General features: G+C 66.4%; 55 protein-coding genes, 1 pseudogene and 1 riboswitch (1 of these 57 only partly in view). Of the genes and pseudogenes, 32 read left to right on the top strand and 24 right to left on the bottom strand.

The genetic code is table 11. The features are described 5' to 3' along the window. From ABZ293_RS06955 to ABZ293_RS06945, 3 genes and pseudogenes are all read left to right on the top strand, one after another. Positions 1-126, top strand: a pseudogene (locus ABZ293_RS06955) (DUF1214 domain-containing protein); its annotated part reaches 45 nt to the left of the window's first position; the annotation flags it as partial. 100 nt (positions 127-226) lie between these two features. Next, positions 227-394, top strand: a riboswitch (FMN riboswitch). A gap of 78 nt (positions 395-472) precedes the next feature. Then, positions 473-919 carry a 6,7-dimethyl-8-ribityllumazine synthase gene (locus ABZ293_RS06950; RefSeq protein WP_355178083.1) on the top strand — a complete coding sequence of 149 codons (447 nt, stop codon included), beginning with the start codon at positions 473-475 and terminating at the stop codon, positions 917-919. Between the two features lie 369 nt (positions 920-1,288). Further along, positions 1,289-1,711, top strand: a complete 423-nt coding sequence (locus ABZ293_RS06945) for a subtilase-type protease inhibitor (RefSeq protein ID WP_355178081.1) — start codon at positions 1,289-1,291, stop codon at positions 1,709-1,711. 149 nt (positions 1,712-1,860) lie between these two features. Here ABZ293_RS06945 and ABZ293_RS06940 read toward each other — a convergent pair whose 3' ends face one another. The 3 genes from ABZ293_RS06940 to ABZ293_RS06930 form a co-directional block, all read right to left on the bottom strand. After that, positions 1,861-2,676, bottom strand: a complete 816-nt coding sequence (locus tag ABZ293_RS06940) for a hypothetical protein (protein WP_355178079.1) — start codon at positions 2,674-2,676, stop codon at positions 1,861-1,863. 344 nt (positions 2,677-3,020) lie between these two features. Beyond that, positions 3,021-4,280 (bottom strand): S8 family serine peptidase, encoded by a 1,260-nt coding sequence (locus ABZ293_RS06935; protein WP_355178077.1) that lies wholly within the window; start codon positions 4,278-4,280, stop codon positions 3,021-3,023. A gap of 5 nt (positions 4,281-4,285) precedes the next feature. Further along, positions 4,286-4,705, bottom strand: coding sequence for a transposase (locus ABZ293_RS06930; RefSeq protein ID WP_355178075.1), 420 nt, complete (start codon positions 4,703-4,705; stop codon positions 4,286-4,288). A gap of 532 nt (positions 4,706-5,237) precedes the next feature. Between ABZ293_RS06930 and def the strand changes: the two genes are divergently transcribed. From def to ABZ293_RS06910, 4 genes are all read left to right on the top strand, one after another. Continuing rightward, the gene (def, locus tag ABZ293_RS06925; protein WP_354960182.1) at positions 5,238-5,801 is read left to right on the top strand and encodes a peptide deformylase; all 564 of its coding nucleotides are present in this window, start codon (positions 5,238-5,240) and stop codon (positions 5,799-5,801) included. Then, positions 5,801-6,724: a methionyl-tRNA formyltransferase gene (gene fmt / locus ABZ293_RS06920; protein ID WP_355178073.1), complete on the top strand. Its 924-nt coding sequence runs from the start codon at positions 5,801-5,803 to the stop codon at positions 6,722-6,724. Before def ends, fmt begins: the two co-directional genes overlap by 1 nt. An 866-nt stretch (positions 6,725-7,590) precedes the next feature. Then, positions 7,591-8,931, top strand: coding sequence for an RsmB/NOP family class I SAM-dependent RNA methyltransferase (locus ABZ293_RS06915; RefSeq protein WP_355178071.1), 1,341 nt, complete (start codon positions 7,591-7,593; stop codon positions 8,929-8,931). 447 nt (positions 8,932-9,378) lie between these two features. Continuing rightward, positions 9,379-9,720 (top strand): MmcQ/YjbR family DNA-binding protein, encoded by a 342-nt coding sequence (locus tag ABZ293_RS06910; protein ID WP_355178069.1) that lies wholly within the window; start codon positions 9,379-9,381, stop codon positions 9,718-9,720. A gap of 41 nt (positions 9,721-9,761) precedes the next feature. Here ABZ293_RS06910 and ABZ293_RS06905 read toward each other — a convergent pair whose 3' ends face one another. Next, positions 9,762-10,565, bottom strand: a complete 804-nt coding sequence (locus ABZ293_RS06905) for a SigB/SigF/SigG family RNA polymerase sigma factor (RefSeq protein WP_355178522.1) — start codon at positions 10,563-10,565, stop codon at positions 9,762-9,764. A gap of 53 nt (positions 10,566-10,618) precedes the next feature. Continuing rightward, positions 10,619-11,041 carry an anti-sigma factor gene (locus ABZ293_RS06900; RefSeq protein ID WP_355178067.1) on the bottom strand — a complete coding sequence of 141 codons (423 nt, stop codon included), beginning with the start codon at positions 11,039-11,041 and terminating at the stop codon, positions 10,619-10,621. A gap of 96 nt (positions 11,042-11,137) precedes the next feature. Between ABZ293_RS06900 and rpe the strand changes: the two genes are divergently transcribed. Next, positions 11,138-11,794, top strand: coding sequence for a ribulose-phosphate 3-epimerase (rpe, locus tag ABZ293_RS06895; RefSeq protein WP_355178520.1), 657 nt, complete (start codon positions 11,138-11,140; stop codon positions 11,792-11,794). A 21-nt stretch (positions 11,795-11,815) separates the two neighbouring features. Here rpe and ABZ293_RS06890 read toward each other — a convergent pair whose 3' ends face one another. After that, positions 11,816-12,286 carry a hypothetical protein gene (locus ABZ293_RS06890; RefSeq protein WP_355178065.1) on the bottom strand — a complete coding sequence of 157 codons (471 nt, stop codon included), beginning with the start codon at positions 12,284-12,286 and terminating at the stop codon, positions 11,816-11,818. 580 nt (positions 12,287-12,866) lie between these two features. Here ABZ293_RS06890 and ABZ293_RS06885 point away from each other — a divergent pair. The 4 genes from ABZ293_RS06885 to ABZ293_RS06870 all read left to right on the top strand — a co-directional run bounded on the left by ABZ293_RS06885 (position 12,867) and on the right by ABZ293_RS06870 (position 15,928). After that, positions 12,867-13,490, top strand: coding sequence for a riboflavin synthase (locus ABZ293_RS06885; protein ID WP_355178063.1), 624 nt, complete (start codon positions 12,867-12,869; stop codon positions 13,488-13,490). 151 nt (positions 13,491-13,641) lie between these two features. Then, positions 13,642-14,886, top strand: a complete 1,245-nt coding sequence (locus ABZ293_RS06880) for a bifunctional 3,4-dihydroxy-2-butanone-4-phosphate synthase/GTP cyclohydrolase II (protein ID WP_355178061.1) — start codon at positions 13,642-13,644, stop codon at positions 14,884-14,886. 52 nt (positions 14,887-14,938) lie between these two features. Next, positions 14,939-15,412: a 6,7-dimethyl-8-ribityllumazine synthase gene (gene ribH / locus ABZ293_RS06875; protein WP_355178059.1), complete on the top strand. Its 474-nt coding sequence runs from the start codon at positions 14,939-14,941 to the stop codon at positions 15,410-15,412. Positions 15,413-15,415: 3 nt separating this feature from the next. Beyond that, positions 15,416-15,928 carry a PH domain-containing protein gene (locus ABZ293_RS06870; RefSeq protein WP_355178057.1) on the top strand — a complete coding sequence of 171 codons (513 nt, stop codon included), beginning with the start codon at positions 15,416-15,418 and terminating at the stop codon, positions 15,926-15,928. A gap of 164 nt (positions 15,929-16,092) precedes the next feature. Here ABZ293_RS06870 and ABZ293_RS06865 read toward each other — a convergent pair whose 3' ends face one another. Next, positions 16,093-18,045, bottom strand: coding sequence for a gamma-glutamyltransferase family protein (locus ABZ293_RS06865; RefSeq protein ID WP_355178055.1), 1,953 nt, complete (start codon positions 18,043-18,045; stop codon positions 16,093-16,095). Positions 18,046-18,193: 148 nt separating this feature from the next. Between ABZ293_RS06865 and ABZ293_RS06860 the strand changes: the two genes are divergently transcribed. Together ABZ293_RS06860 and ABZ293_RS06855 are read left to right on the top strand one after the other, a co-directional pair. After that, positions 18,194-18,895 carry an HAD-IA family hydrolase gene (locus tag ABZ293_RS06860; RefSeq protein ID WP_355178053.1) on the top strand — a complete coding sequence of 234 codons (702 nt, stop codon included), beginning with the start codon at positions 18,194-18,196 and terminating at the stop codon, positions 18,893-18,895. A 151-nt stretch (positions 18,896-19,046) separates the two neighbouring features. Then, entirely contained in the window at positions 19,047-19,448 is a 402-nt protein-coding gene (locus ABZ293_RS06855; RefSeq protein ID WP_355178051.1) for a hypothetical protein, read from the top strand. 10 nt (positions 19,449-19,458) lie between these two features. Here ABZ293_RS06855 and ABZ293_RS06850 read toward each other — a convergent pair whose 3' ends face one another. Beyond that, the gene (locus tag ABZ293_RS06850; RefSeq protein ID WP_355178049.1) at positions 19,459-20,469 is read right to left on the bottom strand and encodes a bile acid:sodium symporter family protein; all 1,011 of its coding nucleotides are present in this window, start codon (positions 20,467-20,469) and stop codon (positions 19,459-19,461) included. 74 nt (positions 20,470-20,543) lie between these two features. Between ABZ293_RS06850 and ABZ293_RS06845 the strand changes: the two genes are divergently transcribed. The 9 genes from ABZ293_RS06845 to ABZ293_RS06805 all read left to right on the top strand — a co-directional run bounded on the left by ABZ293_RS06845 (position 20,544) and on the right by ABZ293_RS06805 (position 30,381). Beyond that, complete coding sequence (locus ABZ293_RS06845; protein ID WP_355178518.1) at positions 20,544-21,398, top strand: LysR family transcriptional regulator; 855 nt, start codon at positions 20,544-20,546, stop codon at positions 21,396-21,398. Positions 21,399-21,462: 64 nt separating this feature from the next. Then, positions 21,463-23,490 carry an excinuclease ABC subunit UvrC gene (gene uvrC, locus ABZ293_RS06840; RefSeq protein WP_355178047.1) on the top strand — a complete coding sequence of 676 codons (2,028 nt, stop codon included), beginning with the start codon at positions 21,463-21,465 and terminating at the stop codon, positions 23,488-23,490. Between the two features lie 83 nt (positions 23,491-23,573). Next, positions 23,574-24,578: an RNase adapter RapZ gene (gene rapZ / locus ABZ293_RS06835; RefSeq protein ID WP_355178045.1), complete on the top strand. Its 1,005-nt coding sequence runs from the start codon at positions 23,574-23,576 to the stop codon at positions 24,576-24,578. Beyond that, positions 24,575-25,621 carry a uridine diphosphate-N-acetylglucosamine-binding protein YvcK gene (yvcK, locus tag ABZ293_RS06830; RefSeq protein ID WP_354960198.1) on the top strand — a complete coding sequence of 349 codons (1,047 nt, stop codon included), beginning with the start codon at positions 24,575-24,577 and terminating at the stop codon, positions 25,619-25,621. The genes rapZ and yvcK overlap by 4 nt, the downstream gene beginning before the upstream one ends. After that, complete coding sequence (gene whiA, locus ABZ293_RS06825; protein WP_040692075.1) at positions 25,612-26,595, top strand: DNA-binding protein WhiA; 984 nt, start codon at positions 25,612-25,614, stop codon at positions 26,593-26,595. The genes yvcK and whiA overlap by 10 nt, the downstream gene beginning before the upstream one ends. Before the next feature lie 320 nt (positions 26,596-26,915). Then, on the top strand, positions 26,916-27,935 hold the full coding sequence (gene gap, locus ABZ293_RS06820; RefSeq protein ID WP_355178043.1) for a type I glyceraldehyde-3-phosphate dehydrogenase: 1,020 nt from the start codon (positions 26,916-26,918) through the stop codon (positions 27,933-27,935). Between the two features lie 5 nt (positions 27,936-27,940). Next, positions 27,941-29,155 (top strand): phosphoglycerate kinase, encoded by a 1,215-nt coding sequence (locus ABZ293_RS06815; protein WP_355178041.1) that lies wholly within the window; start codon positions 27,941-27,943, stop codon positions 29,153-29,155. Positions 29,156-29,158: 3 nt separating this feature from the next. Continuing rightward, positions 29,159-29,944 carry a triose-phosphate isomerase gene (gene tpiA, locus ABZ293_RS06810; protein WP_355178039.1) on the top strand — a complete coding sequence of 262 codons (786 nt, stop codon included), beginning with the start codon at positions 29,159-29,161 and terminating at the stop codon, positions 29,942-29,944. 143 nt (positions 29,945-30,087) lie between these two features. Continuing rightward, positions 30,088-30,381, top strand: a complete 294-nt coding sequence (locus tag ABZ293_RS06805; protein ID WP_355178037.1) for a hypothetical protein — start codon at positions 30,088-30,090, stop codon at positions 30,379-30,381. On the opposite strand, the gene ABZ293_RS06800 is transcribed toward ABZ293_RS06805, so the two are convergent. Both ABZ293_RS06800 and ABZ293_RS06795 read right to left on the bottom strand, forming a co-directional pair. After that, positions 30,356-30,883 carry a hypothetical protein gene (locus tag ABZ293_RS06800; RefSeq protein ID WP_355178035.1) on the bottom strand — a complete coding sequence of 176 codons (528 nt, stop codon included), beginning with the start codon at positions 30,881-30,883 and terminating at the stop codon, positions 30,356-30,358. The genes ABZ293_RS06805 and ABZ293_RS06800 overlap by 26 nt on opposite strands. 2 nt (positions 30,884-30,885) lie before the next feature. After that, positions 30,886-31,680, bottom strand: a complete 795-nt coding sequence (locus ABZ293_RS06795) for an META domain-containing protein (protein ID WP_355178033.1) — start codon at positions 31,678-31,680, stop codon at positions 30,886-30,888. A 693-nt stretch (positions 31,681-32,373) separates the two neighbouring features. Between ABZ293_RS06795 and ABZ293_RS06790 the strand changes: the two genes are divergently transcribed. From ABZ293_RS06790 to secG, 3 genes are all read left to right on the top strand, one after another. Continuing rightward, the gene (locus ABZ293_RS06790) at positions 32,374-32,661 is read left to right on the top strand and encodes a hypothetical protein (protein WP_355178031.1); all 288 of its coding nucleotides are present in this window, start codon (positions 32,374-32,376) and stop codon (positions 32,659-32,661) included. A 394-nt stretch (positions 32,662-33,055) separates the two neighbouring features. Beyond that, a complete protein-coding gene (locus ABZ293_RS06785; RefSeq protein ID WP_355178029.1) occupies positions 33,056-34,666 on the top strand; it encodes an MFS transporter in 1,611 nt (536 codons plus the stop codon). A 58-nt stretch (positions 34,667-34,724) separates the two neighbouring features. Further along, positions 34,725-34,958 carry a preprotein translocase subunit SecG gene (secG, locus tag ABZ293_RS06780; protein WP_062991810.1) on the top strand — a complete coding sequence of 78 codons (234 nt, stop codon included), beginning with the start codon at positions 34,725-34,727 and terminating at the stop codon, positions 34,956-34,958. Here the strand turns inward: secG and ABZ293_RS06775 are convergent. Further along, positions 34,945-36,099, bottom strand: a complete 1,155-nt coding sequence (locus tag ABZ293_RS06775) for a YbfB/YjiJ family MFS transporter (RefSeq protein WP_355178027.1) — start codon at positions 36,097-36,099, stop codon at positions 34,945-34,947. The two genes, secG and ABZ293_RS06775, sit on opposite strands and share 14 nt — an antisense overlap. A 70-nt stretch (positions 36,100-36,169) precedes the next feature. On the opposite strand from ABZ293_RS06775, the gene ABZ293_RS06770 reads away from it, so the two are divergent. Then, the gene (locus ABZ293_RS06770) at positions 36,170-37,003 is read left to right on the top strand and encodes a LysR family transcriptional regulator (protein ID WP_355178025.1); all 834 of its coding nucleotides are present in this window, start codon (positions 36,170-36,172) and stop codon (positions 37,001-37,003) included. 6 nt (positions 37,004-37,009) lie between these two features. Here the strand turns inward: ABZ293_RS06770 and ABZ293_RS06765 are convergent, their stop codons facing one another. Further along, the gene (locus tag ABZ293_RS06765) at positions 37,010-37,858 is read right to left on the bottom strand and encodes an SDR family NAD(P)-dependent oxidoreductase (protein ID WP_355178023.1); all 849 of its coding nucleotides are present in this window, start codon (positions 37,856-37,858) and stop codon (positions 37,010-37,012) included. 54 nt (positions 37,859-37,912) lie between these two features. Between ABZ293_RS06765 and ABZ293_RS06760 the strand changes: the two genes are divergently transcribed. Beyond that, positions 37,913-38,902 carry an alpha/beta hydrolase gene (locus ABZ293_RS06760; RefSeq protein WP_355178021.1) on the top strand — a complete coding sequence of 330 codons (990 nt, stop codon included), beginning with the start codon at positions 37,913-37,915 and terminating at the stop codon, positions 38,900-38,902. A 60-nt stretch (positions 38,903-38,962) separates the two neighbouring features. Here the strand turns inward: ABZ293_RS06760 and ABZ293_RS06755 are convergent, their stop codons facing one another. The 3 genes from ABZ293_RS06755 to ABZ293_RS06745 form a co-directional block, all read right to left on the bottom strand. Beyond that, on the bottom strand, positions 38,963-39,442 hold the full coding sequence (locus ABZ293_RS06755; protein WP_355178019.1) for a hypothetical protein: 480 nt from the start codon (positions 39,440-39,442) through the stop codon (positions 38,963-38,965). Positions 39,443-39,618: 176 nt separating this feature from the next. Beyond that, on the bottom strand, positions 39,619-42,000 hold the full coding sequence (locus ABZ293_RS06750; RefSeq protein ID WP_355178017.1) for a thiamine pyrophosphate-dependent enzyme: 2,382 nt from the start codon (positions 41,998-42,000) through the stop codon (positions 39,619-39,621). A 189-nt stretch (positions 42,001-42,189) separates the two neighbouring features. Beyond that, on the bottom strand, positions 42,190-42,543 hold the full coding sequence (locus tag ABZ293_RS06745; RefSeq protein WP_355178015.1) for a MerR family transcriptional regulator: 354 nt from the start codon (positions 42,541-42,543) through the stop codon (positions 42,190-42,192). Between the two features lie 67 nt (positions 42,544-42,610). On the opposite strand from ABZ293_RS06745, the gene ABZ293_RS06740 reads away from it, so the two are divergent. After that, the gene (locus ABZ293_RS06740) at positions 42,611-43,381 is read left to right on the top strand and encodes an amidohydrolase family protein (RefSeq protein ID WP_355178013.1); all 771 of its coding nucleotides are present in this window, start codon (positions 42,611-42,613) and stop codon (positions 43,379-43,381) included. 7 nt (positions 43,382-43,388) lie between these two features. Here the strand turns inward: ABZ293_RS06740 and pgl are convergent, their stop codons facing one another. From pgl to tkt, 5 genes are read right to left on the bottom strand one after another with little or no spacing between them, the layout of a single operon-like run. Further along, positions 43,389-44,132 (bottom strand): 6-phosphogluconolactonase, encoded by a 744-nt coding sequence (pgl, locus tag ABZ293_RS06735; RefSeq protein WP_355178011.1) that lies wholly within the window; start codon positions 44,130-44,132, stop codon positions 43,389-43,391. Continuing rightward, positions 44,125-45,033: a glucose-6-phosphate dehydrogenase assembly protein OpcA gene (gene opcA, locus ABZ293_RS06730; RefSeq protein ID WP_354958593.1), complete on the bottom strand. Its 909-nt coding sequence runs from the start codon at positions 45,031-45,033 to the stop codon at positions 44,125-44,127. The genes pgl and opcA overlap by 8 nt, the downstream gene beginning before the upstream one ends. Continuing rightward, positions 45,030-46,589 (bottom strand): glucose-6-phosphate dehydrogenase, encoded by a 1,560-nt coding sequence (gene zwf, locus ABZ293_RS06725; protein WP_355178009.1) that lies wholly within the window; start codon positions 46,587-46,589, stop codon positions 45,030-45,032. Before zwf ends, opcA begins: the two co-directional genes overlap by 4 nt. Positions 46,590-46,593: 4 nt before the next feature. Beyond that, the gene (gene tal, locus ABZ293_RS06720; RefSeq protein WP_355178007.1) at positions 46,594-47,724 is read right to left on the bottom strand and encodes a transaldolase; all 1,131 of its coding nucleotides are present in this window, start codon (positions 47,722-47,724) and stop codon (positions 46,594-46,596) included. Between the two features lie 6 nt (positions 47,725-47,730). Then, positions 47,731-49,872, bottom strand: coding sequence for a transketolase (gene tkt, locus ABZ293_RS06715; protein WP_355178005.1), 2,142 nt, complete (start codon positions 49,870-49,872; stop codon positions 47,731-47,733). A gap of 387 nt (positions 49,873-50,259) precedes the next feature. Here tkt and ABZ293_RS06710 point away from each other — a divergent pair, with 387 nt between their 5' ends. Beyond that, positions 50,260-51,249, top strand: a complete 990-nt coding sequence (locus ABZ293_RS06710; RefSeq protein ID WP_355178003.1) for a heme o synthase — start codon at positions 50,260-50,262, stop codon at positions 51,247-51,249. Here ABZ293_RS06710 and ABZ293_RS06705 read toward each other — a convergent pair. Continuing rightward, positions 51,246-52,703 carry an FAD-dependent monooxygenase gene (locus ABZ293_RS06705; RefSeq protein ID WP_355178001.1) on the bottom strand — a complete coding sequence of 486 codons (1,458 nt, stop codon included), beginning with the start codon at positions 52,701-52,703 and terminating at the stop codon, positions 51,246-51,248. The genes ABZ293_RS06710 and ABZ293_RS06705 overlap by 4 nt on opposite strands. A gap of 74 nt (positions 52,704-52,777) precedes the next feature. After that, positions 52,778-53,764: a zinc-binding alcohol dehydrogenase family protein gene (locus tag ABZ293_RS06700; protein WP_355177999.1), complete on the bottom strand. Its 987-nt coding sequence runs from the start codon at positions 53,762-53,764 to the stop codon at positions 52,778-52,780. An 86-nt stretch (positions 53,765-53,850) separates the two neighbouring features. Between ABZ293_RS06700 and ABZ293_RS06695 the strand changes: the two genes are divergently transcribed. Then, on the top strand, positions 53,851-54,453 hold the full coding sequence (locus ABZ293_RS06695; RefSeq protein WP_355177997.1) for a TetR/AcrR family transcriptional regulator: 603 nt from the start codon (positions 53,851-53,853) through the stop codon (positions 54,451-54,453). A gap of 81 nt (positions 54,454-54,534) precedes the next feature. Here the strand turns inward: ABZ293_RS06695 and ABZ293_RS06690 are convergent, their stop codons facing one another. Then, positions 54,535-55,500, bottom strand: coding sequence for a quinone oxidoreductase (locus ABZ293_RS06690; RefSeq protein ID WP_355177995.1), 966 nt, complete (start codon positions 55,498-55,500; stop codon positions 54,535-54,537). 61 nt (positions 55,501-55,561) lie between these two features. Between ABZ293_RS06690 and ABZ293_RS06685 the strand changes: the two genes are divergently transcribed. Beyond that, positions 55,562-55,912, top strand: a complete 351-nt coding sequence (locus ABZ293_RS06685; protein WP_355177993.1) for a hypothetical protein — start codon at positions 55,562-55,564, stop codon at positions 55,910-55,912. Between the two features lie 5 nt (positions 55,913-55,917). On the opposite strand, the gene ABZ293_RS06680 is transcribed toward ABZ293_RS06685, so the two are convergent. Further along, positions 55,918-56,592 (bottom strand): respiratory nitrate reductase subunit gamma, encoded by a 675-nt coding sequence (locus ABZ293_RS06680; protein ID WP_355177991.1) that lies wholly within the window; start codon positions 56,590-56,592, stop codon positions 55,918-55,920. Between the last annotated feature and the right edge of the window lie 103 nt (positions 56,593-56,695).

Below are 56,695 nucleotides of genomic sequence, written 5' to 3'. Positions count from 1 at the left end.
AACTGGCTACCCGCACCGAAAGGTCGGTTCATCCTCATGCTGCGCATGTACTGGCCGACCGAGAATCCGCCGTCGCTTCTCGATGGAAGCTGGAAAGTACCAGCGGTCGAACAAGCCTCCGCATGACCGCTCGCCACCCGCTCGACCGTCTCCTCCTCAGTAGCTGGATGCTCGGCCAGCGCTGAGGGGGTAGACCGCTCCTGTGACGTGTTACAGTGCGGCTCGTACACGTTCTCAGGGCGGGGTGGAATTCCCCACCGGCGGTAATGGCATCCGGATCGATCCGGAGCGCACGAGCCCGCGAGCGCCACGGTGTTCCCAAGATGCGGTGGGTCAGCAGATTCCGGTGTGATCCCGGAGCCGACGGTCACAGTCCGGATGAAAGAGAACGCGGCACCGGCTCCTACGCAGTGTGCGGAGGAGCTTGTTTCGCGTCGTCTTTGCCCTGGGTGACATCGCGAACAGGAGGATCATGTCACCCAATCAGAATCGCATCGCGATTGTTGCCGCGCGCTGGCACTCCGACATCGTCGACAGGTGTGTGGAAGCCTGTAGGTCCGGTCTCAACGACTGCGGTTACCCCGAGGTCGATGTGATAGAGGTGCCCGGGGCGTTCGAAATCCCTTTGTGCGTCAAGCGATTGGCGAACAGTGGCGACTACACCGCCGTCGCCGGATGTGCACTGGTGGTCGACGGCGGCATCTACCGGCACGATTTCGTGGCCTCGACCGTCGTGGACGCGCTCATGCAGGTGCAGCTGGACACCGATGTGCCGGTGTTCTCTGCGGTCCTGACCCCGCACCATTTCCACGAGCACGGTGAGCATCGCGCTTACTTCGCACGGCATTTCGAGGTCAAGGGTGCGGAGTTGGCAAATGCCATCGCAGCCACGCTGGCCCTGGACACCATCCGCGCGTAAAAACAGGGCACCGTGCCCGCATGTGCCGGAGGCGGCTTCCCATGCGGGCATGGTGTGGGGTGTGGTGTTGACCCGTGACGCGTGTGCGCTTTTCGACGAAGGGGTGGTGATCTCCGTAAAAGGAGAACATGGACCTGCTGCTGTCGGATATCGGTATCGTGGTGGCTCTGCTCGGTGTTCTCGGCGCCGCATGAATGGCCTTCCTCGTCCTACGCGGCCGCAAGTAACTGCAGTGGCGATCCGTGGCCGCCCGCTGAATACTTTGCTGCCCAATAGTATTTCGCGGTTCGATCACCTTGCCCCGTACACGGCCGGGCACATCCTGGGCGATCGTATGGCGAGAGCCAACGAGTGTGGAGGTATCACGCTATGTCCCTTGGTCTTCGGGTGATGGGTGCGGGCATCGGGGCTGTGGCAGCCCTCGGCGTGGTGTCGGCGGCTCCGGCGCCCGCGCGGGCGGACACCGGGGTAGCGCCGTCGGTGCTGATATTGACCGTGGGTGACGGCGAGTCGCTGGACGCCGCCACCGATCAGCGGACCGTACTGCTGATCTGTTCCCCGCTAGCTCTGGGCACTCATCCGCAGACGACTCGGGCATGCGAGGAACTCTGGGCGGCGGGCGGGGACTTCGGTCAGCTTCGGGGTGAACCGATGCGGTTCTGCCAGTTCATCTATAAGCCGATAACCGTTGCCGCTGAAGGTATTTGGAACGGCGTTTCGATATCTTACCGCCGCACCTTCCCGAACCGGTGCATGGAACAGAACACCAACAGGTACGTGTTCGCGTTCTGAATGAACGTAGCAGCCGGTTGAGCCGCATAGCCGGGCCAGCGTCCAGGACCAGGCGTGTGGAAGCCCTGCTCAGCACGCGTGGATCGCCCTCGCTGCTGAGCAGCTCGGCCATGGTCGGCTCCGGGTGAAGGAATCCTCCGAGAGGATGGTCAGCTTTCCAGCGCTGTTTCCGATCTCCTCGGTCCGGCGGTGATGATCTCGGGGACCGTGGCGACGCGTCGCGCCAGCACGGCTATGAGCACGATCATGGGAACGGCCGAGGCCAGGGTGATCCAGCCGGTGCCCAGGTTCAGCCCGTCGTTGTGGTCGGAAGCGAGCCAGTCGGTCAGCGATGCACCCAGGGGCCGGGTGACCACATAGGCGGCCCAGAAGGCGAGCACTGCATTGAGCCTGGCCCAGCGCCATGCCAGCGCCGGCACTGTGATCGCGACTGCGAAAAGCACCGACGAGAGCAGGAAACCCAGGTGTAGCGTCGCGGCGGTGAAGTCACCGGCGATGGTGCCGAGGGCGAAGGTGACCATGACCGTAGTCCAGTAGAAACCTTCGCGCCGACGGGTGTTGATGGTGTGCACATCCAGCGTCCTCTCGGCGCGGTACCAGAGCGCTAGGACGCCCGCGAGCAGCAGTAGGAACATCACGGTTGAGATCCCCAGCGGAATCCCGACCACGAAGTCGACGATATCGGCGACCATGGTGCCGAAGATGGCCACCATGACCACAGCGGTCCAGTAGGTCCAGACGTGGTAGCGAGACATGCGGAATTGAGCGACCAAACTGACTACGAAGGCCACAAGCCCACCGCCCACCGCCACTAGCGGTGGCAGATGCATGACGAGGAAGTCGGAGAAAGTTTCTCCCATACCGGTGGAGAGAACCTTGATCACCCAGAACATGGCAGTGATCCGGGGAACTTTGGCGAGCAGTGATAGCGGGGACGAATCGGTAAGTGCCGCACGGTTTGTCACGCCGACACTATGCTCACCGGCCGCTGAGAAAGCGCTGTGAACAAACCGGCTGCGGGACAGCAGATCTCGCGAATACGGCAAAGGACTTCGCAATAGGAGCGATTTGCGCAGGGGCAGCAAAAGTCATTATGCAAGGCCGGTCCGCTCCGATACGAGGCGCGCGAGATGGCATTGCGCGCACGTGGTTGTCGACATGTGGGGTGGAGGGCGGCTCGACGACCGTGACCTGGAGGGTGGAATGTAGGCGAGGGACATCCGTCTCCCTTTGTCCGGAAGGCGGAGCGTCCTTGGGTTCGCCTGCTCCATTGGATCACCGGTAATGTCCCGCGGTTCCCGCCCGCTAATTACCAACGGCGTTCGGGAGGCGGTCCCTGATCTCGGGTAGGCCCTGAGGGAGGCGGCGGGCCATGCTGCGGGCTCCGATCGTCGGGCCCCGGTGAGGTCGGAGGGCGGTCGGCGGGTGGGCGCGGGCGGATCCGGGCGAGCGGGTACACGGCGCATACCACGATGAAGATGGCGCCGACGATGAGCAGGTCCCTGAGCACCTTGGAGGAGGTCTTCTCCCCGCTCGCGACCGGCGTGGCGGAGGGCGTGGACTGGACACGCCGGGCGGCGAGCACCTGGTCCAGCCGGTCGAACACCGGATTCGGCGCGTCGGCGGGCACGGTCGCGGTCAGTCCTTTGCGAAGGCTGATCGAGCCGTATCCCGTCTGATCGTCCTTACCGGGCGGCCCGAAGTCAGTGACGGTCGCGATGACCCGTTGAACGATTCGCCGCGCGGACTCATTGGGGAACCTCGAGCGCATCAGGGCAACCGCACCTGACGCCAGCGCCGCGGCCTGGCTCGTCCCCGCACCGTAGTGGTAGAGCCGACCGTCTCCGCCGATGGATCCGACCCCGGAGCCCGGCGCGGAGATCGCGACGTAGTCCTGGCGTTGGGTGCTGTGCCAGGCGTTTCCCAGGTGATCGTACGCACCCACCGCGACGACGCCCGGACACGCGGCCGGGTAAAGCGGATCGTTGTGCTGATCACCCGCGTTCCCCGCGGCCGCAAGGATCACGGCATCGCGCTGCACGGCATCGATGACGGCGTCCTGGACCTCTGCCGGGCAATGGTTCGGGTCGCTGAGCCCGGCCGCGTCGGCCTGCGAGATATTGATGACCTTCGCTCCGTGATCCGCCGCATAGCGAATCGCCGCCGCTTCGATCTCGGGAGTCATCTGGCCGCCGTTCCGGATGGGCAAGATCTTCACGCCAGGTGCTATCCCCAGCCAACCGGCCGACCCGCCGCCCTGAGCCGCGATCAGGGCGGCCATCGCGGTGCCGTGCCCCTGATGGGTATCGCTGTCGGTGCGTCCATCACCTCCACCGCCCACGACATCCGTGCCGGGCAGCACGACTCCGGCGAGCTCGGGCAGCGAAGCGTTCACCCCCGTGTCGATGAGGGCCACCGTGATGCCATCGCCTCTCGTCAGTGGCCAGACATCGCTCTCGATCCCGAAGGTGTCGAACCACCACTCCTCTTGGTTCGGCGCGGGGAACGCCGCCGCCGGAGCCGCCATCGGCGCGGCCAGAATCAGGCCTACCATCGCCGCCGTTGCCACTCGAATCAACTGTCGCACCGACCTGCTCCGATCATTCGCAGCCCCAGAACACGAGAACGTGCGGTTGGAACCGTGTCCCACCCGCACGACTCGACATCGCCAATCGACGTCAGATGGTTATGCACCACGCCGTCGCTCCCAAACCCTGGGCCCATCCTTGGGCGCTCGGGTCCGAGTACATCACACGCCTTGCGGGACAATACTTTCCGCATCATTACCACATCCCGTGGCGAGCTGGTCACGAACTGCTGCAACCGCTGATGATCGGTCCCCAGCCGCTGCGCCATCGGCTGTATCGATTCCGGGCGGCCATCCAGCATCAGCCCGCGCACATACGTTCCGGCCGTCGCCAGCCGATCCTTGCGCATCAACGTGGAAAACACCTCGCCCACAAACGAGTCCAGCTGCTCGCTCGCCTCGGCCAACTCGGTGGCATCCGCCCCAGCATGGTCTCGAGAACCACGCCGGAACTTGACCTAGATGTTCCGAATCAGTTGCCAGCGAGTCGATTTGGGCATGCATCCGGCCATTGTCGACAGGGACCGACGGTCGGCTCTCCCTTGACGACGGCCCCTGCCGACGACAGACGCGATCGCCAAGGCGAGTCGGACGGCGAGGCCGGTCAGGTGGTGACGCCGTCAATACCTGTGAGACCCAGGGCGTCCCTATTGCCAGAGCAAAGACGGCTCTGGCCTGCGGTGCTGACGGTGTCACCAGTACTCCGCTACTTTTGGTCGTGCGATGACGTGTCGCGAATCGGCAGGTGAGCTGCAGAGGCAGGGCAACCAGAGGTCGTCCACGAGGTCTTTCCAGGCGGCCGGGCGGGGGGATCGACACCCCGCCCGGACCGCACTGGAGTTTTACCAGCTTTTCCGCCTTCGGTCGGGGAGATCCGTGTGAACGGGGTCGCTCTCTAGAATGAATCGACCGTGTTCCTCGTTTTCGGGAGTCGCCGCCGTGACCATTCAGCCCGTTCGCCTCTTCGGCGATCCCATTCTGCGTTCGCGTGCGGCGGAGGTCACCGAATTCGATCGTGAACTGCGGCAGTTGGTCACCGATCTGACCGACACCATGCACGATGACGGCGGAGTCGGGATGGCGGCACCGCAGATCGGCGTCGGTTTGCGGGTTTTCGTCTACGACACCGAGGACGCCATGGGGCATCTGATCAATCCGACCTACGAGGTGGTCGGCGCGGAGGAGCAGGTCGGTCCCGAGGGCTGCCTGTCCATTCCAGGAGTGCGCTACGACACGCGCCGCGCGCTGCGGCTGCGAGCCACGGGTGTCGACGTAGACGGTCAACCGGTCGAATTCGCGGCCGGGGGGCTGCTGGCCCGCTGCGTTCAGCACGAAACCGATCATTTGGACGGTGTGCTGTTCATCGATCGGCTCGATCCCGCGCAACGCAAGGAGGCGATGCGCACCATTCGCGAATCCGATTGGTTCAGTGCGGGCATCACCGTGCGCAGTTCGCGCGCGCTGGGTTCGAGCCAGGCCGGACCGTTCGGACGGGGCCGCTGATGCGCATTGTCTTCGCGGGCACGCCGGAACCTGCGGTGCCGTCGCTGCAGCGTTTCATCGATTCGGAGCGGCACGAGGTGGTCGCCGTGCTGACCCGGCCCGACGCGATCGCCGGACGTGGGCGGAAGGTGCAGCGCTCGCCGGTCGGGCGCCTCGCCGATGAGCACGGCATTCCGGTTCTGACGCCCCGGCGTCCCGCCGAACCCGAATTCATCGAACAGCTCACCGCATTGGCGCCCGACTGCTGTCCGGTGGTCGCCTACGGTGCGCTGCTGCCGCAGCCGGTGCTCGACATTCCCCGCTTCGGCTGGATCAACCTGCACTTCTCGCTGCTGCCCGCTTGGCGCGGCGCCGCGCCAGTACAGGCGGCGATCGACGCGGGTGACGAGATCACCGGCGCGTCCACCTTTCAGATCGAGGCGGGCCTGGACACCGGGCCGGTCTTCGGTGTGGTCACCGAGAAGATCGCGGTGACCGATACCGCGGGCGCATTGCTCGACCGGCTCGCCGACAGCGGGGCGATGCTATTGGAGAAGACGCTCGACGGCGTGGAAGACGGGACACTGCACGCGGTCGCGCAGTCCCACGACGGCGTTTCCTACGCGCCCAAAGTGCCGGTCGAGGCCGGACACATTCGCTGGGACCAGCCCGCACTGGCAATCAACCGTCGCATCCGCGCGGTCACCCCGGCACCAGGTGCCTGGACCGAGATCAACGGCACCCGCCTCAAACTCGGCCCCGTCTCGATGGTCGAGGAGGTATTGCCGGAACGGACCATGGAGGTCCGCAAGTCCGGGGTCTTCGTCGGCACCGCCACTACCGCGGTTCGCCTCGATCAGGTACAGCCGCAAGGTAAGCGCATGATGGCCGCCCTGGACTGGGCCCGCGGCGCTCGCCTGCAGCCCGGTGCGGTGGTCGAGTGATGACGCCCGAGCGCCGCGCCAACGGTCACAGTGCGGCCGCCGATCCGCGCAGTCGCAAATCCAGTAGGAAATCCGTCGACTCGGGCTGGCTCGCCCGCGCGACATCAGCGAAAAGTGGTGCACAGCAGAAGAATTTGCACTCCGAATCCGACCAGTTCCGCGGCAATGCGCCACGGGCCCGAGTAGAGCGGCCGAATATGACCGAACAACGTAAGTCCTCGGGGGGTGGTTCGCAGCGCAAGGGGTCGGCGCACGGCAAGGGGGCGGCCCGCGGCGACTGGCAGGGCGACGCCGCGCGCGGCGATCGCGGCGGTAGTCGCGCGAATGCCGGGCAAGGGAATCCCGCCGGGCGCGGCGGCGATGCAGTGCGGCGTTTCTCGGACCGGGACGACACTGCACGGACGAGGCAGTCGGAGGGGGGCCGACGCGAAGATCGCTCGGGGACTGCGCGTTCCGAGGGAGCGTCGGGCTGGCGGGATCGCGGTGCGAAGGACACCGGGGCCGCGGGCGGTGCGCGAAGTGAGAGTCGTTCAGCCGCATCGTCGGGCTTGCACAAAGGTCGGGACAACAAGGGGGCGGCATCGGCCGGTGAGCGGCGCGAGAGTTCGGCGAACCGGAGTGCCCGTTCGCAGGGCAGCGGCCGTGCGGAATCCGACGAACAGCGGTGGGGAAACCGCTCGGATGCGGCGAAGTCCGATTCGTCGGGACGGCACGAGGGACGGTCGGGCAAGCGGGCCGTGAGCGGCGATGAACGCCGGTCGAATCGCGCGGATAGTGCCGCTTCGGGCGGGCGCGGCGGGTCGACTGCGGGTGGCTCGGCTCGGCGTGACACATCGAAAGGCCATGGCCGGCACAAGGATTCCGCCGTGGCCGCGGATCCGGTGCGGCTGGTCGCGCGGGATGTGCTGCGGGCGGTGCGGGAGCGGGAGGCGTACGCGAATCTGGTACTGCCGGGGCTGCTTCGGGAGCGGCGGATCTCGGGGCGGGATGCGGCATTGGCGACCGAATTGACCTACGGTGCCTGCCGTTCGCTCGGGTTGCTCGATGCGGTGATCGCGGCGGGGGCGGGGCGAGCGGTCGAGGAGATCGATGGGCCGCTGCTGGATGTGCTGCGGCTGGGGGTGTATCAGTTGCTGCGCACCCGGATCGGGGCGCACGCGGCGGTGGACACCTCGGTGGCATTGGCGCGCATGGAATTCGGGGCCGGTAAGGCAGGTTTCGTGAATGCCGTGCTGCGGCGGGCGGGGGAGAAGTCCGTCGATGAGTGGGTGGACGAGCTCGCGCCGCGAGATCCGGTGGGACGGTTGGCATTCGAGTTCGCCCACCCGGTATGGATCGCGCAGGCGTTCGCGGACGCGCTCGGCGCCCGGGCCGGGGAACTGCGCGACGTGCTCGCAGCCGATGACGCGCGTCCGATCGTGCATCTGGTCGCCCGTCCCGGCGATATCACCGCCGAGGAATTGGCCCTGGTGACCGGTGGCGAAGAGGGCAAATGGTCGCCGTACGCGGTCTACCTCGACGGCGGCGGTGATCCCGGCAAGCTGGAACCCGTCCGCGAAGGCATGGCGGCCGTGCAGGACGAGGGCAGTCAGCTCGTCGCACTCGCCCTGACCCGCGCGGAACTGGCCGGTCCGGACAATGGTCGCTGGCTCGACCTCTGCGCCGGACCCGGTGGTAAAGCGGCCCTGCTCGGTGCCATCGCCGCAATCGATGGACACCGTGTCGACGCGGTGGAACCGGCCGAACACCGTGCCGAACTCGTCCGCAAGACGGTCCACGACCTACCCGTCGACGTGCACGTCGCCGACGGCCGCGCCAGCGGACTCACGCCCGGCTACGACCGCATCCTGGTCGACGCACCCTGCACCGGTCTCGGCGCGCTGCGTCGCCGCCCGGAGGCCCGCTGGCGCCGCACCCCCGCGGATGTCGCCGAGCTGGTCGTCCTGCAGCGCGAACTCCTTGCCGCCGCGTGGGATCTGCTGCGCCCCGGTGGTGTCGTCCTCTACTCGACCTGCTCACCCCACCTCGCGGAGACCGTCGCGGTGGTCGCCGATGCCGCCCGCCGCACCGGTGCCATCCAACTCGACACCCGCGACCTGCTCCCCGGCGTTACCGATATCGGCGACGGCCCGAGCGCGCAACTGTGGCCGCACCGCCACGGCACCGACGCCATGTTCCTCGCGGCATTGCGCAAACCGGTCGCATAACACCGTCCCCGGCACCGCTGAAGCGGGGCGGTGCCGGGCGGTTCCACGGGCCGGGTTCCACGGCGGTGCCGTCTGCATCACCTGGCCTGCACCGCCGCCTGTTGAAGTGTTGAGCAGCTGGCCTAAGGAAGTGCGCGGGCCTCAGGCGCGGGTGAGTCCTCGCCGAGTTCCACGGCGGTGCTGTCCGGTAGCACGTGCTCTGCGCCGCCTGTTGAAGTGTTGAGCAGCTGGCCTAAGGAAGTGCGCGGGCCTCAGGCGCGGGTGAGTCCTCGCCGAGTTCCACGGCGGTGCTGTCCAGTAGCACGTGCTCTGCACCGCCGCCTATTTGAAGTGTTGAGCAGCCGCCCTCGAGGAATTGCGCGAAACGTAGGCGGTGTATCAGGCGGGGCCGCAGCCGAAGCGACATTCGTCCAAGACGTCAGCGGGTCGACGCCGCAGACTGGCCCCATGGCGATGACGTGGCAGCAGGTGGTGGCCCTGGCGACCGAACTTCCCGAGGTGGCGGAATCGACATGGTGGCGCCGCCCCGCGTTGAAGGTGGGTGGCAAGGGTTTCGCGCGGCTGCGCTCGGAGGCCGAGGGCGGGCTCGCGCTCGTGTGCGAGATGGCGGAGAAGGAGGCGCTGCTCGCCTCGGGCGATCCCACCTTCTACACCACCCCGCACTACGACGGATATCCCCACATCCTCATCGATCTCGACCGGATCGAGCCCGATCAACTGCGCGAGATGCTCGACGCCGCATGGTGGCTGTCGGCACCGGCGAAACTGCGAAAACAGCGCGCACGCTAATTCGCTGGTCACCGGCTCTGCCGCAGCCGCGACCCGAGCTTTCAGTCGCGGGCCGACTGCTCACGCAGGCGGGCAAGGGTTTTCGCGAGAATGCGCGAAACGTGCATCTGCGAGATGCCCATGCGCTGGGCGATCTGGGTTTGCGTCATCGATTCGAAGAAGCGCATGGTGAGGATGCGGCGCTCGCGCTCCGGGAGTCCGTCGAGCAGCGGACGGATCGCGACGTATTCCTCCACCCGGTCGAATTGGGATTCCTCCTCGCCGAGGGTGTCGAGCAGCGATGCCTCGGTATCGCGGCCGAGTGAGGCGGCGTCGATCGAACTCGGCTGGTAGGCATTGCCCGCGATGACGGCCTGGGTCACCTCGTCGGGATCCACATCGAGTTCGGCGGCGATCTCCTTCGCGGTCGGGGAGCGGCCCAAGGATTGCGAAAGCGAGTCGATGGCCGCGCCGATACGCAGATGTGTCTCCTTCACCCGTCTCGGCACCCGCATGGCCCAGGTGTTGTCGCGGAAGTAGCGACGCACCTCGCCCATGATGGTCGGCACCGCGAAGGACAGGAAGTTCGAGCCACGGGAAATATCGAACCGGTCGACCGCATGCACCAACCCGACCCGCGCCACCTGGGTGAGGTCGTCGAACGGCTCACCGCGACCGCTGAATTTACGGGCGATGTGATCGGCGAGCGGAATGCAGCGGCTGATCAGCTCGGCGCGCAACGCACTGTGCCGTGCGCTGCCCGGTTTGGCGGCGGCGAGCTGCTCGAACAGCGCACCGACATCGTCGTAGCCCGCGCCGGATGCCTGCAGGGTTTCGACTTCCTCAGCGGCTTCTTCGGTCAGCACGGGTTCGACATCATCGTCCTGCTCGGCATCGGACACGGTGTTCTCGTCCGCCACTACGCTTTCCCCCGGACCCGACGGAACTCCACCGTCGTCGGATATCCGGAAACGGCGACGTCGTACGGATCCTGTGTTGCCTGTACATCATCGGTGAGGGTACGCAGCACATGCCAGCCGAAGCTGCGCTGATCCGGCAGTCCCTCGGTGGCGGCGACCCCGGTGACCCGGACGAGTAGTTCGGTGTCGCCGACGGTGAACCTGCAGTGCAGGCTCGTCTCCGGCGCCGCGACCGCGATCAGCGTCGAGCACACCTCGTCGACGGCCAGCCGGATATCGGCCACCTCGTCCAGGGTGAAATCGCTGAGCAGCACCAGTGTTTCGGCGAGCCCACGCACGATCGGCAGCTGCGTCACCGACGCCGCCACCCGAATCTCCACCGGGGTGCTGTAGAGCCCCTGTTCCGCCGAAATGTTGATCACCCTATGCAGGCTACCCACTCTCGGCCGGGGCAACCCTAGGTACCGGTAAGCTCCCGCGATGTGTCCACTTCGACGTTTAAGCGCCCCACCACGCCGATGATCGCTCCATCCATCTTGTCCGCCGACTTCGCGCACCTCGCTGACGAGGCAAAAGCGGTGCATGGCGCCGACTGGTTGCACGTCGATGTGATGGACGCACACTTCGTGCCGAATCTCACTCTCGGACTTCCGGTGGTCGAAAGTCTGTTGAAGGCCACCGACATTCCACTCGACTGCCATCTGATGATCGAAGATCCGGGCCGCTGGGCCCCGCCCTATGCGGAGGCGGGTGCGCATAACGTCACTTTCCACGCCGAGGCGACCGACAATCCGATTGCGGTGGCACGCGATATTCGCGCGGCCGGTGCCATGGCGGGACTTTCGGTAAAGCCGAATACGCCGATCGAGCCGTATCTGGAAATCCTGCGCGACTTCGACACACTGCTTGTGATGAGCGTGGAACCCGGCTTCGGCGGACAATCGTTCATTCCGCATGTGCTGGAGAAGGCGCGGATCGTGCGTCGGCTGGTGGACGCCGGTGAACTGCGTTTGATCGTGGAGATCGACGGCGGTATCAATGCCGATACGATCGAGGCGGCCGCGGAAGCGGGTATCGATTGTTTCGTCGCCGGATCCGCGATCTACAACACCGACGACCCGGCGGCGACTGTCGAGAAACTGCGGCAGCGGGCCGCTGCACTGCGCGCGGTCTGAAACCCTGATGGGCCGAATCTCCTAGCGGGCGGGCGCTTTCCGGCTGCCGAGCGCTCGCGTCGCCTCGATCACCGCGCTGAGCGGTGGCAGGTTCGTCGCGTTCTCCGGCGGCTGGATCCAGGTGCGGTAGCCGGTGCGCTCATCGTCGGGTGAGGGGAGCACAACCTGGCTGCCGGTGCAGGCGACGGTCGCGTAGAGCCGGAACAACTCCGCGGAGACGGCCGCGCTGAGGGTGTCGGGCCGGGCCGGGCCGGTGATGAAGGTCCAGCGTCGTGCCCTCGGGTGGTGCACCACCGGCGCGGCGATCTGCGCCTGCGTCAGCTGTCGCTGCACCTGTTCGCCGAGATCGGCGGGCATCGTGATGGCGCCGTAATGGGTACCGATATGAAGTAGGATGCGGCGCGACGTCGGGTCGATCGATGCAGGCATATGAAATTCGCGCCGGTACTGCACGCAGCGAACTTCCAGCGTCGAATCGACAAGAGTGGTCACGCGACACCCCCATTAGTGTCGAACTTGATTTGTCCCACTGTGCTGTTTCCTGGCTTCCTCGAGTGGTGGATTTCCTGGTCGAACTCGCCGGACTGCGTCGCAGACCCGGGGCGAACCGTTCCGCACTGAACTGCTCGGGACGAAGTTGAACGAGAGGAATCAGCTGCGTAACAATCTTGCGACCGTTTTCTCGCCTGCGCAAGGTTTCGGTGTAACTGTGTCGCCAGTGGGTACAACGATATGTTCGACACTATGCGCGACGGATGAATTCGCGCCGCGCTGTTCCATAAATAGGAATGAACAATTATCGTCGGCGGGTAAACGGCGATATTTTCCGCACGGCCGTACATTATTTCGCTTCGAAAAATAATTGACGTTGGTTCGGTGCGTTCCGGGGTGCCCTGTGGTCTGCTTCTGGCCCGAGCAGCCGAGCCGCGGTTTCGACTGGCCGCTGGACGGAACCACGCTGTCTTCTACGACCCGGCGTCGTTACGCTGGGCAGGGACCGGTGCCGACGGGAATAGTCGCCGGACCCCGGCTGTTCGGCAACCGTAGAAACGACGCGACAGGGAGTCAAGGCATGTTCACAGGCATCGTCGAGGAGCTCGGCGAAATCGTCGCCACCGAGGAGCTGGCCGACGCCGCTCGTTTGACGATCCGGGGCAAGCTGGTGACCTCCGATGCCGGGCATGGCGATTCGATCGCAGTCAACGGCGTCTGCCTGACCGTCGTAGACGTGGTCGACGGCGACTCGTTCACCGTCGACGTCATGCAGGAGACATTGAACCGCTCCAGCATCGGCGGACTCGGCGTTGGTTCGCGGGTCAATCTCGAACGCGCGGCCGCGTTGAACAGCAGGCTCGGCGGCCACCTGGTGCAGGGCCATGTCGACGGCACCGGCACCGTGCTCACGCGCACCCCCTCGGAGAATTGGGAGATCGTGCGGATCTCGCTGCCGGACGCGATCGCCCGATATGTAGTGGAGAAGGGTTCGATCACCGTCGACGGCATCTCACTGACCGTCTCGGGCCTCGGCCTCGCCGACGTACCCGCCGCCGACGGCAATCGCGACTGGTTCGAGGTCTCCCTGATCCCGACCACCCTGTCCATGACGAACCTCGGCACCGCCGCCGTCGGGACCAAGGTGAACCTGGAAGTCGACGTCATCGCCAAGTACGTAGAGCGCCTGCAACAACGCGGGTGAGCAGCGGGTAAACGCTGTGCTGGATCTGGCGTTCGCGCTCCGGCGACCACCACGGAGCGAGTCTTACGAGCGAACACGCAGCGCCGCAGGCGCTGCAGATCCAACACAGTAGTGTAGTGAGGCACCTATTTCGAGATGGAGCACAGCAGACGTGACCAGGTTCGACAGCATCGAGCGCGCAGTCGCCGATATCGCCGCCGGTAAGGCGGTTGTCGTCGTCGACGACGAGGACCGCGAGAACGAGGGCGACCTCATCTTCGCGGCGGAAAAGGCGACCCCCGAACTGGTCGCCTTCATGATTCGCTACACCTCCGGTTATATCTGCGTGCCGCTCACGGGTGATGACTGCGATCGCCTCGGCCTGCCGCCGATGTACGCGCAGAACCAGGACAAGCATGGCACCGCCTACACCGTTTCGGTCGATGCCAGGGAGGGCGTCACCACCGGTATTTCCGGCGCCGACCGCGCCACCACGATGCGACTGCTCGCCGATCCGAATGCCAAGGCCGACGATCTGACCCGTCCCGGTCACGTTGTGCCGTTGCGCGCCAAGGACGGTGGCGTGTTGCGCCGTCCCGGCCACACCGAGGCCGCGGTCGATCTGGCTCGGATGGCCGGACTGCACCCCGCGGGTGTCATCTGCGAGATCGTCAGCCAGAAGGATGAGGGCCATATGGCCCGCACCGAGGAGCTGCGTGTCTTCGCCGACGAGCACAATCTGGCCCTGATCTCCATCGCCGAGATGATCGCTTGGCGGCGCAAGCACGAGAAGCAGGTCATCCGGGTCGCCGAGGCCAGGATCCCCACGGCGCACGGCGAATTCAAGGCCGTGGGCTATCAGAGCATCTACGACGATGTCGAACACGTCGCCCTGGTGCGCGGTGATATCGAAGACGGCGACGATGTGCTGGTTCGGGTGCACTCGGAATGCCTCACCGGTGACGTCTTCGGCTCGCTGCGCTGCGACTGCGGTCCGCAGCTGGACGCCGCGCTGGAGATGGTGGCCCAGGAGGGGCGCGGCGTGGTGCTCTATATGCGCGGGCACGAGGGGCGCGGCATCGGGCTGATGCACAAGTTGCAGGCCTACCAGCTGCAGGATTCCGGCCACGACACCGTCGATGCGAATCTGGAGCTCGGCCTGCCCGCCGACGCTCGCGACTACGGCACCGGTGCGCAGATTCTGGTGGATCTGGGCATCCGGTCCATGCGCCTGCTCACCAATAATCCGGCCAAGCGGGTCGGACTCGACGGCTACGGGCTCAAGATCACCGAGCGGGTGCCGATGCCGTTGCGCGCCAACGCCGAGAACCTGCGGTACCTGCGCACCAAGCGGGACCGGATGGGCCACGATCTGATCGGGCTGGACGAGCTCGATCTGGGCGAGACGGCGCAGTGATTTCCTATCCCGAGTATTCGCACCCCGACACAGCCTGGAAAGGCGGTATTCGATGAGCGGCACCGGCGTACCCAGCTTCGAGCTGTCGGATGCCAAGGACCTCAAGCTCGGCATCGTCGCCTCGCGCTGGCACACCCAGATCTGCGACACCCTGGTCGCGAATGCGGAAAAGGTGGCCAAGGACGCGGGCGTCGAGCACATCACCGTGGTGCGGTGCGCGGGCGCGATGGAATTGCCGGTGGTGGCCCAGGAACTGGCCCGCTCCCATGACGCGGTGGTCGCGCTCGGCGTGGTGATCCGCGGTGGCACACCGCATTTCGAATACGTCTGTGACGCGGTGACCGCCGGTCTGACCCGGGTATCGCTGGATGCGGGCACGCCGGTCGCGAATGGTGTGCTCACCACCAATAACGAGCAGGAGGCGCGGGACCGAGCCGGATTGCCTGGTTCCGCCGAGAACAAGGGCGAACAGGCCGCCGCGGCAGCGCTCGACGCCGCGCTGACACTGCGCGCGCTGCGGCCGTAGGCCATGCCGGTCGTGCGAATTTGGCGTAGGCGCCCCGGCGACGGGGCGGGTTCGGCTGCCGCACCGGGACAAGGCGATTGGGAGCTCGAGGTGCGGCCCCGTCGCGCGGTTCGGACTGCATGGATCGTGGCGGTGCTGCTCGTGGCCGGGTTCACGGCAGGCGGCATCTGGTTGCGCCACGGTTCGACGGGCGTGAACTTCCGGTTCGCGGACCAACTTGCGATGATCGGCATCGGCGTACTCGGCGCCGCGGCAGTGCTGCTTTTGACCCGGCCGCGGGTGCGCGTCGGCAAACGCGGAGTCTCGGTGCGCAATATCCTGGGCGACACCGAATTTCCCTGGGAGTACATCCGCGGCGTCTCGTTCCCGGACCGAAAGTCCTGGGCCCGCCTCGAACTCATCGACGACGATTACGTCCCACTGATGGCGATCCGCTCCAACGACAAGGAACGTGCGGTCGAAGCGCTGGACAAGCTGCGGGAACTGGGCGCGAAATACACTGCCACACAGGAATGAGCAGCGGCTTCAGCGGTCCGGGAGTATTACCCTCGCACTGCATGGCATCCGAAGCCCGAGTCCGCGCCGAACGTTTCGGGTTCGAACGGCACAGTGACCTGGCGCTCGACGGTGGCCCACTGCGCTATCCGATGCTGCGGACCGGATAGCGCCACCGCAGTCGGTCAGTGGGTGTCGCCGAGGACGGCGCCTTCGCGCCTCGGGTCGGCGCCGCCGATCCAGCCGTCGGACCCGTCGCGCTGCAATGCGCTGAGGCCGCTGGATTGGGGAGCGACCGAGACCTGATGGCCGAGTTCACGAAGGCGTAGCACGAGTGGGTCGTGATCGCCGTTATCGGTGGCGTTGATGGCGGGATGTTCGCCGCCGACGCCGGTCACCGGACCGTTTCCGGCGCCGAAGGCGACTCCGGAGACCGCCTGCTGCGGGTCGAGGCCCCAGTCCAGCACGCCGATCAGGGCTTTCACGACGAACTGGATGATCACCGAACCGCCGGGGGATCCGACGACCTGGGTCAGATCGCCACGGGAGCCGTCGGCATTGTGATCGAAGACCAGGGTCGGGCTCATCGAGCTGCGCGGCCGCTTACCCGGCTGCACCCGGTTGGCGACCGGGGCGCCATCGGTGCCGAGCGGGTCGGCGGAGAAGTCGGTGAGCTGGTTGTTCAGCACGAATCCGTCGACGAGATGGAATGATCCGAAGGCCGATTCGACCGTGGTGGTCATCGAGGCGGCATTGCCGTACTTGTCGACGATCGAAATATGGCTGGTGCCGTGCTCGGGTGGCTGCGGGCCGACACCGAGCGGAACCGGACCGAAATCGCCGGGTTGGGCGGTGCCCATGCTGTGATTGGGATCGATGCGGCCGGCACGCTGCTTCAGGTAGTCCTGATTGAGCAGGGTCTGCGGCGAATTACCCGGCAGCGGAATGAAATCCGTATCGGCGACGTACTTGTTGCGGTCGGCGTAAGCCAGCCGCTCCGCCTCGGAGATGAGATGCACCGCATCGGCCTTCGGCTTGCCGCCGTTGCGATCGATATTGTCCGGGCGCAGTGCGGCGAGGTCGTAGTTCTCCAGGATGCCGAGGGTGGCGGCAACAGTAATGCCGCCCGAGGACGGACTCGGCATACCGCAGATCTCGTGCGTGCGATAGCTGGTGCACAGCGCGGTCCGCTTCTTGGCCTGGTATCCGGCGAGGTCGTCGACGGTCATCAGGCTGGGAGTGCGCCCGCCCGCGGCGGAGTCGGCCGCGTCGACGATGTCATGGGCGATCGCGCCGGTGTAGAAGGCGTTCGCGCCGTCGCTGGCGATGGCGTTGAGGGTCTTGGACATTGCCGGATTGGCCAGGACCGTGTCGGCCCGCTTCGGTGTGCCGTCGGGGTTGAGGAAGTAAGCCTTCGCGGCCTCGTCAGCGGCTAGATCCTTGGCCGATTCGGCGATCTGGCCCGCCAGGCGCGGACTGATCGGGAAGCCCTGATCGGCGAGGCCGATGGCCGGGCTGAACAGATCCCGCCAGGTGGTCTTTCCATGGTCGCGATGCGCCATTTCCAGCATGCGCAGGACGCCGGGCACGCCGATCGAGCGTCCGCTCGCCCGCGCATTCGGCTTCGGCTCGGTGCGATCGGTATCGCTGACCCAGCGCAGGTAGTTCTCGGTGGCGGCAGCGGGTGCGACCTCCCGGCCGTCGTAGGCCTCCACGCTCTTGCTCGCCGCATCGTAATAGAGCAGGAACGCGCCGCCGCCGATGCCGGAGGCCTGCGGTTCCACCAACCCGAGCACCGTCTGCGCCGAGATGAGCGCATCCGCGGCCGTACCGCCATTGCTCAGCACCTCGCAGGCGGCCTTGGTGGCCAGCGGATTGGCCGTCGAGACCGCGTAGGTCTTGGTGCGCACCGCCGTCATCCCTGACCGGTAACCGGTCGCGATCTCGGGATTGGTACTCAGATCCTTGGTCGCACCAGGCGTCGCACCCGCCGAAGTCGCGGCCACCGGGGTGCCGTTCGGCGTTGCCGCACACGCCGCGTTCGCCGGTTTGTCCTCGGACGAACATCCGCTGACAACGCCGACGATGAGCGTGAGCGCCGCCGCGGCGCTGACCCAGGTTCCTCGCGTGCGACTCATGGACGGCACTGTATCGCCGATCGCCGACCCTCGCGGGAATTCCGGCGCTGTCGGCTCCCACCAGTGGTAAGCCGGATGCACAGGCGTCGAAAATGCCTCGCGGACAAGTATTCTCCGCAGGGGTGTTCGCTCGAGCGAAGTCCCGCCGATGATCACGGCCGGTACGCTGGATCGAGTGGCGATCGAGGCGGTGCTGTTCGACTTCTCCGGCACGCTGTTCCGGCTGGAGCCCGATGAGACCTGGGCCGGCATGGTCGGACTCGACGGCGAGCCCCTGGACCAAGTCACCATCCTCGAACGGATTACCAGGCCGGGCGGTGATGGCGCACGGTTCGACGCCGCGGGCCGGATCGCGTGGGAGCGGCGGGATCTGGATCCAGCGATGCATCGCAAGGCCTACTTCGAGGTGCTGCGGCAAGCCGGGGTGCCGACGCCTGCGCTGATCGAGCGCTTCTATGACCGGCTGCTGGACCCGCTGTCCTGGACGCCGTATCCCGACACCGGTGCCGTTCTCAAAACTTTGGCGGCACAAGATATTCCGGTCGCCGTGGTGAGCAATATCGCCTTCGATATCCGGCCGGCGTTCGCCGCCAACGGCTGGGATCGACTCGTCGCGGCGCATACGCTGTCGTTCGAGGTCGGCGCGGTGAAACCGGATCCACGAATCTTCCTGGCCGCGCTGGATCAGCTCGGCGTGCGCCCGGAGTCGGCGCTCATGGTCGGTGACAGCGCCGAAGCCGATGGTGGTGCCGTGGCCGCGGGCTGCGCTTTTGCGCTGGTAGATCCCGTGCCGACGGCGGATCGTGCCGAAGGGCTGCTCGATGTGCTGCGGCAGTTCGAACTAACCTAGCAGTTGCTCTGTGACCTGTGACACACTCTCTGTGTCCTGAATGTCGATGTCCCCGCGCTGAATTAGCTTGCTGTGAGGCCCAACACATCGCGGGTGTGCAGGCTCGACGGGAGTGGCCATGGATGCTGAGGCGTATTTCGAATCTTCGACCGTGCCAACCGCGCGACCGATCGTGCTGCCCGAAGCGGTTCGGGAGGCCAGGGAGGCGGCGTCGGGACTCGCGGGCTTCGGCCTCGCCTATTCGGTCGTCATGGGCCTGATCGGCACGGACGAGGCGGCCGGATCCGCAGCCCTGCAATTCGGTTGCAGCTGGCTGCTCGCCCTCACCGTGTGCTGGTTCGGTCGTGGGCCGCTGGCGCGTCGGGTCGCGATCGGGCTGGCAGTGCTACAGGCCGTCGCGGTGCTGCGGGTGCATGTCGAGGCGGTCCCGGATCTGGCGGGGGTGGTCGTTGTACTCTTCACGCTGGGTGCGTCGGTGACGATCGTCCATCAGCTGTGGCAGCCGGAAGCCAAGGCCTGGTTCGACATTCGGGTCACCGCCGCCGAGCGCTGAACATATCGAATCAGACCGGCTGTGCGGATGGCTCGACTGTCGCGACATCGGAGGATGCATTGTCGGATCGAGCGTAGCGCTGCGCGAGAACCGTGCAGGTCAATAGCTGGATCTGGTGGAAGACCATGAGCGGCAACACGATCAGGCCGACGGGATGTCCTGCGAACAGGACCGAGGCCATGGGCAGGCCGGTGGCCAGGCTCTTCTTCGAACCGCAGAACACGATGACGATCTGGTCGGGACGGGAGAAGCCGAGGAAGCGGCCGGCGAAAGTGGTCATCGTCAGAACGGCGGTGAGGATGCCAGCGCACACCGCGACAGTCGCCAGCAGTGCCCGCGGCGAAATGCCGCTCCAGATATGTTCGACCATCCCCGCGCTGAAGGCGGCATAGACGACGAGATACACCGAACCGCGATCGACCGTCCTGGTCAGCGCGGCATGTCGCAGCAGCCCTACCATCCTGGACCGCAGCAGCTGACCGGCTAGGAACGGCAGCAGCAGCTGCACCACGATCGCGAGAATTGCGGCGAGGGAGACGGTGGCATTGCCGGTGGTGTCCATCAGCAGCATCACCAGCAGCGGCGTCGCGAAGATACCGATCAGATTCGACAGTGACGCGCTGACCACCGCACCGGCTACATTGCCGCGGGCAATCGAGGTGAAGGCGATCGATGATTGCACGGTCGAGGGCACCAGGCAGAGGAACAGCACGCCGGTGTAGAGGTCATCGGTCAGTACCGACGGCGCCAGGAGTCGCAGTGCCAGACCGATCAGCGGGAAGATCAGGTAGGTCGCGGCCAGCACCGCCGAATGCAGACGCCAATGCTGCAACCCGGCCAGCGCCTCGCGGGGTGCGAGCCGAGCGCCGTAGAGGAAGAAGAGCAGGCCGATCGCGATCTTGGTGATCCAGTCGAGCGCATCGGCCGCGGCGCCGCGCGCAGGCAATAGTGCCGCCACTGCCACGCTGACCAGAATGCCGAGCATGAACGCGTCGATACGTAGTTTGGCGAAGAACCTCACCTGTCGACGGTATGGCGCTGGTGACTGATCGCGATAGGCGTTGGGTTCGATATCTGTAAACGCAATCGGTGATAATTAGCGGTGTGTTCGAACCTGAGTTGCTGCGGACCTTTCTTGCCGTCGAACGCGCGGGTGGTTTCACCGCGGCCGGTCGCATCCTCGGCGTGCGTCAGTCCACCGTCAGCGGTCATATCGCCCGCTTGGAGAAGGCGGCCGGGCGCGAACTGCTCCGCCGCGACACCCGCAACCTCGCGCTGACCGCCGACGGCGCGGCCATGGTCGGCTTCGCCCGCACCATCCTCGACGCCCAGGGCCAGGCCGAGCGTTACTTCTCCGACTCGACCCTGACCGGCCTGATCCGCCTCGGCGCCTCCGATGACGTAATGGCCCGTGAGCTGCCCGACGTACTGTTCGAATTCCAGCGCACCCATCCCGGCATCGATCTGGAGCTCACTGTCGGCTTGAGCGAAAACCTCAAAACCCGGATGGAGACCGGCGAACTCGACCTCGTCGTCGGTAAGCGGCTGCCGGGTGAACGCCACGGCGAACTGCTCTGGCGCGACCGCCTGGTCTGGGCGGGCCGTTCGGCCGCAATCGAATTCGATGATCCGGTACCGCTGGTCACCTATCCGCCGCCCAGCCTCACCCGCCGCGTCGCGCTGCAGGCCCTCGAACGCGACGCCCGCACCTGGCGGGTGACCTGCACCAGCGATAGCCAACTCGGCCTGCGCGCCGCCGTCCTGGCCGGTCTCGGCGTCATCGTGCACGCCGAAACGCTGCTCCCGGACGGCCTCGTCGTCCTGCCCGCGCACCGTCTGCCGGAGCTCGGCGAACTCGAATTCGTGCTGATGCGCCGTCACACCCGCCCATCACCACCGCAGCTGGCGCTATGCGACGCCATCATCGCCAGTGCGCGCCGCTTCTCCTGAGCCGAGCCACCGCGACCGGCGCACCCGTGCGGACGTGTCGGGGGCGGTCGATAGGCTTGGATTCGTGGCAGATCCCGCGACCTACCGGCCGAAGCCGGGCACGATCCCCGTTGAACCCGGTGTCTACAAATTCCGGGACGCACACGGGCGTGTGATCTATGTCGGCAAGGCGAAGAGCCTGCGGAGCAGGCTGAATTCGTACTTCGCCGATGTGGCTTCGCTGCATCCGCGGACCAGGCAGATGGTCACGACGGCGGCGAGTGTCGAGTGGACCGTGGTCTCCACCGAGGTGGAAGCCCTTCAGTTGGAATACAACTGGATCAAGGAGTTCGATCCGCGATTCAATGTGCGCTATCGCGACGACAAGTCGTATCCGGTGCTCGCGGTCACCTTGAACGAGGAGTACCCGCGCCTGTTCGTCTATCGCGGCGCGCGCAAGAAAGGGGTGCGCTACTTCGGGCCCTACGCGCACGCCTGGGCCATTCGGGAGACCCTTGATCTGCTGTTGCGGGTATTCCCCGCGCGCACCTGTTCCAATGGAGTCTTCAAGCGGCACAACCAGATCGGCCGTCCGTGCCTGCTCGGCTATATCGACAAATGCTCGGCCCCGTGCATCGGGCGGGTCGACGCCGATGAGCATCGGCGGATCGTCGAGGACTTCTGCGACTTCCTGGCCGGGCGTACCGATCGCATGGTGCGCGACCTGGAGCGGCGGATGCACGATGCCGCCGAGGAGTTGGATTTCGAGACCGCCGCCCGCCTGCGCGACGATGTCCAGGCGCTGCGGCGGGCACTGGAGAAGCAGGCCGTGGTGCTCGGGACCGGCACCGACGCCGATGTGATCGCCTTCGCCATCGACGAGTTGGAGGTGGCGGTGCAGGTCTTCCATGTCCGCGACGGCCGGGTACGCGGCCAGCGCGGCTGGGTGGTCGACAAATCCGGCGATGCCATCGATGGCCATGCGGCCGGTGGCGAGGTCGCCGCGCTGGTCGAGCAGTTCCTCACCCAGTTCTACGGCGAGCAGGTGGCACAGGCCGAACAGGGCGGGGACGAGCAACCGGCCACGGTGGTGCCGCGCGAGGTGCTGGTACCGGAACTGCCTGCCGACGCCGAACAGGTTCAGGAGTGGCTGAGCAAACTGCGCGGGTCGGCGGTGCGGCTGCGAGTACCGCAGCGCGGTGACAAGAAGGCACTCGCCGAAACCGTGCAGCGCAACGCGATGGAGGCGCTGGCCCAGCACAAGCTCAAGCGGGCTGGCGATCTGACATCGAGATCTGCTGCGCTGCAAGACATTCAAGATGCCCTCGATCTGGACAGTGCACCGCTACGAATCGAATGTGTGGATATCAGCCACGTGCAGGGCACCGATGTAGTGGCCTCGCTGGTGGTGTTCGAGGACGGCCTGCCGCGCAAGTCCGAGTATCGCCACTACACCATCAAGGAGGCCGCGGGCGACGGCCGCTCCGACGATGTCGGCAGCATCGCGGAGGTGACCAGGCGACGGTTCTATCGGCTACGTCGTGAACGGGACGAGCTGGCGGCCGAGGAGCCGATATCCGGTGCGGAAGGCGGACCCGCCGATGAATCCGGCGACGACCTCGAACTCACCTCGCGGCCCGGTATCGACCCACGCACCGGCCGGCCGCGGAAATTCGCCTACCCGCCCAATCTCTATGTGGTCGACGGCGGCGCACCCCAGGTCGCGGCCGCCGCGGAGGTCCTCGACGAACTCGGCATCACCGATGTCGCGGTGATCGGCCTGGCCAAACGACTCGAGGAGGTGTGGGTGCCGGGGGAGAGCGATCCGGTGATCATGCCTCGCAATAGTGAGGCGCTATATCTATTGCAACGGGTGCGCGACGAGGCGCATCGCTTCGCCATCACCTTCCACCGCAGCAAACGCTCCCGAAGGATGACCGCGTCCGCACTGGACTCGGTGCGCGGTCTCGGCGAGTCCCGCCGGACCGCGCTGGTCACCCACTTCGGGTCGGTGGCCAAACTGAAGGAGGCCACGGTCGAGCAGATCACCGAGGTGCCCGGCATCGGTGTGGCCACCGCGAAGGCCGTTTTGGCCGCGTTGCGGGAGGAATAAGACACCTACGTTGTGTGTCTGCGCCCGATACCGGAACCGGTGCGGGATGATCGACAGGCACCCTGACACAGATCCGGTAGGACATGACACGCGTCGAATCGAACAACAGTGCGGGCAGCCCGCGGTCGACCGCTGGGCGGACCGGCCCCGCGGGCTCCCTCGGCGCACCTGTCGAACATGGCGACGACAATCCGCCCCAGCCGCAGGTCGAAGTGGTGATCGTGACCGGCCTATCCGGCGCGGGCCGCGGTACCGCGGCCCGCGTACTCGAGGATCTCGGCTGGTATGTCACCGATAACCTGCCGCCGGAGCTGATCGGGCGGATGGTCGAGCTGGGCGCCTCCGCCGATCCGCCGATCCGCCGGCTCGCCTTGGTCATGGATGTGCGAAGTCGCTTCTTCACCGGCGACCTCTCGGCCGTCACCGAGCAGCTGCGATCCTCGGGGGTGCCAACCAGGATCCTGTTCCTGGAAGCCTCCGATGACGTGCTGATCCGGCGTTTCGGCTTCGCCCGCCGCCGTCATCCGCTGCAGAGCGAGAGCGCCGACGGTACGCTCTCGGCGGGCATCGCCGCCGAACGGATTCGCCTTTCCGCCGTGAAAACGGCGGCCGACCTGGTCATCGACACCACCGAGCTGTCGATCCACCAGCTGCACCGCAAGTTGGAGGAGGCCTATGGCGGCGGGGCGCCGACTGCGCTGCAGCTGACGGTGCAGTCGTTCGGATTCAAGTACGGGGTTCCGCTCGATGCGGACATGGTGTTGGATGTGCGTTTTCTACCCAATCCGCATTGGATACCGGAACTCCGTGAGCATTCGGGACAGGAGACCGTGGTCAGCGAGTATGTATTGTCGCGTCCCGGCGCGGCCGATTATCTGAGCACTTGCCACCACCTGGTCGACCTGACGACGAATGGTTACCGCCAAGAGGGGAAGCGATACATGACGGTGGCAGTGGGCTGCACCGGAGGCAAACACCGCAGCGTGGCGATAGCCGAAGCGCTCGGCGAACTCATCGGATCACAGACCGCCGAATCCGGACCCGCCGATGTCGTGCGGGTCGTGCATCGGGATCTGGGGCGCGAATGACGGGGTGGGAATCGGATCCCGCCATTGTTGCGCTCGGTGGCGGGCATGGCCTGTACGCGACGCTCACCGCGGTGCGCCGGCTCACCAGGAAGATATGCGCCGTGGTCACCGTCGCCGACGACGGCGGTTCGTCGGGCAGGCTACGGTCCGAACTGGGTGTGCCGCCGCCCGGTGATCTGCGCATGGCCTTGGCGGCGCTGGCCGCGGACGGCGACGATGTCTGGACGCGCACTGTGCAGCATCGATTCGGCGGCACCGGTGCGCTGGCCGGACATTCGGTCGGCAATCTGATCCTCGCGGGTCTGACCGAGGTGCTCGGCGATCCGGTCGCCGCGCTCGACGAGGTCGCCAAGCTGTTGCGAATCACCGGTCGCGTGCTACCCATGTCGCCCATCGCGCTGGATATCGAGGCGGATGTCTCTGGGCTGGAAGCGGATCCGCGGGTGAGCCGCTGCATTCGCGGCCAGGTTGCCATCGCGACCACACCGGGTAAGGTGCGGCGCGTGCGGCTGATTCCGTCCGATCCGCCCGCCAGTCCGGAGGCAACCTCGGCCATCGAACACGCCGATGTCGTTGTGCTCGGCCCGGGTTCCTGGTTCACCAGCGTGATTCCGCATGTGCTCGTGCCCGAATTGCGTGACGCGCTGGTCTATACCAGGGCGCGCAAAGTGCTGGTGCTGAATCTCGCCGCTGAGCCCGGAGAAACAGCGGGTTTCTCCGCAGAGCGCCATCTACATGTATTGTCCCAGCACGCACCGGAATTCGTGGTCGACGAGGTACTGGTCGATTCCGGGTCCGTGCCGGAGGGTCGCGAAAGAGAACATGTGGCCAGGGCTGCCGAACAATTGCGGGCACGAGTAACCTTTTCCGATGTCGCCGAAGCGGGCACCGACCGGCATCACCCCGGAAAGCTTGCCGCCGCACTGGATCAGCTGATCCGGCAACCTCGGCCACATATGGCAGGGCTTCGAGTCGAGGGACGGCACATGGGTCAGGATGTGCGTTCCGGGTTGGGTGGAAAGGAGCGCGTCTCGTGGCGATGACAGCCGAAGTGAAGGACGAGCTGAGCAGGCTCACGGTCTCGCAGGTGAGTTCTCGCAAAGCGGAACTGTCTGCGCTGCTGCGGTTTGCGGGCGGCCTGCACATCGTCGGCGGGCGGGTGATCGTCGAGGCCGAGGTGGATATGGGCTCCATCGCTCGCAGACTGCGCCGGGAGATCTTCGAGTTATACGGCTACGGTTCCGATGTGCACGTGCTCGGCGCGGGCGGCCTGCGCAAGACCTCGCGCTATGTGGTGCGGGTGTCCAAGGAGGGTGAGGCGCTGGCCAGACAGACCGGGCTGCTCGATGTGCGCGGTCGTCCGGTGCGCGGACTGCCGGCGCAGGTGGTCGGCGGCAGCATCGGCGATGCCGAAGCGGCTTGGCGCGGAGCGTTTCTCGCGCACGGCTCGCTCACCGAACCGGGGCGCTCATCGGCACTCGAGGTCAGCTGCCCCGGTCCGGAGGCGGCGCTCGCGCTCGTCGGTGCGGCTCGGCGGCTCGGCATTACGGCCAAGGCGCGTGAGGTGCGCGGCACCGATCGGGTCGTGGTGCGCGATGGCGAGGCGATCGGCGCACTGCTGACCCGCATGGGTGCGCAGGACACCCGGATCGTCTGGGAGGAGCGCAGGCTGCGCCGCGAGGTGCGGGCCACGGCGAATCGCCTCGCCAATTTCGACGATGCGAATCTGCGCCGTTCGGCCCGCGCCGCGGTCGCTGCGGCGGCGAGAGTCGAACGCGCACTGGAGATCCTGGGCGACGAGGTGCCCGACCATTTGGCCGCGGCGGGCAAGCTGCGGGTGCAGCACCGCCAGGCGTCGCTGGAGGAGCTGGGCCAGCTCGCCGATCCGCCGATGACGAAAGACGCTGTGGCGGGCCGGATTCGGCGGTTGCTGTCGATGGCGGACCGCCGGGCCAAGGAGTTGGGGGTACCCGATACCGAATCGGCCGTCACCGCCGAACTGCTCGACGAAGCGTAAGCCGAATCGCCGCCCCCCGGGGCGGCGATTCGCTTTTTCGGAGGTCGGGCTGTCCACCCGGCTGAACATTTCCGAAGTTCGGCGCGGTGGTGCGTGTCGGGACCCGCTACGGCGTATGTGGCCGGGGTGCGGACCGGATTCCATGGTGTGCCGAAACAAGAGCACGGACCGCGGATTTGTCCGCCGAAACCATAAGCGCGGCTGTCTGCGCAGGTCCCGCGTCCTGCGGAATGCCAGGTGCGTGTCGGAGAGGTTACGGTCGGGCACTACTGTGGTTGTGGCATCGGAATGAATCCGCTTGAAAGCTGAGGAGCGATAACGTGACTGTCCGGGTAGGCATCAACGGCTTCGGTCGTATCGGACGTAACTTCTTCCGGGCGGTGGAGGCGCAGAAGGCGCTCGGCACCACCGACATCGAGATCGTCGCGGTCAACGACCTCACCGACAACGCGACGCTGGCCACTCTGCTCAAGTACGACTCGATCCTGGGCCGCTTGCCGCAGGAGGTATCCCTGGACGGCGACGACACCATCGTGGTCGGCGACCAGCGGATCAAGGCGCTGGCCATCAAGGAGGGCCCGTCCGCCCTGCCGTGGGGTGACCTCGGCGTCGACGTGGTCGTCGAATCCACCGGCATCTTCACCGACGCGACCAAGGCGAAGGGCCACATCGCCGCGGGCGCCAAGAAGGTCATCATCTCCGCGCCCGCCAAGGGTGAGGACCTGACCGTCGTCATGGGCGTCAACGACGATAAGTACGACGGCAGCCAGAACATCATCTCCAACGCGTCCTGCACCACCAACTGCCTCGGTCCGCTGGCGAAGGTGCTCAACGACAGCTTCGGCATCGAGCGTGGTCTGATGACGACCATCCACGCATACACCCAGGACCAGAACCTGCAGGACGGTCCGCACAGCGACCTGCGCCGCGCCCGCGCCGCCGCGCTGAACATCGTGCCCACCGGCACCGGCGCCGCGAAGGCCATCGGCCTGGTGCTCCCGGAGCTCAACGGCAAGCTCGACGGCTACGCGCTGCGCGTGCCGGTCCCGACGGGCTCGGTCACCGACCTGACGGTGACCCTGAGCAAGTCGGCCTCGATCGACGACATCAACGCTGCCTACTCCGCCGCCGCCGAAGGTGCGCTGAAGGGCATCCTGAAGTACAACGTGGACCCGATCGTCTCCAGCGACATCGTCACCGACCCGCACTCGTGCATCTACGACGCGCCGCTGATCAAGACCATCGATGACCAGGTGAAGGTCGTCGGCTGGTACGACAACGAGTGGGGCTACTCCAACCGCCTTGCCGACCTCATCGGCCTCGTCGGCAAGTCGCTCTGACGCGCATGGCAGTCAAGACACTCCAGGATCTGCTGAACGAGGGTGTCGAGGGTCGGGGCGTGCTGGTGCGCTCCGACCTGAACGTTCCCCTCGACGAGGGCGGCCAGATCACCGACCCGGGTCGCATCATCGCCTCGGTGCCCACGTTGCGGGCGCTGGTCGAGGCCGGTGCCAAGGTGGTCGTCACGGCGCATCTGGGCCGCCCCAAGGGTGAGCCGGACCCGAAGTTCTCCCTCGCCCCGGTCGCGGCGAAGCTGGCCGAGCTGCTGGACCGCAATGTCCAGCTGGCCGGTGACGTCGTTGGCTACGACGCGCTCTCGCGCTCGGAGGGCCTCACCGACGGCGACGTGCTGCTGCTCGAGAATGTGCGTTTCGACGCGCGCGAGACCAGCACCGACGATGCGGAGCGGGCCAAGCTGGCCGCGGCGCTGGTCGAGCTGGTCGGTGATGACGGTGCGTTCGTCTCCGACGGCTTCGGTGTCGTGCACCGCAAGCAGGCCTCGGTGTACGACGTGGCCAAGCTGCTGCCGCATTATGGGGGCACGTTGGTCGCGGCCGAGGTCGACGTGCTGGCGAAGCTGACCGAGAACCCGCAGCGCCCGTACGCGGTCGTACTCGGTGGTTCCAAGGTCTCCGACAAGCTGGCCGTCATCGAGGCACTGGCCCCCAAGGTCGACACCCTGGTGATCGGCGGCGGCATGTGCTTCACCTTCCTTGCCGCACAGGGCCTGCCGGTGGGCAGCTCGCTGCTCCAGGAGGAGATGATCGAGACCTGCAAGGGGCTGCTGGAGCGCTACGCGGACGTCATCCACCTGCCGCGCGATATCGTCGTCGCGAATAAGTTCGCGGCCGATGCGGACTCGAAGGTGGTGCCGGCCAACGAGATTCCGGACGGCTGGCTGGGGCTGGACATCGGTCCGGAGTCGGTGGACCGGTTCGCGGCACTGCTCACCGAGGCCAAGACGGTGTTCTGGAACGGCCCGATGGGTGTATTCGAGTTCGAGAACTTCGCTGCGGGCACCCGTGGCGTCGCCGAGGCGATCGTGACCGCGACCGGTAAGGGTGCGTTCACCGTTGTCGGCGGCGGCGATTCGGCCGCGGCCGTGCGCGCGCTCGGGCTGCCCGAGGACGGCTTCTCGCACATCTCGACCGGTGGCGGTGCCTCCCTGGAATACCTCGAGGGCAAGGAACTGCCCGGTATCGCGGTATTGGAGGACTGAACCATGGCACGCAAACCGCTCATCGCGGGCAACTGGAAGATGAACCTCAATCACCTCGAGGCCATCGCCCTGGTGCAGAAGATCGCATTCGCGCTGCCGGAGAAGTACTTCGCGAAGGTCGATGTCGCGGTCATCCCGCCGTTCACCGATATCCGCAGCGTGCAGACCCTCGTCGAGGGTGACAAGCTGCTGGTCACCTACGGTGCGCAGGATGTGTCGACCCATGACGAGGGCGCCTACACCGGTGAGATCAGCGGTGCCATGCTGGCCAAACTGGGTTGCACCTTTGCGGTCGTCGGTCATTCGGAGCGGCGCCAGTACCACTCTGAGGACGACCCCACCGTGCTGGCCAAGGCCAAACAGGCGCTGAAGTACGGGATCACCCCGATCGTGTGCATCGGCGAGGGGCTCAATGTCCGCGAGGCGAAGACGCACGTGGAATACAACCTCGAGCAGTTGCGCGGTTCGCTCAAAGGTCTGACGGCCGAAGAGATTTCGAAGATCGTCATCGCCTACGAGCCGGTCTGGGCCATCGGCACCGGTAAGGTCGCCACCCCGGCCGATGCGCAGGAGGTCTGCGGCGCGATTCGCGCGGAGCTCGCCCAATTGGCCTCGCCGGAGGTCGCGGCGGGTGTGCGGGTGCTCTACGGCGGTTCGGTGAATGCCAAGAACGTCGGCGAGTTGGTCGCGCAGACCGATATCGATGGTGCGCTGGTCGGCGGTGCGTCGCTCAAGGGCGAGGAATTCGCGACGCTGTCCGCTATTGCCGCGGGTGGTCCGCTGCCCTGACGGGCGAACACTCGAATCAGCCCGGCACCACGCCCGATCGCGTGGTGCCGGGCTGATTTGCATTCGGTCGTCGGTCGGCACTTCCTGCTCGGGGCGAGCCGTGCCAGCACCGGGTACCGACAACCGCTACGAAGGTGGACGGCATGACGCCGATGATGATGACCTATAAGCGCGCCAAGGCCAGCGGCGGTGCTGCCGATATCGTGATGATGGGGGAGTTCACGGGTCTGGGTGTGCTGGGTCCGCAGTTCGTCGGAAAGACGATTCCGATGCGGTCGGTGATCGAGCTGGAGTCAGCCGATCGGGCGACCACGGCGATCTACTTCGCGCCGCCCGGGAGACCGAGCGGATCGGGTGATCCTGATGCGGAAGTAGACGACGTCATTGCTTGCCGGGCACCGGCATTCGGGATCAGGCGGTGTGGTTGCGCACCGTGAAACCGGTGGCGGTGAGTGCCAGTTCGAACGGTTCGTCGCGCGGGTCCATCGTTACTTCGGCGGTCTGCACGTCGGGGTAGTACACATGTAGTCGGTACAGGGTGCCGCGGAGCAGGTGAGCCAGGTCGGCGGGCTGCTCGGTGGCGTGCACGACGTACAGCCTGGCCGTGGTATCGGAGATGCCGACCGAGCATTCGGCCAGGAGCGCGCCATCGGGGTCGATATAGCCCAAAGAGAATGTGGTGTGCAGGAATTCGTCTCGTTCGGCGAGTACTTCCAGGATAGCGTCCGCATCCCAGCGGCCGGTTTCGTCACGGCGGATGAGTCCGGCGGCGCTATAGAGCTCGGCGTAGCGGATGAGCGTTACCGATGACGGTGGCGCAGGCAGCTTCTCGATATGGGCCGACGGGAGGTCCGGCCACGGGCCGAGTTCGACCTGCCAGGTGCGGCCGACCGGACGGCGGAAACCCGGTGTGCGGGAATTGTTTCGGTGCTCGGCCACGGTTATGCCGCGCGCAGTGTCAGGCCGAAGCCATTGGTATTGCGCAGGATCAGGATGTCCGCGTCGATCGTGGCCGTTGTCTTGCCGTCGAGGGCCTTCAGTACGGCCTGCTCGACCTCCATGATCTCCGGGGCGCACATTGTCTTGGTGGTGCCGATCTGGAAGGTGACATCCGGCCCATCGGCGGCGGGCGACGGCGTGGCGTGTCCGGTGATGCGGTTGCATCCGGCGCTGCCGGACACCGCGCCGTCGGGTGCGATGGTGAGTGTCGGTTTCACCTCGTCCAGGGTCTGTGACCGGATCTGGGCGTCGGGCGTCATCAGCGCGCTGACGATCCAGGTGGTGCCGATGAGCGGCTGATCGGGCTGCGCGACCTTCTTGTCCAGCAAGGTGACGGTGGTGTCCTTCCCGGTCAGCGTCAGTGTCGACTCATCGAGTCGCCATTTCGGCAGCGAGGTCAGTACGTTGTCCTGCCAGCTATCGGCTTGGCCGTTCTCATCCGGACAGGCCATGAGGGTGCTGGCGAGGGCGCCGACGTGCAGAATGCCCTCGGCCAGGTCGACGGTGCCGGTGGCGGTATTGCAGCCCGAATTGGCCGTGATCTTGCCATCGGCGAAGGTGAGCGTCATCGGTCCGCCGCCCGGTATCTGCTGACCTTCGACTCCGATCGAGACGAAGGTGTGGCCCATCGGCGTGGCCGCTGGTTTGTGTTCACCCCTGTTGTCGTTCGAGCAACCGGCCAGCAGACCCGCCGCGATGGCCAGGAAGATTCCGACGCGCACCGTTGTAGCCGACATGTAGCCGATGGTACGGCGGCTGCCTGTGGAAACTGGTTAACCCGAGACCCACCGGACCTGTTCGAACCGGTTAACCCCGTGTGGCGCTCGCGAGCGCGGGCTGACAGATCCGCGGGCCGACCCGGACGAAGTCGGGCTCGGCCGGACCGGCCGGATGGTCGGCCATGACCCGCAACACCGCGCAGCAAACAGCAAGAGCCTTGCCGCCACCGTGGCGAAACTTGTCGAGGCGACAAGGGCTATCACGGGCCACGGTGCAGGAAATCTCCGGTCGCGCAGGGCTTTCCGTCGGCGCGATCCGGCAGTTCGACAGCAGACTGGATCTGATCGTCCGGACCGCCGAGGAGGGCTTCTCCTGCCAACTAGCGGGGTTTCCGCCTACTCATGGAACATCTTGGCGCCCAGGAAGATTCACTCGATATCGCACTTTGCTTCCTGTGCGATGTCCAATCCTCCACCCGCACCCAGGCTCTGCGCGAGATCGGCCTCGAGTTGCACGCCCGCATCGAATCAGCTGTCGCGGGTTGTCGGCGGTTTCCAACCGTTGGGTGACCGGAATCGAGGCCACCTTGGTGGGATCGAACCACTTCAGGGGTGCATTGCCGTGCACCCTGGGTGTCCTTTCGGCGCAGTCCGGCGTCGATGAGGCTGGACAGCGTCACCACGACAGCGGGACCGCCCCGCCACACGAACATGAAGGAGGACACTCACATGACCACCAACCAGCGCTCGACCCGCCGCACCCACCGGTTCGCTCGCGCCCTGGCGATCGCCGCGGCACCCGCCCTGCTGGGCGTGGGCTTGGTGACCGCCGGCGTGGCCCAGGCCGCTCAGGACCCCACCCTGCCGACCTGCTCCTGGCCCAACCTGGTGTGCGGCCCGCAGACCAATCTGACCCCCGGCGGCCAGACCAACCTCACCCCGGGCGGCCAGAACAACCTAACCCCCGGCGGCCAGACCAACCTCACTCCCGGCCGCTGATCACGGTGCCGGTGATGCGGCCCGCCGCACTGGCAGGGCCGCATCAAAATCGGCACCGCCCCGACCTCGCCCCATCCTGCCGACCCTGATCGAAGACATGCTCCGCGTCTACGCTGAATTCCTACGCGCCAAGGCTTAGCGATATCGACGCCACCGTGGCCCCGCAGGCCCCGAAGCCAGTGCCAACGCGTCGATGATGCGAATCACACCGTGTGGCATGCGGCACATTGTCAGCGGCCGTCCGTCTCCGGCTACCGCTGGCAGTCATGCTCAATTCACCCTGCCCGACGTGCTTTTCGATCTTGATGATCGAATCGGTCGCGGGCCTGCTCAGCAGTGTGCGGGCGGGACGGATGGGTTCAGCGATGGTGAGCTGCGATGAGTCGCCGCTATTATGCTCGGCCGCGTGACCACCGCTGATGCCACTGCTCCGCTATCTACCTGGGCGCCGTTGCGGTCGCGGATCTATCGGGCGTTGTGGACGGCGCAGTTGGTGTCGAATCTCGGGACCTGGATGCAGACGGTTGGGGCGCAGTGGATTCTGGTCGATGCGCCGAATGCCGCGACGTTGGTGGCATTTGTGCAGACGGCGACGACTTTGCCGGTGATGCTGCTGTCGATTCCCTCGGGGGTGCTCGCAGATCTGCTGGATCGGCGCAGGTTGTTGCTCGGGGCGCAGTCGGCGATGGCGGTGCTGGCCGCGGTGCTCGCGGTGTCCACGGCGACCGGGCATACCACTCCCGGTGTGCTGTTGACCTTGCTGTTCCTGCTCGGCTGTGGGCAGGCGCTCACCGCTCCGGCGTGGCAGGCGATTCAACCGGAACTCGTTGCGCGCGAGCAGATTCCGTCCGCAGCGGCGCTGGGCAGTTTGAATATCAATATCGGACGTGCGGTCGGACCCGCGATCGCGGGTGTGCTGGTCTCGCTGTCAGGGCCGACCCTGGTATTCGCGCTGAATGCGGTGTCGTTCGTCGGCATCGTCACGGTACTGCTCAGCTGGCGCAGGCCGACGAAGGAACGGAAGCTGCCCAGTGAGCGGCCGCTGGCGGCATTGCAGGCAGGCACCCGGTTCATTCGGGCCGCGCCCGCGATCCGCCGGGTGCTGCTGCGTTCGATTCTGTTTATCGCTCCGGCGAGCGCGGTGTGGGCGCTGCTTCCGGTGATCGCCCGCGATGAACTCGGGCTTTCCTCATCGGGCTACGGTCTGCTGCTCGGTGCGCTCGGACTCGGCGCGGTGACGGGTGCCCTCGGTTTGGCGCGGGTCCGTGCACTGCTGACACCCACCCAGCGGTTGACCGCGGCCGCGATCCTGTTCGGCACGGCCTCGGTGGGTGCCGCGGTGCTGCGCAGCGTGCCGGTGGTGCTGGTGCTGCTGGTCGGAGCCGGATTCGCGTGGCTGCTCGCGATGTCGACGATGAATTCGACCATGCAGCTGCTGCTGCCCGCGTGGGTGCGGGCGCGGGGGCTGTCGGTCTACATGTTGGTGTTCATGGGCGGCCAAGCGCTCGGCTCGCTGATGTGGGGTCTGGTCGCGGGCGCGGTGGGACCGGTGGCCGCGCTGCTCGCCGCCGCGGTGCTGTTGGCCGGATCCGCGGTGAGCTCGGTCTGGCTGCCGATTCGGCACAACGCGGAGGAACTGGACCTGAGCCCGACCGCCTTCTGGCCCGAACCGCAGCTCGTCGTCGAACCGGATCCCGAGGACGGTCCGGTACTGGTGCTGCGCACCTACGACGTGCCGCCGCAAAAGGTCGAGGAATACCTGGCCGCCATGGTGTTCGTCGGACGGTCCATGCAGCGCACCGGTGCGATGGAATGGCGGTTGTATCGCGATGTCGGCGTGGTCGACCGCTATGTGGAGGCCTTCGTGGTGCGCTCCTGGTCCGAGCATATGCACCAGCATCAGGTGCGGCTCACCGCCCAAGATCAACTGCGGGAACGCGCCGTCGCGGAATTCATGATCGGCCAGGACACCACCACGCACCTCGTCGCGGTGGACACCTCGTAGGTCGTCTCCACCCGGGGTGATTATGCAGGTACGGATGCACACCCATAGACTGTCCGGCATGCGGATGTTCCTGGATATCCTCCTGATCATCACCAGCGTGCTGCTGGTGCTGCTGGTGCTGCTGCACCGCGCCAAGGGTGGAGGTCTGTCCAGCTTGTTTGGTGGCGGCGTGCAGTCCAGCCTGTCGGGTTCGACCGTCGTCGAGAAGAACCTCGACCGCATCACCATCTTCACCGGCCTGATCTGGCTCATCGCCATCCTCGGTATCGGCCTGGAGATCAAGTTCGCTTGAGTTGCCGCGCGATATCGTTTCGCGCCAACCGCGAGCACACGATGACGGCCGCAACCGTCGCCGCGACCAGCACGGCGGTCGCGATCCCGAACGCCAGCGCATAACCGTCGCCGATTACCGGCGCGACCACCAGGGGACCCAGCATCTGCCCCGCGCCGTAGCCCGCGGTGAGCGTGGCCGCGGCCCGGTGGCCGGTCAGTTCGGTGCCGAGCCGGATCGCCACCATCGTGATACCCATGAACGTGCCACCGAACAGCGCCGCCGCGATAATCGCGGGCCAGGTGGTCGTCGATCCAGCGAGCAGTGCCGCCGCCGCGCACTGCGCGAGTAGTGCGAGGACGAATGCGGCCGCCGGGGACCAGCGGCGCGCGACCAAGCCCCAGAGCACTGCCGGTGCGGCGGCCACCCCGACGATCACCCATATTGCCGAGCCCAGGGCCGCACTGTGTGTGCCGACTGCGGCCACTAGGAATGTGCCGATCACGATATAGCCGACGCCCTCGAGGGAATAGGCGATGAGCAGCGCCCGCCAGGCCGTGCTCGAGCGATCGGTGCCGACCACCTCGGCGGTGCGAATGCGGTGGATATCGAGTCGGAATGCGGGGAGCAGCAGTACGGCGGTCAGTCCGGCGGCGCCGAGCCACAGGCCCTGCCACGACAGCACCGGCCGCGTCGCCAGCACCAGCAATCCGGTGAGAGCGATTCCGAAACCGACCCCACCGAAGGCGATGCCCGCCCCATGCCCGCCGAGCCGCGCGATCGCACCCGCACAGCCGACGAATATCACCGCGCTGGCCACGCCCGCGATCAGCCGCAGCAGCGCGGGAATCAGGGTGGGACCTGGCAGCACGACCAACGCCTCACTGACCACCAGTGCTCCGGCCGCGACGCGAAAAGAGCTGCGGCTGTTGAGTTTCGGTCGCCGCGCGAGCAGTACCGCGCCCGCGAGATAGCCCGCGTAGTTGGCGGCGGCAATGAGCGCGCCGTCATGGGCATTGATACGGTGCGCATCCACCATCGCGGGCAGCAGCGGCGTGTAGGCGAAGCGGCCGACACCGACGGCAGCGGCGAGGCCCGCACCGGCGGCAAGCGCTGGTCCGAGGGTGCGGCGCGGGGTGTCGAGCAGAGCTGATCCGGTCACAACCTCCGACGGTATGGTCCGGTGGCAAGGCTGTGAAATGCTTTCTGTGCACGATGTATACGCTCGACGCATGGATATCGAGCTGCGGCACCTGCGGGCGTACCTCGCACTCTGTGAGGAAACGAACTACACCCGCGCCGCCGCCCGGATGCACCTCAGCCAGCCTGCGCTGACCCGAACCATCCAGCAATTGGAGCGCCTCGTCGAATGCCGGTTGATCGAACGGACCTCCCGGCGCTTCGAGCTGACGGAAGAAGGACAGGAGCTGCTCGAGCACAGCAGGCGAATCATCGGTGATATCGACTCCGTCCAGGCGGATCTGCGCAGGCGCGCCACGATCGAGGTCGGGTTCTCCTGGCTGCTGCCCGATGCCTGGTTCGCTGCGACCCGCACCCGATACGAGGCCCTCGGGGGCCGTATTTCGCTGCGGCGGGTGGAGGATCCGATGGCAGCACTGGACGACCGGTCGATCGATATCGCCATCCACCGCAACGATATCTGGCTGCCACATCACCTCGAATCCCGCGAAATCGGTTCCGAGCAGCGGGTATTGGCGGTTTCGGTGCACTCGCCGCTGGCGCATGCCGGCGAGGTGCGCTGGGCCGAACTTGCGCACTATCCGTTGGTGGCCAATACCGTCTCCGGCACCACCAACGCCGAATCCTGGGATCCGCCCGATCCGAACCGGACCGTCATCACCTGCACGAATTTCGACGAGTGGATCGAACTCGTCGCGGCCGAACGCGGTATCGGGATCGTGCCCGTGCTGGCGCGCACCCGTGCACCGCATCCAGGTGTGGTCTATGTCGACATTGTGGATGCCCCGCGCTCGCATATCTATCTGACCTGGCGGGTGAAGCCGACGCCATTGCGCTCGGTGCAGCGCTTCCTCAGCGTCGCGTGAGCGGTGTCAGTCGCTGCGCGGGATCCGCCCGTCGACGTCGGTGAAACCGTAGTCGTCGGCGAGATCCGCTATGCGCCAAGCCGATCCGGAGCGATCACGGCGATCCGGGTCGGCAGCAAGTGCTACCACGGCGCGGCCGGGAAAGCGCGGGGATTCGGCGGCGTCGAGGTCGTAGGTGCCCTCGCCGGGGAGGGTGACGACGCGACGGCCGTCCGCATTGCGCGGAACCAGTTGCAGCAGTTCGGTATCGACGATGCCGGGCCATAGCGATACCACCGTGACGTTGGTGTCGGCGAGATCATCGGCCATATCCGAGGTGAGGCGGTCCAATGCGGCTTTCGCGACGCCGTACACCGCGTTGTGCATATAGCGCTCCGCGCCCGGGGACGAGATGTTGGCGATAAGTCCTGCCGATTCGATCAGCAGAGGAGCCGCGAAAAAGCTTGCCACGTAATGCGATCGGACGCCGACATCGAAGGTTTCGTCCCAGGCCTCCGGCGGCACCTCCCAGAACGGTTTGCCGAGCCAGCGTGCGGCGGCGGGGGAGTTGTAGACATTGTTCACCAGCACATCCAGTCGGCCGTGCTCGGTGCGGATGCGCTCGAACAGGCGCTCGACCGCATCGTCGTCGCGGTGATCGCAGACGACCGGAATGCCCGTGCCGCCGAGCGCGTCGATCTCCGCGGCCGTCGCGTGCACGGTCCCCGGCAGGCGTCCGGGGGTGGCCGAGCGCCCGGTGACGTACACCGTCGCGCCCGCTGCGCCCAATTCCAGCGCGATGCCCTTGCCGATGCCGCGGCTCGCGCCGGTCACCACCGCGACCTTGTCGCGGAGAACCTGAGGTATTCCGTCCACGATCCTGGGACACTACCGTGAAACAAGAACACGTTCTAGGTTTTGGAGGTCGTTGTGGACTTGATTCATCGGTTCGTGACGGGTGGCGGCATCCGCATGCACGTCGCCGAACAGGGCGAGGGGCATCCGGTGATCTTCTGTCACGGCTTCCCGCATACCTGGTTCATGTGGCATCGCCAGCTCGAGGCCGTCGCCGCTGCGGGTTACCGGGCCATCGCACCCGATTTGCGCGGGTATGGGCGCACGGCGGTGCCCGCCGATATCGAGGACTACACCAACCGGGCCGTGATCGGCGATCTGCTCGGCCTGCTCGATGACATCGGAGCCGAACAGGCGGTTTTCGTCGGCCTCGACTTCGGGGCGGCCCTGGTGTGGGAGCTGGCACTGCGCGCACCGGAACGGGTCAGCGGCGTCATCGTGCTCAATAATCCGTACGCCCCGCGCCCGCCCCGCGCGCCATCGCAGCTGTGGGCCAAGGCCGCCGAACGCCACTTCCTGCACCTCGACTATTTCCAGCGGCCCGGTGTCGCCGATGCCGAACTCGGCGGCCGCACCAGGGAATTCCTGGCGCGCGTCTACTTTTCCCTCAGCGCTGACTATCACTACCTCGACACCTGGCGCTTCCCCGCCGAAGGGACCGGCTACCTCGACGTCCTCCCCGAAGCGCCGCTGCTGCCGTGGCGCTGGCTCTCGATCGACGAATTCGACACTCTGGCACAGGATTTCGAACACACGGGCTTTACCGGCGGCCTCAACTGGTACCGCGCCCTCGATCGGAACTGGGATCTGACCGCCGAATTCGCCGACGCCCGGGTCACCGTCCCCACCTATTTCCTCTACGGCGACCGGGATCCGGATATGGAGGGCTTCAGCGGCCGAGATCCGCTTGCCACCCTGCGCGCCAATGTCACCGATCTGCGCGCCGTCACCAAGATCGCGGACGCGGGACATCTCGTTCAACTGGAACGCACCGATGAGGTGAATACGCTGATCCTCGACCACCTGCGCGATCTGGTTCCGAACTCCGCGGACGTCGTCGCGTAGCCGTTACCAGTACCGACGGGCGTAACTCCGCCCGTCCGAAACTCGAGCGCAGCCGCCGGGTCAGCGGTATTCGTTGGTGAGTTCGGGGTAGTCGGCCCAGGACGGCAGGGGGCGACGCTCGAGGTAGGCGGTGAGGCGGTCCAGGAGGTATTGCCAGCGGGGGCCGACCGAACACGCGTCGGTCGGGCTGACGTGGCGGCGGATCAGTTCGACGTTGGTAATGACGCCGACCTGGGTCATATGCAGTTCGAGAATGCCGCCGTCGATGTGGATGACCAGATCGTGCGGTGCGCGGCAGTCGTCGACGCGGATCGCGATGGGACCGGGGACCGGACCGTCGGTCGGTTCGATGGTCAGATTGCCGTTGCCGCCGGATACCGCGCCGAACCAGCGGTGGAGTTGACGGCGTTCGGTGCAGGCGGACCATACGTCGAGCACGGGCATCCGGAAGGATCGGAGAAAGTGTAGGAGCACGAGCTCTGGGGCGATCGCCCGATCATGTTCGGGTCGTACCTCGCCGAGCATGGACATCATGGTCATAGCCGTGCCCTTCCGCTGCTGGTCACCGTGCGTTCTACTGTATTTCCCCATTGGCGCCGCCGAATCCGATTCACCGGAAGTGGGGCTTGCGCGTGTCGGATCCCTCGGTGTCCGATTTGTCGGGTCGACGGAAATAGTTGGCCTTGGCCGTCCCTGCAAAGACGGGCAAGGGCGGTTCAGCGGGCGGTCAGCAGTTCGGTGGCGGCCGATTCGATTCGGGGTTCGTCCAACAGGACGGTGGTGGCGGCGGGGCCAAGGGGGATGAAACTGTCGTGGCTGGTTACGCGGGAGATGGGACCACTGAAGCCTGCGTCTACCAGGGCGGCGCAGATGGATTCGGAGATGCCGCCGGTGTGCCGGGTTTCATCGGCGATGAGCACGCGGCCGGTGGCGCGGGCGTGATGGAGGAGGTCGTCGAGGGGGAGGGGGTTGAGCCAGCGGAGGTCGAGAACTCGGGCGTCGATGCCTCGAGCCGAGAGGCGTCGCGCCACGCGCAGACTCATGGGGACGCCGTTCGCGAAGGTGACGATGGTGAGGTCGCGGCCGTCGCCGTAGACGCGGGCGCTGCCGATGGTGATGTGATCGGTCTCGGAAGTTGGTGCGAGCCAGGCGTTATCGTCGGGGTGGTACAGATCTCGGGTGTGATACAGGGCGATGGGCTCGAGGTAGATGCAGACTCGGCCGTCGACCCGGGCCGCGGAGACACAGGTGCGGAGCATGGCGGCGGCGTCATCGGCGCGGGCGGGGGAGGCGACGATCAGACCCGGGATATCGCGCAGTGCCGCAATGGAATTGTCATTGTGGAAGTGACCGCCGAACCCCTTCTGGTAGGCATATCCCGCGATCCGGACGACCATCGGATTCCGGTATCGCCCCTGCGAAAAGTACGACAGGGTCGCGGCTTCCCCGCGCAGCTGGTCGGCGGCATTGTGCACGTAGGCGAGATATTGAATCTCCGGAATCGGCACGAATCCGGCGAGTGCGGCCCCCAAAGCCGTTCCGAGCACACTCTGTTCATCGAGCAGCGTATCGAATACCCGCCGCGCCCCGAACTGCTTCCGCAGCCCTTTGGTGACGCCGTACACGCCGCCCTTACGCCCGACATCCTCGCCGAACACCAGCACATCGGAGTCCCGCGCCAGCAGATCTGCGAGCGTCTGATTGACCGCCTGAGCAAAGGTCACCGGGGCACGATCGACCGTTGTAGGTTCCATCGTGTCCTGGGCGGACGTATTGTCACTCTCGGTGTCGTACGCGGCTGTGGTGTCGTGAGTGGTCTTGCGGTTCAGCGTCGTTCCGCTGGCGGCGTGATCGGTGACCGGCGCGGCGGTGACCGGTTGCCCATTGCCGAGCGGCTTTTCGTCGCGCTGACTGGGCCGCGCACCGTTGGGAACAGCGGACCGGAGCGAACCTTGACCCAAGACGTCGGCCCGCACCAGGTCCGGGTGCAGTGGCGCCAACGGTGCCATGACCTCCGCCGCGGATGTCAGTTTCGGTTCGTGCCAGACCGATTCGGCCGTGGCGGTGACCCGCGCGCCGATATCGTCGTAGCGTTCGAGGACTTCGGCCGGGGTAGCTATGCCGGCGGTGACGAGTAGGCGCGCGGTCGCGGTGACCGGGTCGCGCAGCAGGTCGGCGGTGATATCGGCGCGGCTGCGGTAGGCCGATTCGACATCGGATCCGGCATGGCCCAACAGGCGAACGGTTCGCAGGTGGAGGAAGGCGGGCTTACGGTATTCGCGAACCCAGTCGGCCGCCTCGACCGCGGTCAGCGCGGCGTCGAGGAGGTCGCTGCCGTCGGCATCGAAGTACTGCAGGCCGACGCGGATGCCATAGGCCTGTTCGATCCAATCCGGTGGCGTCGGGACGCTGATGCCGATGCCATTGTCCTCGCAGACGAACAACAGCGGCAGCGGAACCCCTTGGTGCGCAGTATGGATCGCGGCATTGATGGCACCGGTGGCCGTGGAGTGATTGGCCGAGGCGTCACCGAAGCTGCAGAGCACTACCGAATCCGACGGCCATTCGCAGGCGACGCCGAGGCGCGCCGCGCGTTCGATCGCGAAGGCGAGTCCGACGGCGCGCGGCAGATGCGAGGCGATGGTGGATGTCTGCGGTATCACCGACGCCGGTTTGCTGCCGAAAACCTTATGTCTGCCACCAGATATCGGATCGGCCGCCGCGGCGACCACGCCGAGCAGCACATCTCGGATGGGGTCGAGGCCGGGCACCTGCCTGGCCCGGTGCACGAAGAACGCCCCGGAGCGATAGTGCAGCAATGCCGGATCGGTGGGGCGCAGGGCCGCCGCCACCGCCGCATTGCCCTCGTGGCCGGAGGACCCGATGCTGTAGTAGCCGCGTTTCGCACTGCCCAAACGGCGCGCTGCCAGGTCGAGATGCCTACTCGTCGCCTGTGATTCGAACAGCTCCAGGCACTGGGTTCCGGTCAGCCCGCTACCCGGCTCGAGCGGCTGCTCGACGGGACGGCTCGGCTGCGGTGTCAGCGCCGATAGCTCGGCACGAAACCGCTCATCAAGGTCGACTCGCTGTTCACTCACCGTGCGATCATCTCCGACGAACACCACCTCAGGTACCGCATTTGGACCGGATTTCTGAAAATATTTTGATCACTGCGGTAGTAACAAGGAACTTTTCCGCGAGGATGCTACCTTGAATCCCGGATTTGTCGGCGATAGCCGGTACGGCTGGTCAACCGGGGCGAGTGCGCGGCGGCCGACCCGCGGCCCTCAGCGCGACCGTTCCGTTTCCAAGATCGTGCGTCGCAGGACATCGCGGGCTGCATCCAACTCGGACGCGCGCCGATCCAACTCCGCCAGTCGTTCCTGTAGCGCGGGCAGCACCCCGGGACAGGCGCGCAACGCACCGCCGTCGCCGGTGCACGGCAGCATCTGCCCGATCACCCGGGTCGAGAGCCCCGCGGCGAGCAGTGCGCGAATCCGCGCCACTCGCTCCTCGGCACCCTCGTCGTACTCGCGGTATCCGTTATGGCGGCGCTCGGCCGAGAGCAGTCCGACGCGCTCGTAATACCGCAGCAGCCGTTCGCTGGTACGCGTGCGGCTGGCGAGCTCACCGATCAACATGACTTGACCTTCTCATGGTGTCAGGGATCAACACTGGGCGCCGCAGCTCGATTCCTGAGGAGAACCGTTGATCATCGACGCACACAGCCACGTACACGACCCGCTCATCGACCACATCGCGCTACTCGATGAGGCGGGTGTGGACAAAACCGTGCTCTTCATGACCAGACCGCATCCCGAACGCGCTCGAGATCTCACCGAACTGCGCCAGGAGATGGACCGCCTGCACCAAGCGTTGGCTGGCGGCGGCGGTCTCGGCCGTGAAACGGCTCGACGCGAACTCGATGCGGCACTCACCGCGTACCCGGACCGCTTCATCGGCTTCGCCTCGGTACCGCTCGACGCACCCGATATCGAGGTCGTTGTCGACCGCGATGTGGTCGGCCGCGGCCTGCGCGGTATCGGTGAGTTGACCCCGCCGCCCGACCAGGCCGCCGTGATCGAGCCGGTACTCCGTGCCGCCAACGATCACCATGGGCTCCCCGTCGTCGTCCACGGCGCTGCGCCCACCACCGCCGCCGACCTGCGCACCCTGACCGAGCTGGCGCGACGCTACCCACGCGTACCTCTCGTGGTGTCCCAACTCGGCGGCGCGCACTGGATGGACGCGATCGAACTGGTCCGCGACACCCCGAACATGTACCTCGAACTGTCCACTGCCAGTATCGTTTTCGCGGTCCGCCTGGCCATCGCCGAAATTCCCGAGCGCACCCTCTTCGGCTCTGACGCTCCCTACGGTGACCCGGTCATCGCGCGCACCACCGTCGAACGAGCCACCCGCTCCCCGCAGGTGCGCGAACTCGTCCTCGGCGCAACGATGCAGCAGTTGCTGAACTAGCCGGGCGCTACGGCAACGCGGCGGCGGCGTCCCGATCCAGCAGCCACGTCGTGGATTCCGACCCGGTAGCGCCCGCCGCGGGGATTTCCACCGGGTCGGCACCCGCGAGGGCGGCGGCCACGGCGTCGGCTTTGGCCGCACCGCCGACAACCAATACGACATGCCGCGCATGCCGAACCGCGGGCAGCGTCAGCGTGACCCGCACCGGTGGCGGCTTCGGTGAATTCGGTACCGCGACAACGAGTTCGTGCTGTTCCCGAACCGCATCGGTGTGTGGGAACAGCGAATTCACATGCCCCTCACCACCCATACCGAGCAGATGCAGATCGAATGCTCCGTGCTCGGCGAGATGCGCGTGCACCGCGGTCGAGTACTCCGCGGCAGCCTCCACCGGATCGGGATACTCACCGTCGGATGTGGCAACAGGGTGCACCCGGGACCGATCGACCGGCACATGATCCAGCAGCGCCTGCTGTGCCTGCAGATCATTGCGCTCCGGATCGCCCGCGGGCACGAATCGCTCATCACCCCAGAACACATCGAGCCGCGACCAGTCGATATCCCCTGGTGACTTGCGAACCAGCTCCAACAGCCCGATCCCGGTCCCGCCGCCGGTCAAGACGACCGACGCGGAGCCACGTGCGGACTGCGCGGCCACCACGACCTCGACGAATCGCGCCGCCGCGGCGGCGACCAGCGCATCGGTATCGTCGTGCACCAGGACCGCGGGTATTGCCGAGTCCTCACTCATAGGTCACCCTCTCGATTCCGGCGAGTGCCTCGGCGTAGATGTCGTCGGCGTCGAGCCGTCGCAGCTCTTCGGCGAGGCAGTCGCGAGTTTCCCGGCGCGCCAAGGCGATTCGCTGATCCGGATCGCCCGTGCGGGTGAGCGTCGCGGTCCGGCCGGTCTGCGGCCGCTCGATCGCGATCGACACCGTCGGGCGATGCACCTCCACGCGCAACGCACCGGAACGCCGCCGCACCGGGCATTCGAGCCGGGCGGCCAGCCATCCGGCGAGCATATCCAGCGCCGGTTCGTCACGCAGTCCGGAGACGATCACCGAATCCACCGGCTCGAAGGGCGGTTCGTCCATGGCGGCCGCGAGCAGCGCCCGCCAATAGGTGATGCGACTCCACGCCAGATCGGTATCCCCGGAGGCATGGCTACTGAGCCGCTTCTTGATCGTCGCCTGCGGATCGGCGGCGAAGGTGGCATCGGTAATGCGTCGAGTCGCCAAGCGCCCCACCGAATCCTTGGACGGGAATTCCGGGGCGCCGCGCGGCCACCAGGCGACCACCGGGGTGTCCGGCAGCAGGAACGGGATGACGACGCTGCTCTCGTGGTTGATCAGATCGCCCTGTAGCCGCAGCACTATCACTTCGGCCGCGCCCGCATCGCCGCCGACGCGGATCTGGGCGTCCAGCCTGGTCTCGGCCTCGCGATCGCCGCGGGCCAGCACGACCACCCGACAGGGATGTTCGCGACTGGCGTCATTGGCCGCATCGATAGCGTCCTCGGCCTCGGAACTGTCCAAGGTGCATACGACCAGGGTCAGTACCCGGCCCATGGTGATCACGCCATTGCTCTCGCGCAGCCGCACCAGCCGCTTGGTGACCTCGCCGGTCGTGGTCTGCGGCATATCCACGATCATGGCCGCCGCCATTCGCGCCCGGTGCGGGCGAGCATCTCGTCGGCCGAGGCCGGACCCCAGGTCCCCGCCTCGTACTGTTCGGGTTTGCCGTCGGTGGCCCAGTGCTCGAGCACCGGATCCAGGATGCGCCAGGACAATTCGACCTCCGCGTTCACCGGGAACAGCGACGGCACCCCGAGCAACACGTCGAGGATCAGGCGTTCATAGGCCTCGGGAGAGGATTCGGTGAACGACTCGCCGTAGCTGAAATCCATATTGACGTCGCGCACTTCCATGCTCGACCCGGGCACCTTCGAACCGAACCGCGTGGTAATGCCCTCATCGGGCTGTACCCGGATCACCAGGGCGTTCTGCCCGAGATCCTCGGTCATCGTATTGTCGAACGGCAGATGCGGCGCCCGCTTGAACACCACCGCGATCTCGGTCACCCTGCGGCCCAAGCGTTTTCCGGTGCGCAGGTAGAACGGAACGCCCGCCCAGCGCCGGGTGTCGACTTCGAGGGTGATCGCCGCATAGGTCTCGGTGCGCGACTGCGGGTCGAAGCCCTCCTCGTCGAGCAGCCCGACCACATGCTCGCCACCCTGCCAGCCCTCCGCGTACTGGCCGCGTGCCGTGGTTTCGTCAAGGGGTTCAACGAGTTTGGTCGCCGAGAGCACCTTGATCTTCTCGGTCTGCAGCTGTTTGGGCTCGAAGCTGATCGGCTCCTCCATCGCGGTCAGCGCGAGCAGCTGCAGCAGATGGTTCTGGATGACGTCGCGGGCGGCGCCGATGCCGTCGTAATAGCCTGCGCGCCCGCCCAATCCGATGTCCTCGGCCATGGTGATCTGGACATGGTCGACGTAGTTGGCGTTCCAGATCGGATCGTAGAGCTGGTTGGCGAAGCGCAGCGCCAGGATGTTCTGCACCGTCTCCTTGCCGAGATAGTGATCGATGCGGAATACCGTCTCCTCCGGGAAAACCCGGTTGACCAGCGCATTGAGTTCGACCGCGCTGTCCAGATCGTGTCCGAACGGCTTCTCGATCACCACTCGGCGCCACGGCTTGCGGCCCTCGGCGTCGGTCGTTGTCGGTTGCGCGAGTTTGTGTTGGGAGAGCTGATCGAGCACCAATGGGAACATATTCGGCGGAATCGACAGGTAGAAGGCGTGATTGCCGCCGGTGCCGCGGTCCTTGTCCAGCTTCGCCAGGGTGTCGGCGAGTTTGGCGAAGGCGGCATCGTCATCGAAGGAGCCCTGCACGAACCGGATGCCCTCGGCCAGGTGGTCCCAGACCTCCTGACGGAAGGGCGTGCGGGCATGGGCCCGCACCGCCTCCAGCACGACCTTCGCGAAATCCTCATCCGCGTAGTTCCGGCGGGCGAAGCCGACCAGTGCGAAGCCCGGGGGCAACAGCCCCCGGTTCGCCAGATCGTAGATGGCTGGCATCAGCTTCTTCCGGGACAGATCGCCGGTGACGCCGAAGATCACCATGCTGCACGGCCCCGCAATGCGGGGCACCCGCTTATCCCGCTCGTCGCGGAGCGGGTTCTTCCAGGTATTCGTCTGTGTGCCAGCCATTGCGTCAGTTTTCCCCGGACTTGGCGAGTTCGCCTGCGGTGGCGGTGAGCAGCTCCTCCCACGACTTCTCGAACTTCTCCACGCCCTCGCGCTCGAGCACCTCGAACACATCGTCCAGGTCGATACCGACCGCGCTGAGCTGGTCGAAGACCGCCTGCGCCGCCGCGGCGGTACCGCTGACGGTGTCGCCGCGGATCTCGCCGTGGTCGGCGACGGCCTCGAGGGTCTTCTCCGGCAGAGTGTTCACGGTATTCGCCGCCACCAGTTCGGTGACATACAGCGTGTCGGAGTACTCCGGATTCTTCACACCCGTCGAAGCCCACAGCGGCCGTTGCCGATTCGCGCCCGACGAGGCCAGGTGCTGGTAGGTCGAGGTGTGCGCGCCACCATCGAAGACATCCTGGTATTCCGCGTAGGCCAGACGCGCGTTGGCCACGCCCGCCTGCCCGCGCAGTGCCAGCGCCTCCGGCGTGCCGATGGCCTCGAGCCGCTTATCGATTTCGGTGTCCACCCGCGAGACGAAGAACGAAGCGACGGAATGGATCTTGGCCAGATCGTGGCTGGCGCCCTTGGCATTGCGCAGACCGTCGATGTAGGCGCCCATGACCGCGCGGTAGCGCTTGACCGAGAAGATCAGGGTCACGTTGACGCTGATGCCCTCCGCGATCACCCGGGTGATCGCGGGCAGGCCCGCCTCGGTGGCCGGAATCTTGATGAACAGGTTGGGTCGGTCCACCGTCTTCCACAGATCGATGGCCTGGGCGACGGTCCCGTCGGCATCGAAGGCCAGTCGGGGGTCGACCTCGATGGAGACCCGGCCGTCGACGCCGTTGGAGGCCTCGTAGACCCCGGCCAGCACATCGCAGGCCGCACGCACATCGTCGGTGGTGATGGTGCGGATGGCGGAATCGACATCCGCGCCTTGGGCGGCAAGCTCTTTCACCTGTCCGTCGTAGGCGTGGCCCTTGCTCAGGGCGCCCTGGAAGATAGTCGGATTGGTGGTGACGCCGACGACGCTACGGGTCTCGATGAGCTCGGCGAGGTTGCCGGACTGGATCCGGTCCCGCGACAGATCATCGAGCCACACCGATACCCCCGCGGCCGAGAGAGCGGCGAGATTTTCGTTCTGTGCCATGAGCTCTTATCCCTTCACGTTTTCCAGGGTGCGCTGCGCGGCAGCGACTACGGCTTCCGCGGTGATCCCGAACTCGCGGAACAGGGTCTTGAAATCGGCCGAGGCGCCGAAATGCTCGATCGACACGATCTCGCCCGCATCGCCGGTGAACCGGTACCACGGCATCGCGATACCGGCCTCGACGGCCACCCGAGCGGCGACCGCGGGCGGCAGCACCTCGTCCCGGTAAGCCTTGTCCTGCGCGTCGAACCACTCCACACACGGCATCGAGACCACCCGGGTTCCGATGCCCTGCGCCTCCAGCGTAGTGCGGGCGGCCACCGCGAGCTGAAGCTCGGATCCGGTCGCGATCAGGATCACCTGCGGGATGCCGGTGGACGCTTCGGCCAGCACGTAGCCGCCCTTCTTGACACCTTCGTAGCTGGTGCCCTCGAGGATCGGCAGATCCTGGCGGGTGAGTGCGAGTGCGGACGGTCCGTCCTGGTGCGCGGGCTCGGAGACCGAGAAGTGCGAGGTGTGCTCGCTGCTGTCGCGCTCGAGGATCGTGCGCCAGGCGTAGGTGGTCTCGTTGGCGTCGCCGGGGCGGACCACATTGAGGCCGGGGATGGCACGCAGCGCGGCCAGATGCTCGATCGGCTGATGGGTCGGGCCGTCCTCGCCGAGGCCGATGGAGTCGTGGGTCCAGACGTAGATCGCGGGCACCCGCATCAGCGCGGCCAGGCGCACGGCCGGACGCATGTAGTCGGAGAACACCAGGAAGGTGCCGCCATACGGACGGGTCGGTCCGTGCAGGGCGATGCCATTGAGGATCGCGCCCATGGCGTGCTCACGCACACCGAAGTGCAGGGTGCGGCCGTACGGGTTGGCCTTCCACATACCGGTGGAGATCGACTCCGGACCGAAGCTCGGTGCGTCGGGCATGGTGGTGTTGTTGGATTCGGCGAGGTCGGCCGAACCGCCCCACAGTTCGGGCAGAATCGGCGCGAGTGCGGCGAGCACCTTGCCGGACGCCTTGCGGGTGGCCATCCCCTTCGGATCCGTTGCGTACGTCGGCAGATTCGCTGCCCAGCCCGCGGGCAGGTCACGCTTGGCGAGGCGATCGAACAGGGCCTTGCGCTCCGGGTTGGCGGCGGCCCACGCGTCGAAAACCTGCTGCCAGGCCGCATGCGCCTGCCGTCCGCGCTCGACCACCTTGCGGGTGTGCGCGATGACCTCATCGTCGACCTGGAAGTTCTGCTCCGGATCGAAGCCGAGGATCTTCTTGGTGGCGGCCACCTCGTCGGCGCCGAGTGCGGCGCCGTGCGCGGCGCCGGTGTTCATCTTGTTCGGGGCCGGGTAGCCGATAATGGTGCGCAGCACGATGATCGACGGCTTGCCGGTCTCGGCCTTGGCCGCGGCCAGCGCCGCCTCGATGGCGACGACATCCTCGCCGCCCTCGACCACCTGCACGTGCCAGCCGTAGGCCTCGTAGCGCTTGGCGACGTCCTCGGTGAAGGCGATGGTGGTGTCGTCTTCGATGGAGATCTTGTTGTCGTCGTAGATCACGACCAGGTTGCCAAGTTGCTGGGTGCCCGCGAGCGAGGACGCCTCTGAGGTGACGCCCTCCTCCATATCACCGTCGGAGGCGATCACATAGATGAAGTGGTCGAACGGGCTGGCACCGGGCGCGGCGTCCGGATCGAAGAGTCCGCGCTCGCGTCGCGCCGCCATCGCCATACCGACCGAGGAGGCCAGACCCTGACCCAGCGGGCCGGTGGTGATCTCGACGCCGTCGGTGTGGCGGAATTCGGGGTGGCCCGGGGTGAGCGAGCCCCACTTGCGCAGGTGCTCGAGATCGTCGAGCTCCAGACCGTACCCGGCCAGGTAGAGCTGAATGTACTGGGTCACGCTGGAGTGACCGCAAGACAGGACGAAACGGTCCCGGCCGACCCAGCTCGGATCGCTCGGGTCCAGATGCATGGTGCGCTGGTAGAGCGTGTAGGCCAGCGGTGCGAGGCTCATCGCGGTGCCGGGGTGCCCGTTCCCGGCGTTCTGCACCGCGTCGGCGGCTAGGACCCGAACGGTGTCGACGGCCTTGGTGTCCAGATCCGTCCAGTCGTCCGGGTAGTTCGGCTGAGTGAGGGCGCGGATGTCGTCTGTGACTGACACGACCGAGGTTCTCCTGACATTGGTTTCGTCGACGGTGGCGGGAGGGTGCACGCGCGGCGGCGTGGAATGCGAACCGGGTTTACCCCAACTACCCTAGATGTGCCCGGTGACCGGCATGTGAGGAACCCGGCTTACTCCGGTTACGTGTCGTATTTCGTTTCCCGTCGCAGACCACGGGGTTACCCATTCGTGGCCGGGTACCGACCGGTTGCGGCGGTGGTGCGGAATCGCTGCCGCACCGGGCATGAGCGAGGGGCTATGGAAAGAACGCTGTGCGGCTGGGTCTACCATCGTGTGTAGTAGTAGCCGCGCCAGCACCAGCACGAGCAGGGAACAGCGCGCTGCTGTTCCATGCCGGATGCGATGCACAGCGTGCGAGGAGAGACAGTGCGGATTGGGCAACAGCCGGGTGGCAATGGCGCACACGGCTCCTCCGCGACGGCGCTGGCCGACCGGTTGACCGGCGATGGCCTGCTGTCCCGACTACTGCGGCGACCGCTCGCCTATATCGCGCTGACCAAACCGCGCGTCATCGAACTGCTGCTCGTCGCGACCATTCCGACGATGCTGCTGGCCGACCGCGGCCATGTCGATATCCGCCTGATCCTGGCGACCCTGTTCGGCGGCTGGATGGGTGCCGCCAGCGCGAATACGCTCAACTGCGTCGCCGACGCCGATATCGACAAGGTGATGAAGCGGACCGCGAAGCGGCCGTTGGCCCGGGAAGCCGTGCCCACCTCGCATGCCTTCGTCTTCGGTGTGGTGCTCGGCATCGGTTCGTTCGCCTGGCTGTGGTGGCAGGCGAATCTGCTCAGCGGCGTGCTGGTCATTGCGACCATTCTCTTCTACGTCTTCGTCTACACGCTCGGGCTCAAGCGTCGCACCTCGCAGAATGTGGTGTGGGGCGGCGCGGCCGGATGTATGCCCGCCCTCGTGGGTTGGTCGGCGGTGACCGGCACCATCGGCTGGCCCGCGATCGCGCTGTTCGGCGTCATCTTCTTCTGGACACCGCCGCACACCTGGGCGCTGGCCATGCGCTACAAGGAGGACTACCGCGCGGCCGGGGTGCCGATGCTGCCGGTTGTCGCCACCGAGCAGGCCGTCACCAAGCAGATCGTCATCTACACCTGGCTCACCGTGCTCACCACGCTCGCGCTGGTTCCCGCCACCGGCGTTGTCTACGCCGCCGTGGCGCTGGTGGCCGGAGCATGGTTCCTGCTCATGGCGCACCAGCTGTACTCCGGTGTGCGGCGCGGTGAATCGGTGAAGCCGCTGCGGCTGTTCCTGCAGTCCAACAACTATCTCGCCGTGGTGTTCTGCGGACTCGCCGTGGACTCGGTGCTCGGCTGGGATACGGTCGGCAGCTTCTTCGGCTAGTCCGATTGGTGGGCGGCGGTGGCGATATAGCCGTCCGGTCGGATGTGCACGGTGGTGCCTGGGACCGCGTGATAGGCGGCGTGGGCGTGACCGTCGACGTCTACGACATGGCGTCCGCTCGAGTGGTCACCGGGGCGAATCACCTCGTACCGCGCTATGCCGGGTTGGTCGGCATGTTCGTTGCTCGCACCGAAGGACAGCACGGTGGAATGCGGTCCACGGAACAGGTCGAAAAGTCGGATCGGTTGCCCCGCCTCATCTTTCAATGGAGCATCGGGGGCGCGATCACCCGCGACCAGTGCACCCCGATCCGCGGGATCCCGGTAGCTGATATCCAATTGGCGGGTCTGCTCGCCGCGCTCCATCGCATCCGCATGACCGTCGACCAGCTTGTCCAGCAAATCGGTGCTGATACCGAGCACCCGGGCGGCCACCGTTCGCCGCTCGGATTCGTAACTGTCCAGTAGTGATTCGTCCCCAGCCAGGGCGGCGGCGAGCTTCCAGCCGAGGTTGTAGGCATCTTGGATGCCGGTGTTCATACCCTGTCCGCCGGTGGGCGGATGGACGTGTGCGGCGTCACCGGCCAGGAGTACGCGTCCCTCCCGGAATCGCTGTGCCAGGCGGATATTCGGCCGCCAGACGGTGGCCCAGGTGAGATCGGTGAGGACGATATTCGGATTTCCGGAGTACTGGTCGACGAGCTGCTGCAGCACCTCGAGCGCGGGTTCGACGTCCTCTAGCAGCGGTGCGCCGAACTGGAACTGACTGCCACCGGGCAACGGGGACAACACGATTCCCTCCGTCGGGCGGCCTTCCGCGGCGAACCAGTAGCCGTAGTCGTGATCGAGCGCGTCCGCGCTGACATCGCCGAGCAGCATCCGGATCGAGTCGTCTGTATTGCCCTCGAACGGGATGCCGAGCTTTTTGCGGACCGTGCTGCGGCCGCCGTCCGCCCCGACCAAGTAGGCGACACGCACCGTCTCGGTGCCACCGACGTGCGCCAATTCGGCAGTGACGCCTGTCGCATCCTGCTCGAAAGACACCAGCGCCGTTGCCAGTTCGACCCGCACGCCGAATTGCGCGAGCCGGTCGCGCAGAATCGCCTCGGTCCGCGACTGACCGAGCACCCAGAGGTTGGGATAGGGGACCGCGGGCGTCGGCTCGACCGGATCGGCCATGCGATGTTCGCCCGCGAATTCACCGCCGAAGTACGCGCGCATTACCGGTGCCGGTGTCCCGGCGGCGTGCACCGCGTCCAATACGCCGAGATCGTCGAAGACCTCGAGGGTGCGCGGCTGGATGCCGTCACCGCGCGAGCCCGCGAAGAATGCGGTGGCCTGGTCGATGATGCGCACCGGGACATTGCGGCGGGCCAGGTCGATGGCAAGGGTCAGGCCGGTGGGCCCGGCACCCGTGATGAGCACCTGAGGATGGTTGTGGATGTGGTCGTGCACGATATCTCCGAACTGAATCGACTTGGTGGGCTGCGCAATTGCGGCCCACCTGAACTTTCGACAGGTGTCGCGGACTAGTCCGGGACCACCACGACGCGAGCGGCGCCGAACTGTGCCGCCGCCCACGCGTCCTCGATCTTCGACAGCGGGAACTCCCGTACGGCGATCTCGACCCGGCCGTCGGCAATGAACTGCATGTACTCCGGAATCGCGGCCAGGATCGACTGCACCGAAGCCGATCCGGCGCCACTGCCGGAGATGGTGATGCGACGGCTGCGCAGCAGCGCGGCCGGGACCGCCGCCTCCGCGCCCGCCATGGAACCGATCTGGACATAGGAGATATCCGCGTCGTCCTCGGTCAGGCCCTGGCGCCCCAGCGCCGCGAAAGCGGCTTCGGCCGGTGCACCCCAGACATAGTCGAGAACGAGACTCGGTGCCTCGGAGCCGATCGCCTCGGCCAGTGCCGCAGCGGTGGCGTCCTTGTCGTCCTGGAGGGTGACCGTGATCGCGCCGTATCCGGCCGCGCGCTCGAGTGCTTCCGGATTGCGTCCCGCCGCGATCACCCGATCAGCGCCGGCCAGAAAGGCGTTCTGCACGGCCAGCAGACCCGCGGCTCCGGTGGCGCCGAGGATCAGCACGGTGCCGAGCGATTTCTCGCCGCCCGAGGCGCGCAATGCGTCGCGCCGCTCGCGCAGGATCAGCCAGGAGGACAGCCCGGGGTTGAGACCACCGGCGATCCGCGCGGGATCGGCGTCGGCCGGGAGTGGAATCCGCATCCGCGATGGCACCGCCATACGCTCGGCCAGCGTGCCGTAGGGAGCCTGCAGGAAGCCGGTGTAGACGAGCGCGCCGTCGGCGGTGCGGGCGACGCCGTCGATGCCCGGGATCAGCGGGTAGGCGCCGGTGCTGCCGTAGTGCGTACCGGCCGCCAGCGAGCGCACGATCGGATGAATTCCGGCCGCGACCAGGTCGACGAGTTCCCGACCCTCGGTCACCTGCGGTTCGTCGAAGTCGGCGTACGCGGGAACCTCGCCAGCGCTGTGCAGGACTGCTGCCTTCATGATCTCCACCATTCTGAATTGAAATTCACTGAATCTGAATTCAGTATGGAGGTTGATAGGTTTTCTTGTCAAGGAGGTGGGTGCGAGTGACGTCGAGTCGCCGGGAGAGGTCCACAGAGACCGAACAGGCACTGAAGGAGGCGGCGCGGCGGGTATTCGCCGAACGCGGCTACTTGAACACCAAGATCACCGATATCACCGCGGCGGCGGGGCGGGCGGCAGGGTCGTTCTACAACCACTTCGCGAGTAAGGAGGAGCTACTCCAGGCGCTACTGAACGATCTGGCCTCGGCGGGGGATGAGCGCGCGGAGCAGCCCGAGCACAATGCCGATTTCAGTGATCCGGCGGCAGTGCGGTACCACATCGCCGGGTACTGGACCTTCTCGCGGGAGCACGCCGCCGTGCTGCACGCGATGAGTCAGGCGGCGATCGTCAGCGCGGATTTCGCGCGCGTCATCGGACAGTTCGGTGTCGAGCAGCGCGCGGATATCGCCGACCATCTGGATGGTCTGGCCGACAAGGGATTACGGCTTCCCAGCACTGTCGATGCCAGCCTGGCGATGATGTTCCAGGTGGCTCAGGGCATGCTGACGGCGGTCGAGGACGGGACCGTCCAATTGACCGATGAGCAGGCGATCGAGGCGCTGACGCGGTTCATCTACCGCGGGCTGACGGGACAGGACTACTGATCCGTCGGTGGACCGGATAATGCTGACGGGCAATGGATTCCGGTCCAACGGCCGCGCCGGTGCGCGGCCGTTGGACACGGGTCAGGGCAGCAGGACGATGGACCCGGTGGTCTTGCGACCCTCGAGATCGCGGTGCGCCTGTGCGGCCTCGGCCAGCGGGTAGGTCGCGCCGATCCGGACATGCAGCGTGCCATTGGCGATGGCGGTGAGAATATCGGTTGCGCGCCAGAGTAATTCGGTGCGATCGCGGGTGTAGTGCGCCAGCGTCGGGCGGGTGACGAACAGTGAGCCCGCGGGGCTCAGGCGCTGCAGGTCGAACGGCGGCACCGGGCCGCTGGCCGCGCCGAAGAGGGCGAGCATGCCGCGGATGCGCAGTGCTGCGAGGCTGGCCTCGAAGGTGGCCGCGCCGACGCCGTCGTATGCCGCGGCGACACCGACGCCATCGGTCAGCGCGCGGACCCGCTCGGCGAGGTCGTCGGTGTAGCGCAGCACCTCGGCGGCGCCCGCTTCGCGCGACAGTTTTTCCTTTGCGTCCGAGGAGACGGTGGTGATCACCCGGACGCCGCGCGCGGCGGCAAGCTGGGTGAGCAGCAGGCCGACACCGCCCGCGCCCGCATGCACGAGCACGGTCTCGCCGGGTTCGGGCTTGTAGATCGATTCGAGGAGGTAGTGCGCGGTCATACCCTGCAGCAGCGCCGAGGCGGCAACCGGGGTGTCGACACCATCGGGCACCTTGATCGCGACCGCGGCCGGTACCGCGACCCGCTGGGCGTAACTGCCGGGCGCCGCGGCCCAGGCCACCCGATCGCCGACGGCGAATTCGGTCACATTCGCGCCGATCTCGGCCACCACACCGGTGCCCTCGGCACCGGGGACATAGGGAACTGCCTGCGGGTAGCGGCCGGTGCGGATGTAGGTGTCGATGAAGTTGATGCCGATCGCTTCGGTATCGACGAGCAGCTGATCCGGACCGATCTGCGGATCCGGCACCTCGACATAGTTCAGGACTTCGGGACCGCCATGTTCGGAAACCTGAATGGCATGCATGAGATCTGTTCTACACCCACGCGGGGTGGCCCCGAACGTACCGGCCAGTAAACTAACCGCCATGAGTGCTGATATCGCCTTGGCCCCAGAGAAACTATCGGGTTCCGTCGTGGATTCGGTCAAGGGATTCGTCGCCGAGCACGGCGGCTCCGCCACCGCCGTCCTGCAGCCCATCGGCCGCCTCGGCGTGCGCGTCACGCTGGTCGGCTCCGATGGCATTCTCGGTGACCGCGTGGTCGCGGACCTGGCGACGGCCAAGGAGCTGGTGGCCACCGTCAACGGGCTCACCGAGGCCGACGAATGGGACCGCGAGCTGACCTCGATCGTCACCCCGCGCACCGGGCACTGGGCCAAGATGGCCGGTTGGGTCGCCCGCCAGACCCGTTTTCCGAAGGCGCGCAACGAGCACTGAGCCGTTCACGCTCCTGCGCTCGCACTCCCTAATCCACCGGCTCGGCGCGGGAGTACGCGCAGGGCCAGCCGCACGACCGGGCCCGCGAAGATGCCCGCGAGCCGGGTGTAGGGCCAGATCCCGATGATCAGCAGCAGGATCAGGCCGCGCCCCTGGTGGATGAACGGGGCGTGCTGCATGGCCTCGGGATGCGGACTGATCGTGAACAGCGAGCGGAACCAGGCGAAAAGTGTTTCACCGGTTCGATATTCGCGCGTCGATGCCGGATCGAAATCGATGAGCACCCCGGACAGCAATGCGGCGGCCAAGGCCGGGAAGGTGATGCGATCGAGCGGGGTGATCAGGGGGTGCGCCGGGCCCGCGATCAGGTCGGGCAGGAACAGCAGCACCGCGCCGATCACCGCCGCCGTGCCACCGGCGAGCAGCACGATCGTGATGACGATATGGATCGCACCGGCCGGGTGGGCGTGCGGTTGCGCGGCGAGCATATTGCTGACGCGTGCGATGACGATGAGGCACACCCCGTACCGGAACGCGGTCGTCCCGAAGCGCTGTTCGCGGTCCACCTCCGGGTCGCTGGTGTAGCTACGAAAGCCATCGCGCCGGTAGCGCCACACATGCCCCAGGATGAACGATATGAACGCGCCGTAGGGCAGCGCGATCCATAACAGCGATGTCACGGCGAGTTCGCTTTCCGCTTACCGACGATCGGACGTATCAGATTCGCAGAGCCGCCGATGCCGAACAAGGGACCAACGGCCCTTACCGGAAGGTACGTCGCAG

The organism is Nocardia sp. NPDC005998, from assembly GCF_040614395.1.
GTDB lineage: Bacteria > Actinomycetota > Actinomycetes > Mycobacteriales > Mycobacteriaceae > Nocardia.
Note: the sequence above shows the minus strand (reverse complement) of the source record. Positions and strands in the feature narration are given on the sequence as shown.

What these genes read in the sequence shown, in the direction of transcription:
- ABZ293_RS06950 (WP_355178083.1), top strand. Translation starts at nt 473, where the DNA reads ATGTCACCCAATCAGAATCGCATCGCGATTGTTGCCGCGCGCTGGCAC.
- ABZ293_RS06945 (WP_355178081.1), top strand. Translation starts at nt 1,289, where the DNA reads ATGTCCCTTGGTCTTCGGGTGATGGGTGCGGGCATCGGGGCTGTGGCA.
- fmt (WP_355178073.1), top strand. Translation starts at nt 5,801, where the DNA reads ATGCGCATTGTCTTCGCGGGCACGCCGGAACCTGCGGTGCCGTCGCTG.
- ABZ293_RS06910 (WP_355178069.1), top strand. Translation starts at nt 9,379, where the DNA reads ATGGCGATGACGTGGCAGCAGGTGGTGGCCCTGGCGACCGAACTTCCC.
- rpe (WP_355178520.1), top strand. Translation starts at nt 11,138, where the DNA reads ATGATCGCTCCATCCATCTTGTCCGCCGACTTCGCGCACCTCGCTGAC.
- ABZ293_RS06885 (WP_355178063.1), top strand. Translation starts at nt 12,867, where the DNA reads ATGTTCACAGGCATCGTCGAGGAGCTCGGCGAAATCGTCGCCACCGAG.
- ribH (WP_355178059.1), top strand. Translation starts at nt 14,939, where the DNA reads ATGAGCGGCACCGGCGTACCCAGCTTCGAGCTGTCGGATGCCAAGGAC.
- ABZ293_RS06870 (WP_355178057.1), top strand. Translation starts at nt 15,416, where the DNA reads ATGCCGGTCGTGCGAATTTGGCGTAGGCGCCCCGGCGACGGGGCGGGT.
- ABZ293_RS06865 (WP_355178055.1), bottom strand. Translation starts at nt 18,045, where the DNA reads ATGAGTCGCACGCGAGGAACCTGGGTCAGCGCCGCGGCGGCGCTCACG.
- ABZ293_RS06860 (WP_355178053.1), top strand. Translation starts at nt 18,194, where the DNA reads ATGATCACGGCCGGTACGCTGGATCGAGTGGCGATCGAGGCGGTGCTG.
- rapZ (WP_355178045.1), top strand. Translation starts at nt 23,574, where the DNA reads ATGACACGCGTCGAATCGAACAACAGTGCGGGCAGCCCGCGGTCGACC.
- yvcK (WP_354960198.1), top strand. Translation starts at nt 24,575, where the DNA reads ATGACGGGGTGGGAATCGGATCCCGCCATTGTTGCGCTCGGTGGCGGG.
- ABZ293_RS06815 (WP_355178041.1), top strand. Translation starts at nt 27,941, where the DNA reads ATGGCAGTCAAGACACTCCAGGATCTGCTGAACGAGGGTGTCGAGGGT.
- tpiA (WP_355178039.1), top strand. Translation starts at nt 29,159, where the DNA reads ATGGCACGCAAACCGCTCATCGCGGGCAACTGGAAGATGAACCTCAAT.
- ABZ293_RS06805 (WP_355178037.1), top strand. Translation starts at nt 30,088, where the DNA reads ATGACGCCGATGATGATGACCTATAAGCGCGCCAAGGCCAGCGGCGGT.
- ABZ293_RS06795 (WP_355178033.1), bottom strand. Translation starts at nt 31,680, where the DNA reads ATGTCGGCTACAACGGTGCGCGTCGGAATCTTCCTGGCCATCGCGGCG.
- ABZ293_RS06790 (WP_355178031.1), top strand. Translation starts at nt 32,374, where the DNA reads ATGAAGGAGGACACTCACATGACCACCAACCAGCGCTCGACCCGCCGC.
- ABZ293_RS06785 (WP_355178029.1), top strand. Translation starts at nt 33,056, where the DNA reads ATGCTCGGCCGCGTGACCACCGCTGATGCCACTGCTCCGCTATCTACC.
- secG (WP_062991810.1), top strand. Translation starts at nt 34,725, where the DNA reads ATGCGGATGTTCCTGGATATCCTCCTGATCATCACCAGCGTGCTGCTG.
- ABZ293_RS06770 (WP_355178025.1), top strand. Translation starts at nt 36,170, where the DNA reads ATGGATATCGAGCTGCGGCACCTGCGGGCGTACCTCGCACTCTGTGAG.
- ABZ293_RS06755 (WP_355178019.1), bottom strand. Translation starts at nt 39,442, where the DNA reads ATGACCATGATGTCCATGCTCGGCGAGGTACGACCCGAACATGATCGG.
- ABZ293_RS06745 (WP_355178015.1), bottom strand. Translation starts at nt 42,543, where the DNA reads ATGTTGATCGGTGAGCTCGCCAGCCGCACGCGTACCAGCGAACGGCTG.
- pgl (WP_355178011.1), bottom strand. Translation starts at nt 44,132, where the DNA reads ATGAGTGAGGACTCGGCAATACCCGCGGTCCTGGTGCACGACGATACC.
- opcA (WP_354958593.1), bottom strand. Translation starts at nt 45,033, where the DNA reads ATGATCGTGGATATGCCGCAGACCACGACCGGCGAGGTCACCAAGCGG.
- zwf (WP_355178009.1), bottom strand. Translation starts at nt 46,589, where the DNA reads ATGGCTGGCACACAGACGAATACCTGGAAGAACCCGCTCCGCGACGAG.
- tal (WP_355178007.1), bottom strand. Translation starts at nt 47,724, where the DNA reads ATGGCACAGAACGAAAATCTCGCCGCTCTCTCGGCCGCGGGGGTATCG.
- ABZ293_RS06700 (WP_355177999.1), bottom strand. Translation starts at nt 53,764, where the DNA reads ATGAAGGCAGCAGTCCTGCACAGCGCTGGCGAGGTTCCCGCGTACGCC.
- ABZ293_RS06690 (WP_355177995.1), bottom strand. Translation starts at nt 55,500, where the DNA reads ATGCATGCCATTCAGGTTTCCGAACATGGCGGTCCCGAAGTCCTGAAC.
- ABZ293_RS06685 (WP_355177993.1), top strand. Translation starts at nt 55,562, where the DNA reads ATGAGTGCTGATATCGCCTTGGCCCCAGAGAAACTATCGGGTTCCGTC.